Consider the following 57,245-nt stretch of genomic DNA (forward strand, 5'->3'; position numbering starts at 1 on the left):
TGCTGGCCGGTTGCGCCGGCGGTCCCCGCTTCGACACCAGTCATCCTTCCGCCAATCACGACAGTCGCATCCAGTTCGTGGTCGTGCATTACACCAATGCGTCACTGGAGCGCTCACTGCAACTGCTGACCCATGGCGACGTCAGCAGCCATTACCTCATCGGCGACGACAAGAACGCCACTATCTACAAGCTGGTCGATGAAAACCTCCGGACCTGGCACGCCGGCGAAAGCGAATGGCAAGGCCGGACCTGGTTGAACTCCAGCTCCATCGGCATCGAAATTGTCAATCAGGGCTTCAAGGAAACGCCGACCGGGCGTCTGTGGTATCCCTACAGCGAAGCCCAGGTCCAGTCCTTGATCGTTCTGCTCAAGGACATCACCAAACGTTACGCCATCAGCCCGATCAACATCATCGGCCATAGCGACATCGCGCCGCTGCGCAAGCTCGATCCAGGCCCGCTATTCCCCTGGAAACGTCTGGCGGCCGAAGGCGTGGGGATCTGGCCGAACGAGCAAGTTGTAGCGCGCCAACAAGCCCTGTTCGAGGCTCAACTGCCAAGCATCGGCTGGTTCCAGACACAATTGGCACAGTTGGGTTACACCACGCCGCAAACCGGTGAGCTGGATGTAGCGACACGTCATGTGCTTGCCGCTTTTCAGATGCATTTCCGGCCTTCACGCTTTGACGGCACCCCTGACGCGCAAAGCGCGGCGATCCTCCAGGTATTAAATCAGACAAAATAATGACGCCCGCCCGACGGTCAGGGCTATTTCTCAATCAGCAGCTATAACTCATTGGTAATCCTTCGGATATTCCATATGACTGCTGCACGAGAGACGTTGCGTAGGTGGTGCTATCGCCCTTGGTTTTTGGCGATGCTGGCTGCTGTGTTAAGCGCAACGCTGCTGATGGTCGGCAGCCTTTTCGTGGCAATGCACCAGGTCGAACAAAACGAGAGTCAGGAAATGAACGCCCAAGGCGAGCGCTTTCTCGCTCGCCTGGAACAGCTTTTCGGGCAACTGCGCGAAAGCCTCGACGATCTGGAAGCGCAGCCGCTAAGGGGCTGCGATGACGAAATGATCGCGACATTGCAGCAGGTCAGTTTCAATTACCGCTTTGTTTATGAGGCGGCTTATATGGACGCCTCACGGATCTGTTCCAACCGCCCCCGTCAGGAAGGGCTTTCGTTGACACGACAGCCGGACATCAAAGGCCCCACCTACAGCTATTGGTTGAACACCACGACCGAGCCCGATGAAAACCGGGCCGCGTTGATGCTCGGGCGCGGCAATTTCCGTGTCGCAACCTCTCGCGGGCATTTGACCGACATGGTCGACTTGTCACCGGGAAGCAGCCTGCTTCTGGTACTCGATCACGGCGCACGTGCGATTCCGATCCTCGGCGCTTCGCAAGACTGGCCACCGAACGAGCCCTGGCCGCCAAAAAGCCTTGATGCGCTGCAAGTCACGCAAACGCGCTTGATCTACCGCATGCCGACTAACAATCCGGAATATCAACTGGTGCTGATCAGCCCGCGCACCGTCATGCACATACCCGCAGTGTGGTGGTGGTTGCTGCCTGCCAGCCTGGCGTTGGGCGTGTGTGTGGGTTTTCTCGTTTTCTTGCTGGTGCGCCAGCGTCAATCACTGGACGCCGAACTCACGGGTGCGATACGACGAGGCGAGTTGCAGGTGTTGTATCAACCGATCTTCGATCTCGACAGTCGCAACTGTGTCGGGGCAGAAGCCTTGCTACGCTGGCGAAGGCCGGACGGCACGCTTACCAGCCCGGATCTGTTCATTCCGATGGCGGAGAACACCGGTCAAATCCGACAGATGACCGATTTTGTCTTACAGCGTCTGCTTGAGCAGCTCGGGCACTTGCTCAGAGCCAATCCGCAGCTGTACATCTCGGTCAACCTGGCCGCTTGCGACGTCATGGTGCCGCGCATTGGCCAGGTGATGGAGCGCCTGTTGACCTTGCACAAGGTCGCAGCAAAGCAAATTGCCTTTGAGGTCACCGAGCGGGGATTGATTGATGTGGTGGTCGCCCGGGAAAACCTGCAAGCCTTGCGCGATGTCGGGCATCAGGTGCTGATCGATGACTTCGGCACCGGCTATTGCAGCCTCGCCTATTTGCAAACCCTGCCGGTGGATTGTTTGAAAATCGACAAGGCTTTTATCGACGCGCTAGGCCATGACGCCGCGAGCAGCGGTGTCGCCCCGCACATCATTCATATGGCCCACGCCCTGCAGCTCAAGGTGATTGCAGAGGGCATCGAACTGGAGTCCCAGGCCGAGTTTCTCAGCAGCGAAGGCGTGAAGTACGGCCAGGGTTGGCTGTTTGCCCATGCGCTGAGCGCGGTGCAATTCATCGAACTGATTACCCGTGGTCGCCGGCTGGCTGGGCGACGACTGGATGACGAGGCATGAAAACGTTTTATACCGCCAGCGCCATATAGAACTGAGTGCCCTGCCCCGGTCGCGAATAAACACCCATCCGCCCGCCGTGCAACTGCACGATTTCCTTGCACAGTGCCAGGCCAAGTCCGGCGCCGCCCTTCTTGCGACCGACCTGGACAAAGGGCTCGAAGATCCGACCCTGCTGGCCATAAGCAATACCTTCGCCATTGTCCTCGACGCTGATGATCACCCGCTCCCCGTGGCGCCGGGCCTGCAAGCGTATCCGCCCTTCGGGGGCAGTATGGCGCAACGCGTTATCAATCAAGTTATCCAGCACCCTGTCCAATTGGGTTTTATCAGCCTGCAACCAGGGTAATGGCCCCTGCACTTCAATCAACAGATCGATGCCCTTCTGCGTCGCAGGATCGGCAAAACGCAACCGGGCCTGTTCCAGCAATTCCTCGATGGAGCATGGCGCCAGCGAGAGTTTCTGCAACCCGTTCTGATAGCGCGAGAAATTCAGCAAGTCGTTGATCAACTGCATCAAACGCTGCATTTCTTCATTCACGGTGTCCAGCAGGTCGGCTTCACGCGAATCCGCAGCAAAGTGCGTGCGCTCGCGGAACAGGCCGAATGCCATGTGCATACCGGTGACCGGCGTTCGCAATTCATGGGAGGCGCGCAGCACGAATTCGCTGCGTACCCGTTCGAATGCCCGTTGCTCAGTGACATCATGCAAGACCATCACGGCGCCAAGAATATGACCCTGCGTATGGCTGACCGGCGTCAGGCTGTAGGTCAGCAAACGCGACTCACCATCGACCTCGACACTCAAGTCCTCCGGTGCGCGCTCAAGGGTCCCGCCTCGCAGCACCAGTTGCAATTGTTCATCGAGCTCGGGCCGCTCAAGAGCCGCGCCCAACCCCTGACCCAGACGATCAGTGTCCCAGCCTAACTGACGCTGGGCCACCGGGTTGAGGTGCTCCAGATGGCCCTCGCGGTCGATCATCAACAAACCATCGTCAATGCTGTCGAGTACGGCCTGCAAACGCTGCTGGCCGGCCAGAAGCTCATCAATATTTGTGGCCTGATGTTGGCGCAGCGCCTCGGCCATGATGCCAAAACGCTTGGTTAACCGGTTCATCTCCATCGCTGAGGAAATCGGCAAGGTCACTTCGAAATTGCCTTGACCAATGTTGTCCGCGGCCTGCGCCAAGGCCTCGATCGGTGCGCCAAACCGCCGAGCGATGGCGTGGGCGGTGACAAAACCGATAATCAGTACCGCCAACCCGACTAACCCGATCAACCCGGCAATCAACAGCGCTCGATCTCGCGACTGGCGTTGCGTTTCGGCGATGTTATCCAACGTTCGCTGGTGCTCGATAATCAACCCGCTGCGCAGTGCGTTGAATCTCTCTGTCAGCTCTTTATTGCCACTGAGCACATGGGGCGAATCCGGAAGATCCAACGCCTGCAAGAAACTCAGGTAATCATCCTTGGCCTGTATGAACCCATACTGGTTGTCTTCACTCCTCTGTTCATGGGTGATGCCCTCATCGAGCAGCTGGAGATAATGTTGTTTGGACGCTTCAAAAGCCGCGGCATCGGGCTTTTCGTTGAGCAGCAGGATTAACTGATCACCCAACGTTTGACGCAGCTTGAGCCCCAGGTCCAGCGTGACAAAGTTATTGCGCAGCAGCGCCTCCTGGCTCCCGGCCATCTGCATCACGCTGACCAGCCCAAGCAAGATCCCGAGCAACGCGACGGTGATCAGTGCGGAAATACTCAGAAAAAGCCGGGTACGCAACTTCATCGCCAGTTTCATCGAGGCGGGCTCACAAGTTGTACTGCTTGCGTTTGCGATACAACGTCGAAGCGTCGATACCCAGGGTCTTGGCGGCCTGATCCAGGGTTTCGGCCGTGGCGAGGACTGCGCCGATGTGGGCTTTTTCCAGTTCATCCAGGCTTAGCGCCGCGCCGATACGTGGCGCGTTGTTGATCGGGGTTTCGGCCATGCCGAGGTGGCTGATCTCGACTCGCTCCTGTGGACAAATAATGCTCGCCCGCTCCACCACGTTGCGCAGCTCGCGGATATTCCCCGGCCAGCGATAACTGAGCAGCGCTTCGCGTGCTTCATCACTGAAACCCCGTGCAGGACGCGCGTACTCCTTGACGAAACGGGCCAGAAAACGGTCAGCCAGGGTCAAAATATCTTCCCGGCGCTCACGCAGCGGCGGCAGGTGCAAGGTGATGACATTAAGGCGATAGAGCAGGTCTTCACGGAAACGGCCGTCGCGCACCATGTCTTCCAGGTTTAGATTGGTGGCCGCAAGGATTCGCACATCGGCTCGGCGGGTCACCGGATCGCCAACACGCTCGTATTCTTTATCCTGGATGAAACGGAGCAACTTGGGCTGTAACGCCAACGGAAAATCGCCGATTTCATCAAGAAACAGGGTTCCGCCGTCGGCCTGATTGACACGCCCAAGGGTGCTTTCGCTGGCTCCCGTAAAGGCGCCACGACTGTGGCCGAAGAGCTCGCTTTCCGTGAGTTCGGTGCTCAGGGACGGGCAGTTGATGGTGACGCAGGATTTCTTCGCGCGCTTGCTCCAGCCGTGAATGGCCTGGGACAGCTCACCTTTACCCGTGCCGGACTCGCCGAGAATCAAAATGTTGGCATCTGTGCTGGCGACCTGGCGGGCGGTTTCGAGTACGACTTTCATCGCCGGGCTGTGGGAATCCAGACCATCCTTGGGTTTGCGTACTTCGCCTTCCAGCGCTTCCAGTCGCGCCGACAGCTGCCTCACTTCCAATTGCTTGGCGGTGGCGAGGCGCAATTGATCGGGACTGCAAGGCTTGACCAGGTAGTCGGCGGCACCTGCCTGAATCGCATCGACGGCGGTATCCACGGCGGAGTGAGCGGTGACGATCACCACCCGCATCCAGGGTGCCTGAATGCGCATCTGCGCCAGAACATCGAGTCCATTGTCTTCGCCCAGACGCAAATCGAGGAAACACAGGTCGAAAACCTGGCGCTGCAACAATGCATCAGCCTGCGCCGCGCTGCTGGCGGTAGCGACGCTGTAGCCTTCGTCTTCGAGGCAATAGCGGAAGGTACGCAGGATGGCGGATTCATCATCCACCAGCAGAATGCGGCCTTGATGCTCAGTGGCAGATTCCATCTTCCTACGCTCCTTAAAGAATAATCTTGGGTTAGTACCGGAAAAATCGGGCAAGTTGCATGGTTGATTCTGGTCGATTCCAGCCATCACAGGTAACTATCTCTTTAACTTCCGGCTAATGACCTGATTTTGTTGGCTTTTCATCGCCAAGCCAGTTTCCAGGCAATTGCCTACGTCCCTGTGTGACATCTACGCCCTTCTCTCAATTCAAAAATATTCAAAGCTCCTACGAATCTATCGTGCATTACGCACGACGTTAGAAGGAGCATCGTGCAGGATGCGTCCGAAACGATTTTCGATGACTATCTATGTATTTGATTTACAACGGTTTTTATCCATTAAAAAACTGGCATGCAGGCTGCAATGGTCTGGGTAACCAGGGCATCAATAAACGCCCTAAACCAGTTCACCCCGTGTGGGAGGAGCTTCAGGATGAGTCGCCAACGTGCCGCCCAGATGCGTATCTCGCCACTGCCTATCCAGCAAGGTTTGTTTGCTGTTCTAGCGCTACTGATCACCCTGATCGGCGGCCAGCAATTTCAACGCTGGGAGCAGAGTCAACAGCAAGACGCGGTGCGAGTGTCAATTGAGCACCCGACTCAAACCCATTTCAGCGCCGCCAGCGCCAATCTCGCTGACAGCCCTCCGATGCGAATGATGGACGTCGACCAGGCCCAGCCTGTGAATGAGATGCCTCGTCAGGAACGTTGGGTGTTCTAAAAAACTTGGCGCGTTCGCTGCGCCGGGAAAGCACCACAAGCAATACCTTTAAATAGAAGCGTAAGGAGAATCACCATGTTGAGCTGGGCAATCACATTCTTGATCATTGCCATCGTCGCTGCGGTTCTAGGCTTCGGTGGTATCGCGGGCACCGCCACGGGTATCGCCAAGATTCTCTTTATCGTATTCCTGGTGATGTTTATCGCTTCGTTCTTCTTTGGCCGTCGCGGTCGAGGCTGAATATGAGCGTGGTTAAAGACACTGGCAGCCGCCCTGCTTCCGGGCGGTAGTGCCAAGGCGATAGCGGCCCATGCAGGGCCTGTTGAGGGAACAACTGAAAGTAGATCCACACGGTACTGAATTCGTCATACGAAAGAGGCAGCATTGCTTCTTTCCAGTGCGCTACCCGAGGACGGTAGACGCATGACCAAGGGGTCGGGACGTTCTGCCTGTTTCAGGGGCGGAGTGACCTACGGGTACAGGGAGTGCCTGCGCAAGGGCCGGGTCAGGTAAAGCTGCGACGCAAGTTCGCCGACCCTTCATGGCTCGACGGACTTGCGAAGAGCTTATACGCGCAATGCGTTGATATAGAGCGGACCACTCGGTTTCGCTTCTTCACCATTTCAATCTCCCTTGATTTGCTTGAGAAATACTTTTCTCGGTGTGTGGCGCGCGACCGTACATCGAGAAAAATCGTCGACCTTTTGCCGCGTATTTTCTCCATGTTGCGTGGGATTTTCCTGAAAAATACCCCAATCCAACCTGATCAAAAAGCGCTCAACCTGCCCTGTAATGGCCGGTACACGGCACTTATGACTGCCGATTTGTCGTATTCGAACCGGTTGGGACGGGAGTTTCAGTAAAAAAAGCTCATGCCGATTCGGCATAGGGTAGGCGTTTACGGCATTAGACGTTGCCTCCTTGCATCGGAATAGTTGCGCCTTTTTTCGCCTGCCAGAGAGCCGAAATCACGCGCTCCGGGGCACCTTATACGGGGGCTGGTGCACAAGACTTTTTCGCCACAAGCGTTCCAGTTCTTGCATCTGCCTGAATCAAACGCAAGTAAGGGTAAAAATATGAAGAAGGCAAAACTTAGCCTCGCCTGGCAGATCCTCATCGGTCTGGTATTGGGGATTGCAATTGGTGCGTTGCTTAACCATTTCAGCGCCGAAAAGGCCTGGTGGGTCAGCAACGTCCTGCAACCAGCAGGCGATATCTTTATCCGTCTGATCAAGATGATCGTGATCCCGATCGTTATCTCCTCCCTGGTCGTCGGAATCGCTGGCGTCGGCGACGCGAAAAAACTCGGTCGCATCGGCTTGAAGACCATCGTTTACTTCGAGATTGTCACCACTATCGCCATCGTGGTCGGTCTGATGCTGGCTAACGTGTTCCATCCGGGCACCGGCATCGACATGAGCACCCTGGGTACGGTGGATATTTCCAAGTACCAGGCCACTGCCGCTGAAGTTCAGCATGAACACGCGTTCATCGAAACCATCCTCAACCTGATCCCGTCTAACATCTTCGCGGCCATGGCCCGCGGCGAGATGCTGCCGATCATCTTCTTCTCCGTATTGTTCGGCCTCGGACTGTCGAGCCTGCAAGCGGACCTGCGCGAGCCGTTGGTGAAGATATTCCAGGGCGTGTCGGAAAGCATGTTCAAAGTCACCCACATGATCATGAACTACGCCCCGATCGGCGTGTTCGCACTGATCGCGGTGACAGTCGCCAACTTCGGTTTTGCCTCCCTCCTCCCGCTGGCCAAACTGGTGATCCTGGTTTACGTCGCCATCGCTTTCTTCGCCTTCGTGGTCCTGGGCCTGATCGCTCGCCTGTTCGGCTTCTCGGTCATCAAGCTGATGCGCATCTTCAAGGATGAGCTGGTGCTGGCCTACTCCACCGCCAGCTCCGAGACCGTGCTGCCACGCGTCATCGAGAAGATGGAAGCCTACGGTGCGCCAAAAGCCATTTGCAGCTTCGTGGTGCCGACCGGCTACTCGTTCAACCTCGACGGTTCGACGCTGTACCAAAGCATCGCGGCCATCTTCATTGCCCAGCTCTACGGCATCGACTTGTCCATCAGCCAGCAATTGCTGCTGGTACTGACCCTGATGGTTACCTCCAAAGGCATCGCCGGCGTACCGGGTGTGTCCTTCGTGGTACTGCTGGCCACTCTGGGCAGTGTGGGTATTCCATTGGAAGGCCTGGCGTTCATCGCCGGCGTCGACCGCATCATGGACATGGCCCGTACCGCGCTGAACGTCATTGGTAACGCCCTCGCTGTTTTGGTCATCTCCCGCTGGGAAGGCATGTACGACGACGCCAAGGGCCAGCGCTACTGGAACTCCCTGCCGCACTGGCGCAGCAAGGAAAAACTGCCTGTCGGCGAGATTTCCAGCAACTAAGCAATCTGCTTCTGTAGGAGCGAGCGGTGCGGCGATCCGACTTGCCCGCGAAGAGGCCGGAACATTCAACATCTGTGTTGATTGGTACACCGCCTTCGCGGGCAAGCCTCGCTCCTACAGTACGAAGTTGGTCGCACATGATGTGATGACCCAATTTCGCAGCGGCAACAGGACCCCAAACCAAACCCCGGAGAAATCCGGGGTTTGTCGTTTCTGGCTACCCCGCTATCATTCGCCACATTCTTCGGGGGATTTGACTGATGCTTAATGGCCTATGGCTTGGCTTCTTCATCGTGGCGGCCGTATCGGCGCTGGCGCAGTGGCTGATCGGCGGCAACGCCGGGATCTTTGCGGCGATGGTGGAAAGCATCTTCGCCATGGCCAAGTTGTCGGTCGAAGTGATGGTTCTACTCTTCGGCACCCTCACCCTCTGGCTGGGCTTTCTGCGGATCGCCGAAAAGGCCGGGATCGTCGACTGGCTGGCCAAGGCGCTGGGGCCGCTGTTCCTGCGCTTGATGCCGCAAGTCCCGCCCGGTCACCCGGCTATCGGCCTGATCACGCTGAACTTCGCCGCCAACGCCCTCGGCCTGGACAACGCCGCCACACCCATCGGCCTCAAGGCCATGAAGGCGTTGCAGGAGCTCAATCCCAGCGCGACCGTGGCGAGCAACGCGCAGATCCTGTTCCTGGTACTCAACGCCTCCTCCCTGACCCTGCTGCCAGTGACGATCTTCATGTACCGCGCCCAGCAAGGCGCACCCGATCCAACCCTGGTTTTCCTGCCGATCCTGCTGGCCACCAGTTGCTCGACACTTATGGGGCTGTTGTCCGTGGCGTTCATGCAACGGCTGCGCCTGTGGGACCCGGTAGTGCTCGCCTATCTGATTCCCGGTGCCCTCGCCCTCGGTGGCTTCATGGCGCTGCTGGCGACGCTCTCGTCGGCCGCGCTGGCCAGCCTGTCATCGATCCTCGGCAACCTGACGATGTTCAGCCTGATCATGCTGTTTCTGGTGATCGGTGCGTTACGCAAAGTGAAAGTCTACGAAGCGTTTGTCGAAGGCGCCAAAGAAGGCTTCGACGTGGCAAAAAACCTGCTGCCCTATCTGGTGGCAATGCTCTGCGCAGTGGGTGTGCTGCGGGCGTCTGGCGCGCTGGATTTCGGCCTGGACGGGATTCGGCATCTGGTGGCGTGGGCCGGTTGGGACACGCGCTTCGTTGATGCCTTGCCGACGGCAATGGTCAAACCGTTTTCCGGTAGCGCTGCTAGGGCGATGTTGATTGAAACCATGAAAACGTCGGGGGTGGACAGCTTCCCGGCGCTGGTGGCGGCGACGATCCAGGGCAGTACTGAAACGACCTTCTATGTGTTGGCGGTTTACTTCGGTTCGGTAGGGATCCAGCGGGCGCGGCATGCGGTGGGGTGTGCGTTATTGGCGGAGCTTGCCGGCGTTCTTGGCGCGATCGGCGTTTGCTACTGGTTCTTCGGCTAAACGAGAACCCTTTGTAGGAGCGAGCTTGCTCGCGAAGGCGTATCAGGCGAAATCAATGTGGCTGACCCACCATCGCGAGCAAGCTCGCTCCTACAAGGGGTTATGCCGGACTCAAGGTCTCGCTGGAGGTGCGACTGCCTGCCCTTGTTCAACCGCCCAACTCACTACCTGCGCCGTCAGTTGATCACTCGCCAGACCAAACCCCGTCACCACCGATGACACCTGCATATCACTCAACGGCTGGTGCACTTCAAAACGGCGGCTGGCGAGGATTCTCTGGTCATAACCGCGCACCAGCAATGCATCCAGTCGCACAACGACACTTGCCGCCGAGCCTTGGTACTCGGTCTGAAAGGCCTGCAGACTGCCGCCCAGCTCAAAATCCGCCTGGAAATTGCTGTCGTCGGTACTCAGCAACGGCACCCGGCCATCACGCTGGAATCCGTCCAGCAGTCGATTGCGCAGCAGCACCGGCGCCGGGTCGCTCCAGCGTGAAGCTTTGTAGCTGCTGATCAGGTCGCCTTGCGGGATCACGGCGATTTTCGGGCTGTTCAACGCCTCGCTGGCCTGTGGCTTGGCCAGACGCAGCGACCAGCGCTGCGGGGTGCCATGACTGGCCGATGCGCTGCTCTGTGCCGACGGCAATCGATAAACGTCAGACGGCTCGGCCTTGGGCAGAATCGAGCAGGCGCTGGTTAGTGCGATGCTCGAGGCCAAGGCGAGATAAGTCAGCTTCATGGCGTGAACTCCTTGTTCTTGTCATTGCCCAGCAAGTAACCGCTGGGGTTGGCTTCCAGGCGCTGGGAAATGGCGCGCAACGATGTCAGGGTATCGCGCAGTTCGCGCACGGCAGGGGCCAGGCCATTGAGGCCTTGCATGCCGCTGTTGAGAGAGTCCTGATTGGTCGTGAGCAGCTTGTTGATGGTCGCGCTGCTCTGCTCCAGCGACCTCATTGCCTGCTCGGCGCTGCCGAACATCTGCTTGCCCTGATCATTGAGCAAGCCATTGGCGTTGCGCATCAGCGCCGACGTCTGTTCCAGCATGGCGCCGGCTTGCTTGCCGACCGACGCCAATTGCTGCATCGCCTGGCGAATATCGCCACGCTGATCGGCGATGGTCCCGGTGGTTTGCTCAAGGTGCTCAAGGGTTTTGCTGATGCGCCCGACGTTCTCCGTGGAAAACATCAGGTTGGCGTTTTGCATCAGCGTGCTCACGCCGGCCATCAGGTCGTTGCTGTCGTTGAGCAACCGGGCGATGGGCGAGGGCGATGCGACAATCACCGGCAGATTCCCATCCTTGCCTCTTAACTTCGGACTTTGCGGCGTACCACCGCTGAGCTGGATGATCGATGTCCCGGTGATCCCGGTCAGCGCCAGTTTGGCCTGGGTGTCTTCCTTGATCGGGGTGTCGCCGCCCAGACGAATCCGAGCCAGTACCCGACGAGGATCTTTCGGGTCCAGACGCAACGTCACCACGTCACCGACCTTGATCCCGCTGTACTGCACGGCGCTGCCCTTGGACAAACCACTGACCGCCTCGTTGAAGACGATTTCGTAATCCTTGAACTCGGTATCGACGCTGGACTTGGCCAGCCACAAGCCGAAGAGCAGGGCGCCTGCCACCACAATGACGGTGAACAGGCCAATCAATACATGATGGGCACGGGTTTCCATGTCAGACCTCGTTCAACTGTTGAGCGGCCGTCAACGCCGCGCGGCCGCGAGGGCCATGGAAGTATTGGTGAATCCACGCGTCGTTGGTTTCCGAGACTTTGTCGATGGCGTCCGCCACCAGCACTTTCTTCTGCGCCAGCACCGCCACCCGGTCGGTGATGGTGTAAAGCGTGTCGAGGTCGTGGGTGACCAGAAACACACTCAGGCCCAAGGCATCACGCAGGGTCAGGATCAGTTGATCGAAGGCTGCGGCACCAATCGGGTCAAGGCCGGCGGTGGGTTCGTCGAGAAACAGGATGTCCGGATCCAGTGCCAACGCACGCGCCAGCGCCGCGCGCTTGATCATGCCGCCAGACAGCGAAGCGGGGTACTTGTCCGCTGCCGATAACGGCAACCCGGCCAAGGCCAGCTTCACCGCTGCCAAGTGCTCGGCGTCGGCACGGCTCAGGCCGGCGTGTTCGATCAGGGGCAGGGCAACGTTCTCGGTCACGGTCATTGAAGAGAACAGGGCGCCTTTCTGGAACAGCACACCGAAGCGGCGTTCGACCATGGAGCGCTCATGCCCGGACAGCGTCGGCAGGTTTTTACCAAAGACCTTCACCAGGCCTTCGCTGGGCTGACGCAAACCGACAATGCTGCGCAACAGCACCGATTTGCCGCTGCCGGAACCACCGACCACGGCGAGGATTTCGCCTTTGTACAAATCCAGGTCGAGATTCTCGTGCACGCTCTGGTTGCCGAAGCGATTACACAGGCCACGGACTTCGATCACCGCCTCGCAGGGCGCTCGAGGTAGACGACTCACCAGCCCATCTCCATGAAAAACAACGCGGCTACGGCGTCGATCACGATCACCACGAAAATCGACTGCACCACACTCGATGTCGTGTGAGCGCCGACAGACTCGGCGCTGCCGCTGACCTTGAAGCCTTCAAGGCAGCCAATGGAGGCGATCAGGAACGCGAAGATTGGCGCTTTGACGATCCCCACCAGAAAGTGCTGAACCCCGATGTCGCTTTGTAGCAGCGACAGGAACATCGCCGGTGAGATATCCAGCGATAACGCGCACACCACGCCGCCGCCAACGATGCCCGAGAGCATCGCCAAAAAGGTCAGCATCGGCAGCGAGACCAGCAAGGCCAACACACGTGGCACCACCAACAATTCTATCGGATCCAGACCCAAGGTGCGGATGGCGTCGATTTCTTCGTTGGCCTTCATCGAGCCAATCTGCGCGGTGAACGCACTCGCGGTACGGCCAGCCATCAGGATCGCGGTCAGCAACACACCGAATTCGCGCAGGAAGGAGAACCCAACGAGGTCCACGGTAAAAATACTCGCGCCGAATTTCGCCAGTACGGTTGCGCCAAGAAAGGCCACCACGGCGCCTACCATAAAAGTCAGCAGGGCAACGATGGGCGCGGCATCGAGGCCGGTCTGTTCGATGTGCGCCACCATCGGCGTGATACGCCAGTGTTTGGGGCGAAACAGTTCACGGGCGATGGTTTCCAGGATCAGGCCGACGAAGCCGAGCAATTGAAGGGTGTCCTGCCAGACCGCATCGACAGCGCGGCCGATACGGGTCAACAGTTGAATGCCGACACTGATTTCCGGTTCCTTGACCGGTACGCAGAAGTCAGTCAACGACCGGTAGACCGTCTGCAATAAGGCGCGGTCAGCAGTGGACAGTGTGCAACCGGGATGTTCGGCGGATCGGCCCAAACGCTCGGAGCCCAGCAACTCCACCAGCAGCGATGCCCCGGCCGTGTCGAGCGCGCCGAGGCCATTGAGGTCGATGTGAGTGTTGTCGTCGTATTGGCCGTGAAGCTTTTCGCTCAGCTGCTTGAGATCGGCGTAATGGACAAGCGTCCAGTCACCCGTTACCCGCAATTGCGCGGGTGAGTGAGAGGTGTCCAGTTGGGCATTGCCGGCCGCTGTGCTGCTGGTCATAAGCTCCGTGATTGTTCCGCTGTCAGGCAGAACTACGTAATAGCACGAACCGCATTACTTTTCTTTGATCGGTGTCTTGTCGGTGATCTTGAAGCGCAGAACCCCGATCACCTGACCATCTTCGGTCAACACCCGGACCTGCCAGTCACCGGCCGGATTACCCGGGAAATTCTCTTTGTGGGACCAGGCCCGGTAGCCTTCCTTGCGCCCGCCGTGGATGTCCAGCGGGATGCGATCGACTTCCTTACCGTTGAACTGCCACACATGATAAATCCGCTCGTCCAGACCGCGCGGGGCATTGATGGCGGTATAGGCGTAAAGGCCGCCGCCACGGATCTGATCGGCACTGACCTCATCAAGGCTGTCGCCGGGGCTACGGTCCTGCATTTGCGTGCTGATCGCCACGTCGGTCATCCACAGCGTCGCCGGTGGCACCCACGAACGCAGCACCCAGCCAACGACACCGATGCCCACCGTGATGCTTAGAATCGCCAGCGCGTTGCGCACGGTACGAATCGGGAAGATCGACGCCAGGCTCGGGAACGACAGCACCACGGCCGTGCCCAAGGCGAGCTTGAAACTCTGGGAGGTGGTCAGGTGCAGAATGACGGGCAGGGCGGTCAGCAGTGCTGCGAACAGCGTCAGCGTATGCAACGCGAGGAACGCCCAGCGCCGGGGCGCCAGCCATTTGTAGTAGAGCGGGTCGGTGATGGAAATCAGCGCCGCAATCCCCAGCAGCCCGGTAAAAAGCAACTGGCCGCTGTTCCAGGTGGTGGTGATGAAAAAAAACGGCAGGACGAAGAACAGGCTTTCCTGGTGGATCATTTGCGTGGCGTAACGCAACAGCGGTTGGGGAATTTCGCGCTTGAAGGTCTTGGCGAACAGCTTGGTGAGGCTGTTTTCCAGCATCAGCCAGATCCAGCTGAGCACCATGATGACAGTGATCCAGGTCGCCAGGCCCTGTTGGCGGTCCACCAGAATGAAGCTGCCGACCCCGGAGATAAAACCTCCGAGCGCAATGACCCCGGGATAGCGCTTCATCAATTCCAGGATGCGCTGTACGAAAAGGGTCAGATTAGGCATTCGGCGGTTCGCATTAGTCGTAGGAAAAATCCCCGACAGCGTACCGTCCGCGCGACAGCGTGGCGAGGGCCGCGATCCGGTTCGGAACCCTTGTAGCAGCTGCCGAAGGCTGCGTTCGGCTGCGCAGCAGTCGTTAAACCATTCACCGCGGTATATCAGGTATATGTGACCTAACGGATTTGCGACTGCTGCGCAGCCGAACGCAGCCTTCGGCAGCTGCTACACCGTTGGCGGCGCCCTTCGGTACAAGCGCCAGCCCAGCAGCATCAAGACGATGAGCACGAATGCACCGGCAATCGTCCACATCAACTGGTCATAGCTCATCAGCGGCCGCTCGATCCGCAGATACCCCGGTTGCAGGAGCAACTCACGCACGGCCTTGTTCGCCTCGTCCAGCGTCACGCCTTGCAGTTCTTTGGCGGGATCGTTGAAACGGCCGTCCTCGTAGTCCCCGAGGGAGCTCCAGTAGTAATCGGCCAGTGCGCTGTTGCCTTGTACGGCCCACGCCTGGCGGGCGATGGCGGCCTGTTTGAGGCGATTGAACGTGTCGGCATTCAGGCCGTTTTTGAGCAACTCGGCCTTTAACTCGTCCAATACGTGTTCGGCCTCAGGCACATCGTCGCGCTCAAGGTCGGCGTTCAGGCTCATGAAGCCTACGCCGCCGAACACTTCGCGCTCCGCCCACGGGCCGTAGGACAAACCGTGAGCCAGACGCAGCTGGCGATACAGCGCCCAGTCCAGATAGTCTTTGAGCAAGTCGAACGTTTCATCGTGTTGATCTTCCTGCTCCGGTTCCGGCACCAGCCAGTGCAACTTGGCGCCGCCACCGACCAAGCCGTGAATCAGATTTCGCTCGTGAGCCGCACTGGCCTTGATCTCCGGAAGCGGCAAATGATCGGTGGGGTCGATCGCTACCAGTGCGCCATAGGCCCGTTCCAGATAGGCCGGCAGCAGCCGCTCGAGATCACCCACCACGATCAGCGTCATGTTGTTGGGTGCGTACCAGTCCTTGCGCACCTTCTCCAATTGCTCGCGGGTCAGGTGATCGACTTCCGCCCGTTCGGGGCATTTGAGGCCCAGTTCCACCGCCAGTTGATTACTCGCTGTGTGCCCCAGGTCCTGACGATCCAGCCAGCGCTGCAGGTGTGAGTAATGGCCGCCGTCTTCGCGCTCGACCACTTGCTTGGCGGCGTTGATTGCGTTGTCGTCGATTCGGGTCTGGGTCAGCAGTGCCAGCAGCAGATCGAGGACCTTGCGCTGGTTTTTCGCCGGGGCCTCAATGACGAATGTCGTATCGGCGTTGCTGGTGTACGCGTTCCACTCACCGCCCAAAGCCTGCATGCGTTCTTCCAGACCGCCTTCACCGCTGGCGTCGATACCGCTGAACAGCAAGTGTTCGAGCAGATGCGGCAGCTCCTTGTCCGCGCAATTGAAGTCATCCAGGCCAACGCCGACCACCAGACGAATCGCCACATGCCCGCGCTCGGTGCCGGGTTTGAGCAGCAATTGCAGGCCATTGGGCAAGGCATAGCCTTCGACCTGAAAGCGATCCAGGGCAAATGAGGGGAACGAACCGATCAGCAGACAAACGAACAACAGACAACGCATAACAAGTTCCCAGGCAACCAATCGGAGATCCGTGCTGTCAGTCCTGGCGCCTTCGCGAGCAAGCTTGCTCCCACATTTAAAACGCATTCCTCTGTGGGAGCGAACCTGCTCGCGAAGAGGCTTTCAGGCTGAACCACTGTAACTGACTGACCACTCAGCCAGACGTTCAAGGCGAATGTGTGATGTCAGCCAAATCGTCGGCAGCCAGTGCGCCGGTATCGGATGTTTCCAGCACCGCATAAGCACTGCTGCAGAACAGCGAATTAAGACGCTTCATGTCCGCGATCAACTCCAGGTGCAACGAACTGGTCTCGATACTTTGCACGATCTTACGTTGCAACCGGCTGACGTGAGCATGGGCCAGGCGGCGTTCCTGTGCGCGAAAGCGACGTTTTTCACGCAGCAACAGACGGGCGCTTTCCTTGTCGGAGCTGAGGAACACCGACAATCCCAGGCGCAGGTTGGAAATCAACTGACTGTGCAGCCCCGCCAACTCTTCCAGACCGACCTCGGAAAAAGATCGGCGCTGCGACGTTTTCTGCTGCTGAACCTTGCGCAGCATGCGTTCGATCAGGTCGCTGGCGAGTTTGAGATTAATCGCCAGCTCGATGATTTCCGCCCAGCGCCGGCTGTCCTGATCGCTGAGGTCTTCCCGGGGCATTTGCGCCAGGTACAGTTTGATAGCGCTGTAGAGAGCTTCGACATCGTCGGTCAGACGGCGCACTTCCTGGGTGACGGCAGTCTGTTTACCCCGCAGCACGTCGAGCATGGCTTCGAGCATGCTGTCGATCAGGTCGCCCATGCGCAGGGTCTCCCGCGCGGCGTTGGTCAGTGCCAGGCCAGGTGTGTCCAGCACCGTCAGATCAAGATGCCGGGGCTTGGCCAATCCATTGGTTTCCGGGCGCTCCGGCAGCAACCAGGCACACAGCCTGGCCATCGGCCTGACGCTGGGCAGCAGGATCAGGCAACGCGCCGTGTTGTAGAGCAGGTGGAAGCCGATGACCATTTCCTGGGGGCTGAAATCGAGGCTGTCGATCCAGTGCACCAAGGGGTCGAGTACCGGAATGATCAGCAACAGACCTATCAACTTGTACAACAGGCTGCCCAATGCAACCTGTCGACCTGCAGCGTTCTGCATGCTGGTACTCAAGAACGCAAGAATACCGCTGCCGATGTTGGCGCCGATGACCAGCCCGATGGCGACGGGCAAGCTGATCACACTGGCGCCGGCCAGGGTCGCGGTCAGCAGGACGGCGGCCAGGCTGGAGTAGGAAATCATCGCAAACAGCGCGCCGACCAGGGCGTCGAGCAGAATGTCGCCGGTCAGCGACGCGAAGATCACTTTGACCCCTTGGGCATGGGTAATCGGCGCGGCGGCTTCGACGATCAGTTGCAGCGCCAGAATGATCAGCCCCAGCCCGATGCTGACCCGGCCCATCTGCCCAAGTCGGGTTTGCTTGCGGGACAGGAAGAAAATCACCCCGAGGAAGATCAACAGCGGCGACAACCATGACAAATCGAGCGTCAGGACCCTGGCCATCAACGCTGTACCGACGTCAGCCCCCAGCATGGTCGCCAGGGCCGGGGTCAGCGCCATCAGGCCCTGTCCGACAAAAGAGGTCACGAGCATGGCCGTCGCGTTGCTGCTCTGGACCATCGCGGTCACGACGATCCCTGCAATGAACGCCAGCCAGCGCCTGGACATATTTCGGCCAATGACATGGCGCAGGTTGGAACCGTAGACCCGCAGGATGCCGGTTCGGACGATGTGCGTGCCCCAGATCAACAAGGCCACGGCAGATAGCAAATTGAGCAGGGTGAGCATACTGGCCCCCTGTGGTGGTAGCGCCCCAAAGGGGCAAGTTACGGTGCCGCGCTTTTTCTACGTGTCTTTAAGCTGTAGTTGGCTAACGGTCTGCGCGCCAGCATCGCACAGCTAAAGAAGCGATTGAAACAAAACCGTTATGAAAACAGCTTGATGCAGATGTGCAAAAGGAGCCCGAAGGCCCCCGCAATACTATGTAGGAGCGAGCTTGCTCGCGATGGTGTGTCAGCCAAATTGATGTCGACTGACACACCATCGCGAGCAAGCTCGCTCCTACAAGGGTTACTGGCCCGGAATGTCCTTGCGCAGTTTCACCGGATCTTGCTGTTTCTTCTTTTTCGCGATCGCGGTGCGCATCTTGATGTTGATCGCTTCAACCGCCAGGGAGAACGCCATGGCGAAGTAGACGTAGCCTTTTGGCACGTGCACGTCGAAGGATTCGGCAATCAATACGGTACCGACGACCAACAGGAACGAGAGCGCCAGCATCTTCAGCGACGGGTGCTTGTCGATGAACTCGCTGATGGTGCCGGAAGCCCACATCATCACCAGCACGGCAACGATGATCGCCGCGACCATGACCGGTACGTACGACACCATGCCCACGGCGGTAATGACCGAGTCCAGTGAGAACACGATGTCGATGATCGCGATCTGAATGATGGTGTAGAGGAAGTTGCCGCCCTTGCTGGTCGGCTCGTCGGCGGTTTCGTCTTCACCTTCCAGCGCGTGGTACATCTCTTGCGAGCTCTTCCAGAGCAGGAACAGGCCACCAGAGAACAGGATCAGGTCACGCCCGGAAATACCCTGCCCGAATACAACGAACAGATCGGCCGTGAGGCGCATGACCCAGGTGATCGACAGCAACAACAGAATCCGTGTGACCATGGCCAGCGCCAGGCCGAAAATCCGGGTGCGTGCCTGCATATGCTTGGGCATGCGGCTGACCAGGATCGAAATCATGATGATGTTATCGATACCCAGAACGATTTCCAGGGCGGTCAGGGTAAAGAAGGCAACCCAGATTTCAGGGTTGGTCAGCCATTCCATGTGTATTCCTTTGAGGATGTGTTAAACCACGAAGGGCCCGGGCTTCAAACAGCAAAGCCTGGACCCGCCATGGTGAGTCTTGGGCTTACAGCGTGCTGAATAGCGGAAAAATCCCCATCAGCAATGCTGCAACCAGTATGCACATACACACCAGTACGGCCCATTTCAGGGTAAAGCGTTGGTGGTCACCGAATTCGATACCGGCCAGGGCCACCAACAAATAGGTCGACGGTACCAGCGGGCTCAACAAATGGACGGGCTGACCAACGATCGAGGCACGTGCCATTTCCACCGCGGTTATACCGTAATGACTGGCGGCTTCGGCAAGCACCGGCAATACACCGTAATAAAATGCGTCGTTCGACATGAAGAACGTGAACGGCATGCTCACCAGCGCAGTAATCACGGCCAGGTAGGGGCCGAGGAAATCCGGAATGACGGCCAGCAGGCTTTTCGACATCGCGTCGACCATGCCAGTGCCCGACAGGATGCCGGTGAAGATACCCGCCGCGAAAATCAAACCGACCACCGCCAGCACGCTGCCCGCGTGGGCCGCAACGCGATCCTTCTGCTGTTGCAGGCAAGGATAATTGACGATCATCGCGATACTGAACGCCACCATGAACAGCACGGGTAGCGGCAACAGCCCCGCAATCAGGGTACACATCAGCGCCAGGGTCAGCGCGCCGTTGAACCAGATCAGTTTCGGACGGCGGGCGTCAGGGAACTGCGAAACGGTGATTTCGCTGTGGTCGATTTCATCGCCGGCCAGGTGCAATTCACCCAGACGAGCACGCTCGCGTTTACCGTAGAAGTAGGCAATCGCCAGAATCGCCACCACGCCGGCCAGCATCGCAGGAATCATAGGCACGAAGATGTCTGAGGGGTCCACATGCAGCGCACTGGCCGCACGGGCCGTCGGGCCGCCCCAGGGCGTCATGTTCATCACACCACCGGCAAGGATGATCAGACCGGCCATGATCCGTGGGCTCATGCCGATGCGGCTGTAGAGCGGCAACATGGCGGCCACACAGATCATATAAGTGGTCGCGCCGTCACCATCGAGGGAGACGACGAGCGCCAGTACGGCGGTGCCGACCGAAACTTTCAGCGGGTCACCCTTGACCAGTTTGAGGATCTTGCGCACGGCCGGGTCGAACAGGCCGGAGTCAATCATCAGGGCGAAATACAGAATGGCGAACATCAGCATCACACCGGTCGGTGCGAGCTTGGTGATGCCTTCGAGCATCATCGGTCCGATCTTCGGCGCAAAGCCACCGAACAGGGCGAAGATGATTGGAATGATGATCAGGGCGATCAGCGCGGACAGGCGCTTGGTCATGATCAGGAACATGAACGTGATGACCATGGCAAAGCCAAGGAAAGTCAGCATGGGAAAACTCCAGGCGTAGCGCAGCTAGGGAAATGGGCGAACCGGGTGGGTCAGCGCAAAACGGGGAGCACAAGGCGTACGGGGGGAGTGACAGCGAAGCGGCGGGTAGCAAAGGACATCAGGATCACCATTGTTGTTGTTAAATGGGCCGTGCGAGCCATCAAACACTCGCTAAGCCAACCGGTCTGTTGCCGGCAGTGGGGGCGATCCTAATCGCGCAAGCTTTCAGCCAGCTTTCGCCGGTGAAAGCATTGACCGCAAGTGCAACCGGTCGTCGGACGGGCTTAAAGGCCCTGATTACGGGGCAGGCGGGAAAATTGGTCGATATTCATACAGTCGGCTGCCATTGCGGACACCTTCCGGGCGGACCCGAAGAAAGCCTCTGATCAAAAAATAGACAGATCCAGCGGCCGAATCGCACCCATCCAGATCGCATGTTCGGTGTGGTCGAGCAGATCGTCGCCCGTGTCCGGGTGCAGGAATACCACCAAACCCTTGCGATTGAGCGCCAGCCACGGCAGCACTTCGCCAATCAGTTCAGGTCCGAATGCCAGTTGGCAGCTCCAGTCCGGGTGCGGGCCGACCGGACGTTCGTGAACGCGGCCCATCTTCAACGGGAACAGTTGTGCCGCCCGTTCACACAAGGCTCGTGCCTGGGAGAGGGTGCTGGCGTTAAAATAGACATGGGCGTGATACCCCTTGATCTCTTGCATCTGGAATCCCTCTAAAACCTGGTCGAACCCTCACCGTTCCCTACAGGTCACACGTCATAGACGTAGGAAAGTATGGAGCCCGCCATGAAAAATGCCGAAACCCCGGTGGTGAAAGTGGTGCTTTATGGTGCCATGAGTAGCTTGGGCAGCGCGCTAATGGCTGAAATGCTGCGGCGCCAACATGAAGTCATCGCCATTCTCGATGACCTGACAGCGCTCGCGCCGCGCCCGGGTTTGCGGGCCAAGACCGGCGATTTGTTCAATGCCCAGCGCGTAAAGCAAAGTGTCGCGGGCTGTTCGGCGGTTATTTGCCTGTTAGACGCGCCCGGGTTGCCGTTCGACAGTGAGCACGTGGAAAAAACCATCGTGCCGGGGCCGGTCGAGCAAGTGCTGGCCGTGGATGCGCTGATCGATGGCATGCAAGCGGCAGGCATTACCCGGCTGTTTCTGGTGGGCGATTTCGACGTGCTGGACGATCCGGAAATAGAGGATCAGTTGCAACGCCACGCCGCCGAGGAAATCCGTGAAGCCCTGCAAAGCAGCACCTTGCATTGGACGCTGGTAAATGCACCGCACAGCGTGCCGGGCCTGACCATTGAACATTTCAGCCGGGTCAGCAGCAGCCTGGAGCCAGGCCTGGTCGAACCGCTTCAGCGTTTGAGTCGAGTGGCGGTGGGGGTCGCCGATGAGCTGCGACTGAACCTGCACGTCGGTGAGCATGTGAATTTCGTTGCGACTTCAGAGTAGTAAAAAGTTCGCTTTCACACAGCAATCGACGGCAACGGCAAGCCATTGAGCGATTGCGCACTGCTGGCCTGCTCCGCCATCAACCAGTCCACAAACTGTTGAATCAAAGCCCCGCGCCGCTTGCGCTGGGGCAGGACCACGTAATAGCCCAGTCGGGAGATCACCGTTTCAGCAATCGGTCGACACAACAAACCCTGCGCCAGCAAGTTATCCACAAGGTGTCGCCAGCCGATTGCCACGCCTTGCCCGCCAATCGCCGCTTGAATCAACAAGGTGTAATTATCGAAGCGCAATTGCCCCGGCACGGGCGCAGAAGTAATCCCCAGCTCACGAAACACGCCACTCCAGTCGAACCAGTTACTGCTGTTCTCACCGCGCAGGTGAAGCAGCGGAAATTCCAATAACGACTGGGCCGGCAAGGGCAGGGGACGGTCCTTGAGCAACAGTGGACTGCACACCGGGAACACTTCTTCGCTGAATAGCCAATGGCTTTCGCCCTGTTTGAAACGACCGTCGCCAAACAGTACTGCCACATCGATATCGGTCCGCAGCATGTTGAGGCTGCGTTCGCTGGTGACCAGGCTGACGTCAACTTGAGGATTGGCGGCATGAAAGCGGTGCAAACGTGGCATCAGCCAATACGCGGCGAAGGCGAAATCAGTGGCGACCTGCAACACCTCGTGTTGCTGTTGCGCACTGATTGCGCTCAACCCTGCATCGATATTCTGCAAACCGAGCTGAACCTGCTCATAAAGAGTCGTCCCGGCCTCGGTCAATTCAATGCCGCGATAAATGCGGTCGAACAGTCGCGTAGCGAGCTGTTCTTCCAGCCGCTTGATCTGCTGGCTGATCGCCGGTTGCGTGGTGCCGAGCTCTCCTGCAGCAGCGGTAAAGCTGCGCTGACGAGCCGCCGATTCAAACGCGCGGAGCAAATCCAGAGATAAATCACCAAGGGCGTCATACATAAGCTGTGCTTATCCTAGTCATTGCCTGGCATGGGCTTTACCACAATGAGCATGGACCCCATGCTCGATTGCAGCACTCTCGCATAAATATTCACTATGGAATGCCGCGATCACATGAAGCGCAAGAATATTCTTTTCATCATGGCCGATCAGATGGCCGCGCCAATGTTGCCGTTCTACGGCCCTTCGCCTATTAAACTGCCGAATCTCAGCCGCCTCGCCGCCGAAGGCGTGGTGTTCGACGCCGCTTATTGCAACAGCCCACTCTGCGCACCGTCGCGTTTTACCCTGGTCAGCGGTCAGTTGCCGAGCAAGATTGGCGCCTACGATAACGCGGCCGATTTCCCCGCCGATGTACCGACCTATGCTCACTACCTGCGTCGCCTCGGTTACCGCACAGCGTTGTCGGGCAAGATGCACTTCTGCGGTCCGGACCAGTTACACGGTTACGAAGAACGCCTGACCAGTGACATTTACCCGGTCGACTACGGCTGGGCCGTGAACTGGGATGAACCGGACGTACGTCCGAGCTGGTTTCACAACATGTCGTCGGTGCTGCAAGCCGGACCGTGCGTGCGCACCAATCAGTTGGATTTCGACGAAGAAGTGGTGTTCAAGGCCCAGCAATACCTGTTCGATCACATCCGCGAGGATGGCGATCAACCCTTCTGCCTGACCGTTTCAATGACTCACCCCCACGACCCGTACACCATTCCCAAGGCTTTTTGGGACCTGTACGACGATGCCGACATCCCGCTGCCCGACACGCCGGCGCAGGCCGAACTCGATCCGCACTCTCAGCGTTTGCTCAAGGTTTACGACCTGTGGGACAAGCCGCTGCCTGTGGATAAGATTCGCGATGCGCGCCGTGCCTACTTCGGCGCTTGCAGCTATATCGATAGCAACGTCGGTAAACTCCTGCAAACGCTTGAGGAAACAGGGCTGATCGACGACACCATCATCGTGTTCTCGGGTGACCACGGCGACATGCTCGGTGAACGCGGGCTTTGGTACAAAATGCACTGGTTCGAAATGGCCGCCCGCGTTCCGCTGTTGATCAGTGCCCCGGGTCAGCTCGGGGCTGGCCGGGTCAGCGCAGCAGTGTCGACTGCCGATTTGCTGCCTACGTTCGTGGAGCTGGCCGGAGGATCGCTGGAGCCGGGTCTGCCGCTGGACGGTCGCTCACTGGTTTCGCACCTGAACGGGCAGGGCGGTCACGACGAAGTCTTCGGCGAGTACATGGCCGAAGGCACCATCAGTCCGCTGATGATGATTCGCCGCGGCGCCTACAAATTTATCTACAGCGAAGACGACCCTTGCCTTCTCTTTGACCTGCAGAACGACCCACGCGAACAGGAAGAACTCAGCAAATCGCCCCAACATCGGCAGCTGTTCGACGATTTTCTCGCTGAAGCCCGGGCTAAATGGGATATCCCGGCGATCCACCATCAAGTGCTTGCCAGCCAAAGGCGCCGGCGATTCGTCGCCGAGGCGCTGACCATTGGCAAGCTCAAGAGCTGGGATCACCAGCCGCTGGTCGACGCCAGCCAGCAGTACATGCGTAACCACATCGACCTCGACGATCTGGAGCGTAAAGCACGTTATCCACAACCCTGCCAAAACCAATAATGTTAAGGGGAAGTCCATGCAAAAGTTATCCACAGTACTTACAGTCGGGCTCCTGGCTCTGGGCAGTGCATCGGCGTATGCCGATCAGAGCTGCGAGACGGTGAAAATGGCTGACCCTGGCTGGAGCGACATCGCCGCAACCAACGCCATCACCGGGTTTCTGCTGGACGGCATGGGCTATAAGGCCAAAGTCGACACCCTCGCGGTGCCGATCACCTTTGGCGGTCTGAAGGACGGCCAGGTCGACGTGTTTTTGGGTAACTGGATGCCGGCGCAACAGGGCTTCTACGACAAGTTCGTGGCCACGGGCGATGTCACTCAACTGGCGAAGAACCTCGACGGCACCGAATTCACCCTCGCTGTTCCGGACTACGTCTGGGATGCAGGTGTGCATAACTTTTCCGACTTGAACAAATTCGCCGACAAGTTCGACCGAAAGATCTACGGCATCGGCTCCGGTGCTCCGGCGAACATTTCGCTGCAAGAGATCATCAAGAAAAACGACTTCGACATGGGTCAGTGGAAACTCGTCGAATCCAGTGAGCAGGCAATGCTGGCGGAAGTATCCCGCGCCGTGAAGAAACAGAAGTTCGTGACCTTCCTCGGCTGGACACCGCACCCCATGAACGTGCAGCTGAAAATGCACTACCTGAAGGGCGGCGAGAAGTACTTTGGCGATACCGGCAGCGTCCACACCCTGACGCGCAAGGGCTACGCCGAAGCCTGTCCAAACGTTGGCAAACTGCTCACCAACCTGAGTTTCACTCAGGAAATGGAGAACAGCATCATGGCCGAGGTGGTGAACAAGAAAGTCAGCAATGCTGATGCTGCCAAGGCGTGGATCAAGGCCAATCCGGCGGTGCTGGATAAATGGCTGGATGGCGTGAAGACTGCGGATGGCAAGGACGCGTTGCCAGCGGTTAAAGCCAAACTCTAACCAGCCCCTGTAGGAGCGAGGCTTGCCCGCGAAGAACGATAACGCGGTTTTTCTGAAGAACCGCGTTATCGTTCTTCGCGGGCAAGCCTCGCTCCTACAGAGGGAAAGATCGGCGTCTGTCCTGTTACCCTTGCGCAAACTTCCACCCGAGAGGACCCATGGCCTTCCCCAGCCGCCATTCGCTCTTCCCCTTCCTTAGCTGGCTGCCCCGGCAGACCCGCGCCAGTGTCGGGCGTGACCTGATCGTCGGCCTCAGCGGCGCGATTCTCGCGTTGCCGCAATCCATTGCCTACGCCTTGATCGCCGGCCTCCCACCGGAATATGGCTTGTACGCCGCCATCATCCCGGTGTTGATCGCCTGCCTCTGGGGTTCGTCATGGCATTTGATCTGTGGTCCTACGGCTGCGATCTCCATTGTCCTGTTTGCCAGCGTCAGCCCTCTGGCCGTCCCTGCGTCACAGGACTACATCACACTGATCTTGTTGCTGACGCTTCTCGCCGGCATTTTCCAGTGGCTGTTGGGGTTGCTGCGTTTTGGCGCCTTGGTCAATTTCGTTTCTCACTCGGTGGTGCTGGGCTTCACCCTCGGTGCGGCGGTGGTGATTGCCATCGGCCAACTGCCAAACCTGCTGGGGCTGGACTTGCCCAGCCAGGCAACGGCGCTGAACAGCTTGATGACACTGTTCAGTCATCTGGGTGAAGTGGATAAGCCTTCATGGATGCTGGGCCTGGCGACGGTCGTCGTGGGCTTCATACTGAAACTGCTGTTGCGACGTTGGCCGACGCTATTGATCACCCTGGCACTGAGCGGATTGCTGGTCTGGCTCTGGCCTTCAATGTTCGGCCACGTGAAGCTGGTCAGTGCGTTTGTCGGGCGCCTGCCACCGTTCAGCCCATTGCCGTTGGACCTGGACCTGATACTTCGTCTGCTGCCCAGCGCGGTGGCGGTCGGTATGCTCGGTCTGGTCACCAGCCTGTCGATTGCTCGCTCATTGTCGGCCCGCTCGCAGCAGTTACTCGACGCGAATCAGGAAGTCCGCGCCCAGGGTTTATCGAACATGGTCGGTGCCTTTTTTTCCGGCTCGCTATCCGCCGGTTCCTTCACTCGCTCGGGCCTGAGCTACGAAGCGGGTGCCTGCTCGCCTTTGGCCGGCGTCTTTTCAGCGTTGTGGGTGGGGCTTTTCGCCATCTTCGGCGCGAGCTTGATCGCCCACATCCCGATTCCAGCGATGGCTGGCAGCATTTTGTTGATTGCATGGGGGTTGGTGGATCATCGCGGCATTCGTGCGTTGTGGCGGGTCAGCCACTCCGAGTTCCTGGTCATGGCGCTGACCTGCGTTGCAACGTTGCTGCTGGAGTTGCAGACGGCTATTTATGCCGGCGTTCTGGCCTCGCTGTTCTTCTACCTCAAGCGCACCTCGCAACCTCGGGTACAGCATTGGCGCGAAGGGGATGAAGACATCCTGCGGGTCGGTGGATCAATTTTTTTCGGTGCCAGCCATTACCTGCAAGTGCGCCTGCAACGGATGCACGGCGCGCGCGTGGTGATCGAGGCGCAACACATCAACTTCATCGATTATTCGGGGGTGGAAATGTTGCATCAGGAAGCGCGGCGACTGCTTCAGCAGAACCGCAGCTTGACCTTGCGCGGGGCGAGGTCGCCGGTGGTGGTGGAGTTGAGGAAGCTGGAAGGGGCGGAGAAATGCCCTATCAGGTTTGAAGATTGATCCACCATCGCGGTGATCCCTTGTGGGAGCGAGCCTGCTCGCTCCCACATTGATTACAGTGCCAACTGCCGGCGCAGTTCGGCCAGCACCGGCGCAGTGTCCGGGCGCACACCGCGCCACAGGAAGAAGGCTTCTGCCGCTTGTTCAGCGAGCATCCCCAAGCCATCCATCGACACTGCCGCGCCATGTTCACTGGCCCAGCGGCAGAATGACGTCGGCTCCTTGCCGTACATCATGTCGTAACAAACCGTCTTGCCCGGTTCGATCAGGCTGCTGGCAATCGGCGGGACATCGCCTGTCAGGCTGGCCGACGTCGCGTTGATGATCAGGTCCACCGACTCTTGCAGCCAATCAAAACCACTGGCCGATACCGGCCCCAGATCGGCGAACAATTCCGCCAGCAGCTCGGCTTTTTCCACCGTGCGATTGGCGATGATGACTGAGGCCGGCTGTTCGGCCAGCAGTGGCTCAAGCGCGCCACGCACGGCACCACCGGCACCGAGCAGCAGGATGCGTTTGCCCTTGAGGCTGAAACCGGCGTTTACCGTCAGGTCCCGCACCAGCCCGGCACCGTCGGTGTTATCACCCAGCAGGCTGCCATCGGCGAGTTTGCTCAAGGTGTTCACTGCGCCGGCCCGCTGCGCCCGTTCCGTCAGGCTGTCGGCCAAGCGGAACGCGTCTTCCTTGAACGGTACCGTCACATTGGCGCCGCGACCTTCGAGGAAAAACTCCCGGGCAAAGTCGGAAAAGTCATCGAGCGGCGCCAGCGAAGTGTTGTAGTCCAGTTGCTGACCCGTCTGCTCGGCGAACAGGCGATGGATCAGCGGCGACTTGCTGTGGCCAATCGGGTTACCGAATACAACGTAACGGTCCATCAGAATTCCTCGTTCAGGCCTCGGCCAACCAATCGCGATCTTGCAGGAAGTACTCGGTCAGCCGCGCCTCTTCGCTGCCCGGCTCGGCTTTCCAGTCGTAGCCCCAGCGGACTTGCGGCGGCAGGGACATGAGGATCGACTCGGTACGCCCGCCCGACTGCAGGCCGAACAACGTGCCACGGTCATAGACCAGGTTGAATTCAACGTAACGCCCACGGCGGAATTCCTGGAACTCCCGCTGTTTGGCGGTGAACAGATCATTTTTGCGGCGCTGCACGATCGGCAAGTATGCGTCGATGTAAGCATCACCGATGGCGCGCATGAAGGCGAAGCTGGTGTCGAAATCCCACTCGTTCAAGTCATCGAAGAACAGACCGCCGATGCCACGCGGTTCGTGGCGATGCTTGATGTGGAAGTAGCTGTCGCACCAGGCTTTGTAGCGAGCGTAAACGTCCGGACCGAACGGTTCACAGGCCTGCTCCGCGACGCGGTGCCAGTGCACGCAGTCCTCGATGTTGCCGTAATACGGCGTCAGGTCAAATCCACCGCCGAACCACCAGACCGGTTCTTCACCTTCTTTTTCAGCAATGAAAAAGCGCACGTTGGCGTGGGAGGTCGGCACATGCGGGTTGTGCGGGTGAATCACCAGTGACACGCCGAGGGCTTCGAAGCCACGGCCGGCCAGTTCCGGCCGATGAGCGCTGGCGGACGGTGGGAGACCGCTGCCAAAGACGTGGGAAAAGTTAACACCGCCCTTCTCGATCACCGAGCCGTTTTCGATCACTCGCGTGCGACCGCCACCACCGGCAGGCCGGGCCCAGGCGTCTTCGACGAAGTGTGTGCCGCCGTCTTCAGCTTCCAGGGCAGCGCAAATTCGGTCTTGCAAGTCGAGCAGGTAGGCTTTTACGGCCTCGGTGCGGGTTGTCATGTCATCACCTTGAATCGGGCGAAGCTACGCGGCGCTCCATCGGAACAGGGGCCGGTGCAAATGGGCGCGTAGCATAACATCGCAGGTGACCCCGTCGCAGTTGACGAAGATCAAGCTAGGGAGTTCGATAGGGCGCTTGGCGCTACAAATCTAGAAGCTAAGACCTAAGGAGAGTTCTGATGGCAAAGCGTATCCAGTTCCGCGCCCATGGCGGCCCCGAAGTGCTCGAGTATGTCGATTACCAACCCGCCGAGCCCGGCCCGCAGCAAGTTCGCGTCACCAACAAGGCGATTGGCCTGAATTTCATCGACACCTATTACCGCAGCGGCCTCTATGCGCCGCCAGCGTTGCCGTCAGGCCTGGGCGCGGAAGGTGCGGGTGTGGTCGAAGCGGTGGGCAGCGACGTAACCCGCTTCAAGGTCGGCGATCGCGTGGCGTACGGCAGCGGCCCATTGGGCGCCTACAGTGAAGTTCACGTATTGCCAGAGGCCAATCTGGTGCGCCTGCCGGACGCGATCAGCTTCGAACAGGCCGCCGGCGTGATGCTCAAAGGCCTGACCGTGCAGTACTTGCTGCGCCAGACGTATGAACTCAAGGGTGGTGAGACCATTCTGTTTCACGCCGCTGCCGGTGGTGTCGGTTCCCTGGCCTGCCAATGGGCCAAGGCGCTGGGCGTGAAGTTGATCGGCACGGTCAGCTCAGCGCAGAAAGCCGCATTGGCCAAGGCCAACGGTGCTTGGGCGACCATCGATTACAGCCACGAAAACGTCGCACAACGCGTACTGGAATTGACTGACGGCAAAAAGGTCCCGGTGGTGTACGACGGCGTTGGCAAGGACACTTGGCTGACGTCGCTTGATAGCGTGGCGCCGCGGGGTCTGGTGGTGAGTTTTGGCAATGCGTCTGGCGCGGTGGATGGGGTGAACCTGGGGATTTTGGCGGCGAAGGGATCGCTGTACGTGACCCGGCCGACCCTGGCGACCTACGCCAACAACGCTGAAAACCTGCAGCGCATGGCGGATGAACTGTTTGAAATGATCATCAGCGGGAAGCTGAAGGTCGACATCAGCCAGAGGTATCCATTGGCTGAAGCCGCGAAAGCGCAGACCGAGTTGTCGGCGCGGCGGACCACGGGCTCGACTGTTCTGTTGCCCTGACGGACGCCATCGCGAGCAAGCTCCCACACTGGATCGTTGTCGAACACAAAATCTGTGTCCACCGACGATCCAGTGTGGGAGCGAGCTTGCTCGCGATGGGCTCACCTCGGTCTCAATCCGGGCGCACAACATGCCCGGTCGCCAGGTCGCGAATCACGCTCGGATTCTTGCGCCCACCCAATCTCCCGCCCAACACCAAATCAACCTGCCCACGGAAATACTGCTCCACACGAATCCGTGTGCGCGCCGCCGGCCGGCCCTGTGGATTAGCCGACGTTGAGATCAGTGGCCCCACCAATGCGCATAGATCCCGTATCTGTGGGTGATCGCTGACCCGCAGCGCCACGGTTTCATGCACGCCGGTAATCCACTGGGGCAACAGGTTCTGATGCGGTACCAGCCAGGTATTGGGTCCCGGCCAGGTGCTGGCCATGCGGTCCATCCAAAGTTCGGGGAAATCTTCGAAAAGAAAGTCGAACTGGCGAATGTTGTCAGCAACCAAAATCAGGCCCTTTTCCACAGACCGGCCCTTGATCAGCAGCAGACGCTCTACCGCTTCCTCGTCCCACGGGTCGCAACCCAGGCCCCAGACCGCTTCGGTTGGATAGGCAATCACCGCCCCTGCGCGAATGGCTCGTGCGGCTTGTTGCACACGCCAACTGTTGACCATGAAAAACTCTCCGGAATAAGGCTCTGCGCAGTTTACCGATGTTCCTTATAAAACCTAGCTTACCCGCGCAAACCAGCGCCCGCTTTCACAGACCGCACAGCCCTCCATTTCCAGCTCCGTCAGCGCCGCCAGCACTTTGGACAAGGCCCAGCCGCTGGTGATTGCCAGCGCTTCACTGGTGTGGGGCGCGGCATGCAACAGCAAGAGTAACGGATGTGTCACCGATGGCGCCTCCGTGGATATCGGCAACCGTTGCCAGCCACGCAACGCTTCGAGGATATGCTCGATGGTTTCCACCAGCACCGCACCGTCACGGATCAGCTGATGACAACCGCGCGCACCGGGATGATGGATCGATCCCGGGATCGCATACACCTCTCGCCCTTGCTCCGCCGCCAGCCTCGCGGTGATCAACGACCCGCTGGCGACACTGGCCTCGACCACCAACACACCGAGGGACAAACCGCTGATGATTCGATTGCGGCGGGGGAAGTTGCTGGCCGTTGGACCGGCGTCCAGCGGGAACTCAGAAACCACCGCGCTACCTGACGCAATCATGGCATCCGCCAAGCGTTTATTGCGCTGTGGATAAAACTTTTCAAGTCCCGTGCCAAGTACACCGATCGTTCGCCCGCCCACATCTAAAGCGGCTTGATGCGCGGCGGCATCGATGCCGAGGGCCAGACCGCTGGTGATGACAAAACCGGCGCCCGCCAGACTCCGGGAAAACGCGGCAGCGGTGTCCATTCCCGGCCGAGAAGCGCGACGGCTGCCGACCATTGCCAGCTGCGGCTTTTCCAGGATGCCCGGATCGCCCGCCACGAATAACAACGGCGGTGCATCACTGATCTGCGCCAGCAGCGCCGGGTAGTCAGGCTGGTCCCACATCAGTAAATGCTGGCCCGGACGCTCTAGCCAAGCCAATGCGTGGTTCGCACCCTCGCGCACTTCCTGGGCGCGTCGAGCCTGTGCGCAAGCGAAAGGTAAACCGAGAGAATGCCAGGCACTCGCCGGAGCGCCGATGGCTTTTGACGCCGAACCGAAGGCCTCCAGCAATTTCTTGAAACGCACAGGACCGAGCTCCGGCAGGCGATGCAGACGTAGACGAGCTTCCAGTTCCGCAGGGGAAACCGATACAAAAGTAGACAACGACATGGATCATCCTTGATCGTTATGAGCCCCGTTCAAACGGGAATAAGCTGTGGATAACTCTGTTGGTAACTTGTGCAGCAGTCTAAGGATTTCGCACCTTGTCCATCACAGCCAAGGAGCGCGATGCATTGAGGACCAATCCGTAACTAAGTTTGTCGTAAGTGCGGAACACCATCAGCAAACCGGCACGCTCATCGGGAATTTTCAGTGGCTGGCCAGTGATCCGGTCGCGCACGGTTTCGCCTGTTTTCATCACCACCAGGACGTTGCCTTCAGCAAGACCGTCGCGTTGCCCCTTGTTCAGCGTCACAACATCCAGCGCGCCAATCTGCGTGACCCCGCGTGGCACATCGATGATCACCCCGTTGATCTCGGTTGTTGGCGAGCTGGGCATGAACGTTGAATTGATCGAACGCTCCTCGCCGCTGAACAAGCGGTCACCGAGACGGACTTCCTGGGTCGTGCGTTGCAGGGCGAGGGTGGCGACGTCGCCTTCCGTGGCCACGATCTCTCCACCACCGATATCGTCGGCATTGATTCCCAGAAACTCCTTGCTCTGCGGATCGGTGTAGACCTTGCCCTGGCGGAAGATGCCATACACCGGCTGGTTCGGATCGAAATGGCCGCGAGCGAAAATCCGGTCACCGGTGCCGCTGAGCACGCGTTCGGCATCGCCAGCAACGATATAAGGCGCCTTGTCGAAGTCCTCGACCTTGTCCACGATACGATTGCTCAACAGAAAGCTGTTGATCGATTGCAGCGGGATGCTGGGAATGGCGTCAGCCACCGGACTGCTGCGGATGCGTGGCGAGAGCTTGATGGTCCCCCGGGAAGCGCCGCGATTGAGGGTCAGACGCGGCTGGCCGTTGACGTAGACCAGCGCCAGCGAATCACCGGGATAGATAAGGTTGGGGTTTTCGACCTGTGGATTGGACTGCCAGAGCTCGGGCCATTTCCACGGCTCACGCAGGAATTTTCCCGATATGTCCCAGAGGGTATCCCCCGCCACCACGGTGTATTGCTGTGGAAAACCTTCCTTGAGTTGCACTTGCCCGTGCGCCAAACCGGCCGAGGCCAGAAGGAGCAAGGCGAGTAGTGATTTCCTCATGCGGTGAATCCCTTTATTATGTACGTTCGCGTAAAACGCCAGAGCCTTCGTGGCTCGCTCCCGGCTTGCTTATGAAAAGAAGGGAGCTACGTTTTACAACGATAGCCTGCATCTTCTTCGGACCCGTCAGGCCATCGACCCGACTTTACCTCACACGTGCAGCAAATAAGCTTATGGCCATTTTAGACATCCTCGAATTCCCCGACTCGCGCTTGCGCACTATCGCCAAACCTGTGGCCGTAGTGGACGACGAAGTGCGTCAGTTGGTCGATGACATGTTTGAAACAATGTATGAAGCGCCAGGCATTGGTCTTGCCGCGACCCAGGTCAACGTGCACAAACGTATCGTCGTGATGGACCTCTCCGAAGACCGCAGCGAACCCAGGGTGTTCATCAACCCCGAGTTCGAAACCCTGACCGACGAGATGGAGCAATATCAGGAAGGCTGCCTCTCGGTGCCGGGCTTCTACGAAAACGTCGATCGCCCACAGAAGGTCAAAGTCAAGGCGCTGGACCGCGACGGCCAACCCTACGAGCTGATTGCCGAAGGCCTGCTCGCCGTGTGCATCCAGCATGAATGCGACCACCTCAACGGCAAATTGTTCGTTGATTACCTGTCCAATCTCAAACGCGACCGAATCAAGAAGAAACTGGAAAAGCTCCATCGCCAGAACGCTTGATGCCCTCCTTTCAAAGGCTTGCTGCGGCAAGCCTTTTTCTTTTGCGACTGCTTTGTAAATGAGAGTTTTCCATGACTGAGCCACTGCGCATCGTCTTTGCCGGCACCCCGGAATTCGCCGCTGAACACCTCAAGGCCCTGCTCGACAGCCCTTACGAGATCATCGCGGTTTACACCCAACCGGACCGTCCGGCAGGCCGTGGGCAAAAACTGATGCCGAGCCCGGTCAAGCAGTTGGCGCTGGAAAACAATATCCCGGTGTTGCAGCCGCCGACCCTGCGCAATGAAGACGCTCAGGCTGAACTGGCCGCGCTCAAACTGGACTTGCTGGTGGTGGTCGCCTACGGCTTGATCCTGCCGCAAGTGGTGCTCGATATTCCGCGCCTGGGTTGCATCAACAGCCATGCCTCGCTGCTGCCACGCTGGCGCGGTGCGGCGCCGATCCAGCGTGCCGTCGAAGCAGGCGACCGCGAAAGCGGCGTGACCGTGATGCGCATGGAACTGGGCCTCGATACCGGCCCGATGTTGCTCAAAGTCACCACGCCGATTACCGGTGAAGACACCGGTGGCAGCCTCCATGACCGTCTGGCCGAAATGGGCCCGCCTGCGGTGATTCAAGCGATTGCCGGCCTCGCGGCAGGAACTCTGGAAGGCGAAGTCCAGGACGACAGCCTCGCCACGTATGCTCATAAATTGAACAAAGACGAAGCGCGCATCGACTGGAATCGCCCGGCGGTTGAACTGGAGCGCCTGGTTCGCGCCTTCTATCCATGGCCGATCTGCCACAGCACGCTCAATGGCGAAGCCCTGAAGGTGTTGGCCGCGAGCCTCGCCGAAGGGCAGGGCGCACCGGGTGAAATCCTCAGCACCAGCAAGGACGGTTTGATCGTTGCTTGCGGCGAACAGGCCCTGTGCCTGACCCGCCTGCAATTACCCGGCGGCAAAGCGTTGAACTTCAGCGACCTGTTCAATAGCCGTCGTGAGAAATTCGCTGTCGGCACCGTCCTCGGTCAAGTGGCGGACGCTCAATGAACCCGCGTCTGGCCGCCGCCAAGGCACTCGCCGCTGTTCTAAACGGAAAAGCCTCGCTCAACAGTTCCCTGCCGACGCAAATGGACAAGGTCGAGGACCGCGATCGCGGCTTCACCCAGGACCTGGCGTTCGGCACGGCTCGTTGGCAACCGCGTCTGTCGGCACTGGCGACCAAGTTGCTACAGAAGCCGTTCAAGGCAGCGGACGCGGATGTCGAAGCGCTGCTGCTGGTTGGCCTCTATCAATTGCTCTACACCCGGGTTCCAGCCCACGCCGCCATCGGCGAAACCGTCGGTTGCGCCGACAAGCTGAAAAAGCCCTGGGCCAAGGCGTTGCTTAACGCCGTGCTGCGCCGCGCCCAGCGTGAAAGCGAAGCGCTACTGGCTGAGCTGGAACATGATCCGGTCGTGCGCACCGCGCATCCGCGCTGGCTGCAAAAATCCCTGAAGGCGTTCTGGCCTGAGCAGTGGGAAGCCATTTGCGCGGCGAACAACGCCCATCCGCCGATGATTTTGCGGGTCAACCGTCGTCATCACACCCGCGATGCGTATCTCGGATTGCTGACCGACGCCGGCATCGCCGCCACGCCGTGTGTTTACAGTCAGGACGGCATCATCCTCGACGCCGCTGCCGACGTGCGCAGCCTGCCGGGTTTCGCCGAGGGCTGGATCAGCGTGCAGGACGAAGCGGCGCAACTGGCCGCAGACCTGCTGGACCTGACGCCGGGCCAGCGGGTGCTGGACGCCTGCTGCGCCCCGGGCGGCAAGACCTGTCACATCCTGGAAGCCGAGCCGGCACTGGCCGGCGTGGTGGCGGTGGACCTCGAAGCCAAGCGTCTGGTGCGGGTGCGGGAAAACCTCGCGCGCCTGGGCCTGAGCGCCGAACTGATCGCCGCCGACGGCCGCGACACGGCGACCTGGTGGGACGGCAAGCCGTTCCAGCGCATTTTGCTGGACGCACCGTGCTCGGCCACCGGCGTGATCCGTCGTCACCCGGACATCAAGCTGACCCGCCAACCCGATGACATTGCCGCGCTGGCGGTGCTTCAAGGCGAGCTGCTGGACGCCCTGTGGATAACCCTGGAAGTGGGCGGCATTCTGCTTTACGCCACCTGTTCTACGCTGCCGACCGAAAACACGCAGGTGATCGAAGCGTTCCTCGCTCGTACGCCAGGCGCCCGTGAACTGGATCTCGCCACCCAGGCCGGCATCAAGCAGCCTCATGGTCGCCAGTTGCTGGCCAAGGAGGGCGGCCACGACGGGTTCTACTACGCCAAGCTGATCAAGATCGCGGCCACGCGCGGTTAAACGGATTCAATGGAGTGACTGGATGAAAATCATCATCCTCGGTGCAGGGCAGGTCGGCGGTTCACTGGCTGAACATTTGGCCAGCGAGGCTAACGACATCACCGTGGTCGACACCGACGGCGAACGCCTGCGCGACCTCGGTGATCGATTGGATATCCGCACCGTGCAGGGCCGCGGTTCGCTGCCGACCGTGCTGCGTCAGGCGGGCGCGGACGACGCCGACATGCTGGTGGCGGTGACCAACAGCGACGAAACCAACATGGTTGCCTGTCAGGTCGCCCACACGCTGTTTCACACCCCGACCAAAATCGCCCGGGTCCGCGAAGCCGCGTACCTCACTCGTTCCGAGCTGTTCGATAACGACGCGATACCTGTGGACGTGCTGATCAGCCCGGAACAAGTGGTCACGAACTACATCAAGCGCCTGATCCAGCATCCGGGTGCGTTGCAGGTGATCGACTTCGCCGAAGGCCAGGCGCAATTGGTCGCGGTGAAGGCGTATTACGGCGGACCGCTGGTAGGTCAGCAACTGCGGCAATTGCGCGAGCACATGCCGAATGTCGAAACCCGCGTCGCGGCGATTTTTCGTCGTGACCGGCCGATTTTGCCTCAGGGCGACACAGTCATCGAGGCGGACGACGAAGTCTTTTTCATCGCGGCCAAAGAGAATATTCGTGCGGTGATGAGCGAAATGCGCCGCCTGGATGAAACCTACAAACGCATCGTCATCGCCGGTGGCGGGCAGATCGGTGAACGTTTGGCCGAAGCCATCGAAAGCCGTTACCAGGTAAAAATCATTGAGATGAACCCAGCGCGCTGCCGCCACCTTTCAGACACCCTGGACAGCACCGTGGTGTTGCAGGGCAGCGCCTCGGACCGTGATTTGCTGCTGGAAGAGAACATCGCCGACGCGGACCTCTTCCTGGCCCTGACCAACGACGACGAAGCCAACATCATGTCCTCGCTGCTGGCCAAACGCCTGGGTGCGAAGAAGGTGATGACGATCATCAACAACCCGGCTTATGTTGATTTGATCCAGGGTGGCGATATCGACATCGCGATCAGCCCGCAACTGGCGACCATCGGCACCTTGCTGGCCCATGTACGCCGCGGCGATATCGTCAGTGTGCATTCATTGCGCCGGGGTGCGGCGGAAGCCATCGAGGCGATTGCCCATGGCGATGCGAAGTCGAGCAAAGTGATTGGCAAGGCTATCGAACATATCGGTTTGCCGCCGGGCACCACGATTGGCGCGATCATTCGTGATGAAGAGGTGATCATTGCGCATGACGACACGGTGATTGCAGCGGGGGATCATGTGATTTTGTTTCTTGTGGATAAGAAGCATATTCGGGATGTGGAGAAGCTGTTTCATGTGGGTTTGAGCTTCTTCTGATCCAGAAACTGCAGTGGCCAGACTGGCCTCTTCGCGGGCAAGCCTCGCTCCTACAGAAAAGCCGAGCCTTACGCTCACCTGTAGGAGCGAGGCTTGCCCGCGAAGGCAATTTCGAACACCACACATAAACAAAGGTGCCACCGATGATCGAATCCCTGGAAAAAATGCTCGCCAAGGGTGTGGATAACTCATTGCTGCGCTTCGGCCTGGGCAAGGGTTATCTGGATCTTGGGGAAAACGCCAAGGCGGCGGAGCATTTCCAGCGCTGCGTCGAGTTCGACCCGAAGTACTCGGCCGCCTGGAAGCTGTTGGGCAAGGCCCATCTGGCGCTGACGGACTATCCGGCCGCGCGTCAGGCGTGGGAACAGGGGCTGGAAGCCGCTCGCGCCCATGGTGACAAGCAGGCGGAGAAGGAAATGACGGTGTTTCTCAAAAAGCTCGATCGTCAGGCGCTCTGATTAGAGATAGCGCAAGCCAATCCCTTCGGCATCCACCTGCACCACTTCCATGCGAACCCGCGGCGCGCCTGTGGGTAAATCCTGCACCTGACCCACCACTACTGCGCCCTTCGGTAATGATGACAAGCCCGGATGCTTGACATAGACCCCCGTGGTCGAGAGGTTGCGGGTCTGGCCCAGGCACTCACCGAAGCTTTCATGACTGATCTTGATGCGAAACGATTTGCGCTGTTCGGACATCTTCTGCGCCCTTAATGAACGTGTTGTGGATAACTTGTAGGAGCGAGGCTTGCCCGCGAAGAGGCCATTACATTCAACATTGATGTTGAATGCCATATCGCCTTCGCGGGCAAGTCGGATCGCCGCACCGCTCGCTCCTACAGTTATCCACAGAGCGTGCCAAGTGCATCAATACCAGCGCTCTTCGCCCGGCGGACGCTTCTTGAAGCGCTTCATACTCCACATGTACTGACTCGGATACGCCCGCACGTAGCGTTCGACTACCTGGCTCATGGCGGCGCAGGAGGTTTCAGTATCGGTGCTGTACATGGCCTCTGGCGCAGCTTCGAGGATCACTTTGTAGCCCGAACCGTCCGGCAAACGCAGGGCGTGCAGAAATACCCCTACCGCTTTGCCGCCGGCCAACATGTTCGGTACAAACTTGCTGGTCAGCGCCTGAGTGGCGAAGAACGGCACAAAGATCCCGGCGGATTCGGCCGGTTCCGGATCAGCGGGAATGCCCACTGCACCACCTTTGCGCACTTCCTTGATTACACTGAGGATGCCTTCCTTGGTGGACGCGGCGACTCTGTTACCCAGTTGCACGCGTTGCTTGCGCAGTAATTCATCCACCGCCTTAAGCTTCGGCGGACGGTAAAAAATGATCGGTTTGCACTGGCTGCAATAGAAGTGGTTCAACACTTCCCAGTTGCCCAGGTGACTGGTGATCCCGACCACGCCTTTGCCGGAAGCGAGCGCGTCCTTTAATACGTCGAGGCCTTCGACTTCGCGCACCAGATCAATGGAGCGCTGAGCCGGCCAGATCCAGGCGCAAGCGCTTTCAGTCAAGGACTTGCCGATGTCTTTGAGGCTCTGGCCGACCAGCCGCTCGCGCTCGACCGGGTCCATATCCGGGAAGCACTTGGACAGATTGATCCGCACCACGTCACGGGAACGGTTAGGGGTTTTCCACATTAGCCAGCCAATGGCCGAGCCCACGGCCTGCACTGCCCGCCACGGAAGCAGGGCAAACAGCCGAAGAGCGCCTACCAGCAAGGCGCCTTTAAACTTATCCACAGGTCACTCCTGATTTTGTGCGGTGCGCGAGGCGGCCATTCTAACCGCCGTTGGCCAACGTCGCGTAGCGATCGCAATCCTGAGTGTGATCCATAACCATGCCGCAGGCCTGCATCAGCGCGTAGCAAATGGTCGGACCGACGAACGTGAAACCGGCCTTTTTCAGGCCTTTGCTCATCTCCACGGCGACGGGCGTGACCGCCGGAACTTCGGTGCGATCCTTGAAATGATTGATCACAGGCTTGCCACCGACGAACGACCAGAGAAACTCCACCGGGTCCTCCAGCGCCAGCCAGGCCTGGGCATTGCGCCGGGCCGCGTTGAGTTTGAGGCGGTTGCGAATGATGCCCGGATCGAGCATCAATTCATCGATTTCGGCGTCGCTCATCTGCGCCACGCGTTGTACGTCGAAGCCGAACAGCGCCTCGCGATAACGCTCGCGTTTTCGCAGCACAGTGATCCAGGAAAGACCGGCCTGGAACCCTTCGAGCAAAAGCAACTCGAACAATCCCTGCGCATCGCGTAGCGGCGTGCCCCACTCCTGATCGTGATAAGCCATGTACAGCGGATCTTCGGAACACCAAAAGCAGCGTGGCATAAGGCTCCAGGGGGCGTGCGCAGCAATGAATCGGGTATACTCCCGCTCTTTAAATCGCAGCCCAAGAAACAGGTGAATTTCGTGAGCCAGCCTACGCCAGCCGTGCGTACCTTCCAAGACTTGATCCTCGCGCTCCAGCAATACTGGGCCGAGCAAGGTTGCGTGGTACTTCAGCCCTACGATATGGAAGTAGGCGCCGGGACTTTCCACACGGCCACGTTTCTGCGCGCCATTGGCCCTGAAACCTGGAACGCCGCTTATGTGCAGCCCAGTCGTCGCCCGACTGACGGCCGCTACGGCGAAAACCCGAACCGTCTGCAGCACTACTATCAATTTCAGGTTGTCCTGAAGCCGAACCCGGACAACTTCCAGGAACTGTACCTGGGCTCCCTCAAGCACGTCGGCCTGGACCCGTTGGTCCACGATATTCGCTTCGTGGAAGACAACTGGGAATCGCCGACACTGGGCGCCTGGGGTCTGGGCTGGGAAGTCTGGCTCAACGGCATGGAAGTGACGCAGTTCACTTACTTCCAGCAAGCGGGCGGCATCGAGTGCTACCCGGTGACGGGTGAGATCACCTACGGTCTTGAGCGTCTGGCCATGTACCTGCAAGGCGTGGACTCGGTCTACGACCTGGTCTGGGCTGACGGTCCGTTCGGCAAAGTCACCTACGGCGACGTGTTCCACCAGAATGAAGTAGAGCAGTCGACCTACAACTTCGAACACGCCAACGTCGAGAAGCTGTTCGAACTGTTCGACTTCTACGAAAGCGAAGCCAAGCGCCTGATCGAACTCGACCAGCCGCTGCCGTTGCCGAGCTACGAAATGGTGTTGAAGGCCTCCCACACCTTCAACCTGCTGGATGCACGCCGGGCGATCTCGGTCACCGCGCGTCAGCAATACATTCTACGAGTACGCACCCTGGCGCGTTCCGTTGCGCAAGCCTACCTGCTGGCTCGCGCCAAGCTGGGCTTCCCGATGGCGACCCCGGACCTGCGTGATGAAGTGTTGGCTAAGCTGGAGGCTGCACAATGAGTGCTCTGGATTTTCTGGTTGAACTGGGCACTGAAGAACTGCCACCCAAAGCCCTGAACACCTTGGCCGAGGCGTTCCTGGCCGGTATCGACAAAGGCCTGCAAGCCGCTGGCCTGAACTACGAGACCAAAACCGTCTACGCCGCGCCGCGTCGCCTGGCTGTACTGATCACCGCGCTGTCGACTCAGCAGCCGGATCGCAGCATCAACCTCGATGGCCCGCCACGTCAGGCCGCGTTCGATGCCGAAGGCAACCCGACGCAAGCGGCACTGGGCTTCGCCAAGAAGTGCGGCGTCGACCTGAGTGAAATCGACCAGAGCGGCGCGAAACTGCGCTACAGCCAACGCATTGCCGGCAAGCCGACCGCGAGCCTGTTGCCGACCATCGTCGAAGATTCGCTGAACGACCTGCCTATCCCCAAGCGCATGCGCTGGGGTGCCCGCAAGGAAGAATTCGTTCGCCCGACCCAGTGGCTGGTGATGCTGCTCGGCGACCAGGTAATCGACTGCACGATCCTTGCCCAGAAGGCGGGTCGCGACTCCCGTGGTCACCGCTTCCATCACCCTGAAAGCGTGCGCATCACCTCGCCGGCCAACTACCTGGCCGACCTGCGTGCCGCTTACGTACTGGCCGACTCCAACGAGCGTCGCGAGTTGATCAGCAAGCGCACCGAAGAGCTGGCAACGATGCAGGAAGGTACGGCGATCGTTCCTCCGGCCTTGCTTGACGAAGTGACCGCCCTGGTTGAATGGCCGGTGCCGTTGGTGTGCTCGTTCGAGGAGCGTTTCCTCGACGTGCCGCAAGAAGCCCTGATCACCACCATGCAGGACAACCAGAAGTATTTCTGCCTGCTGGATGCCGAGGGCAAGTTGCTGCCACGTTTCATTACCGTGGCCAACATCGAAAGCAAAGACCCGCAGCAAATCATCGCCGGTAACGAGAAAGTGGTTCGCCCACGCCTGACCGACGCCGAGTTCTTCTTCAAGCAAGACAAGAAGCAGAAACTCGAAGACTTCAACCTGCGTCTGCAAAACGTGGTGTTCCAGGAAAAACTCGGCAGCGTCTACGACAAGGCCGAGCGCGTTTCCAAACTGGCCGCGTTCATCGCTCAACGTATTGGTGGCAACGCCGCCTGGGCTTCCCGTGCCGGCCTGCTGTCCAAGTGCGACCTGGCGACCGAGATGGTCGGTGAGTTCCCGGAGATGCAAGGTGTCGCCGGTTACTACTACGCCCTCAACGACGGCGAGCCGGAAGATGTGGCCCTGGCGCTGAACGAGCAGTACATGCCTCGCGGTGCCGGTGCTGAACTGCCGACTACCCTGACCGGCGCGGCCGTGGCCATCGCCGACAAACTCGACACGCTGGTCGGCATCTTCGGCATCGGCATGCTGCCGACCGGTAGCAAAGACCCTTATGCCCTGCGCCGTGCTGCGCTGGGTGTGTTGCGGATCCTGATCGACAAGAAACTCGACCTCGACCTGAACGACGCCGTGGCATTTGCCGTGAATGCGTTTGGTGCCAAGGTCAAGGCTGCCGGTCTGAACGACTCGGTGCTGGAGTTCATCTTCGACCGTCTGCGTGCCCGTTACGAAGACGAAGGTGTCGACGTCGGGACTTACCTGTCGGTCCGCGCCCTGAAACCGGGTTCGGCACTGGACTTCGACCAGCGCGTACAAGCGGTAGAGGCGTTCCGCAAATTGCCGGAAGCCGCTGCACTGGCCGCCGTGAACAAGCGCGTTTCAAACTTGCTGAGCAAGGTCGAAGGTACTGTTCCTGCGGTCGTTGAAGCCAAGTACTTCGATAACGCCAACGAGTTTTCCCTGTACTCGGCGATCCAGCAAGCGGACCAGGCTGTGCAGCCAATGGCCGCAGCGCGTCAGTACAGCGAATCTCTGGCGCGCCTGGCGGCCTTGCGCGAGCCGGTGGATGCATTCTTCGAAGCAGTGATGGTCAACGCCGAAGATGCCAAGGTTCGCGCCAACCGTTATGCGTTGCTGGCGCGTCTGCGTGGGCTGTTCCTCGGCGTCGCCGACATCTCGCTGCTGGGCTGAGGGGCTGCTGTTGAAACTGCTGATTCTCGATCGGGACGGGGTGATCAATTACGACTCCGACGCTTATATCAAGTCGGTGGATGAGTGGATTCCGCTCCCGGGCTCGATCGCAGCCATCGCGCAGTTGAGCAAGGCCGGCTGGACGGTGGCGGTCGCTACCAACCAGTCGGGCATCGCTCGTGGCTATTACGACATCGCCACCCTGGACGCCATGCATGAGCGCTTGCGCTCATTGGTGGCGGAGCAGGGCGGTGAGGTCGGGCTGATCGTCTATTGCCCGCACGGGCCAGACGAAGGCTGCGATTGCCGCAAGCCGAAACCCGGGATGTTGAAAACCATCGCCGCGCATTACAACGTATCGCTGACTAATTTATGGTTCGTCGGCGACAGTCTCGGTGACCTGGAAGCGGCCAAAGCCGTCGATTCTCAGCCAGTTTTGGTAAAGACCGGGAAAGGCGAAAAGACTCTGGGCAAGACCCTACCGGCAGGCACCTTGATTTTTGACGATCTGGCGGCGATTGCCGCAGAACTTATCCACAATTAGAGTGCTTCTGAAGATTCCTGACAAAGGATTGATCGGGGGTGCGCTTGAATAGGCGGGCAGTGCCCGCAACGGTAAACGTCGCCATGTCGATACTGCAGGCCATTAGAACTTTCCTCTTTTACCTGTTGCTGGGCACCAGCTCTTTGCTTTGGTGCAGCCTGAGCTTTTTTATCGCTCCCTTTTTGCCCTTCAAGGCGCGTTATCGCTTCATCAATGTGTATTGGTGCCGATGCGCCTTGTGGCTCAGCAAGGTCTTTCTAGGCATCAGTTATGAAGTCAAAGGCGCCGAGAACGTGCCCGATCAGCCCTGCGTGATTCAATCGAATCACCAGAGCACCTGGGAAACGTTCTTTCTCTCGGCCTACTTCCAACCATTGAGCCAGGTACTGAAGCGCTCGTTGCTGTTTGTACCGTTCTTTGGCTGGGCCATGGCCATGTTGCGACCGATCGCCATCGACCGTGACAATCCGAAAGCAGCGCTCAAGCATGTGGCGAAGAAAGGTGATGAGCTGCTCAAGGATGGCGTCTGGGTGCTGATCTTCCCTGAAGGAACGCGAGTTCCCTACGGCACCGTCGGAAAATTCTCTCGCGGAGGCACCGCTTTAGCGGTCAACGCCGAGCTTCCGGTGCTGCCGATTGCGCACAATGCCGGCAAGTTCTGGCCGAAAACCGGTTGGGCAAAAAAGCAAGGCGTGATCACCGTGATCATCGGTGAACCCATGTACCCAGAAGGCAGTGGGCCTCGAGCCATTGCCGCATTGAACGACCGGGTTCAAGCCTGGAACGAGAACATGCAGCGGGAAATGGGTTCGCTTCCACCGGCGTCACAAGCCCCGGCCGCCAATGATCAAGTGGCTGTCTGAGATTCTGTGGATAACCTGTGTACCGTTTCATTGAAAAGCGTTGCATTTTGTTTTTAAGTTAATGATTTATATACATATTTCATAAAACAAAAAAACAGCGAAAAAGGTGCATAAGTTTTTTTCGGGCGCAAAAAAACCGGCTGATATAGCCGATTTTTTTATGTGTTTCCGGGACTCCGTGAAGAACCATAAAAAAGGCCAACGCATGAGCGTTGGCCTTTTCGTTTGGGCGGCCCCATCGCTGTCGGGCGTGGGGCCAAGCCATTTATTGCGCGAGGATGGCCCCCAGCTCAGTGGGCTGCGGCTCAACCACTGAGGTATCGATGCCCATGAAGCGGCGCACGCGTTCGGCAGAATCGGCAGTGCGAATCGTCCTTGGCGCGGCATCGAGTTGAATATTGCCGTTCTCCATGAAAATCACCCGGTCGGAAATCGACATGGCAAAGTCCATTTCGTGGGTCACGATCAGCATGGTCATGCCTTCCTTGGCCAGGTCGCGGATGACGTTCAGCACGTCGTTAACCAGTTCCGGGTCGAGGGCAGAGGTCGGCTCGTCGAAGAGCATGATCTGCGGCTCCATCGCTAGGGCTCGAGCGATCGCCACGCGCTGTTGCTGCCCGCCAGAGAGCTGGTGTGGGTACTTGTGGGCATGGGCCAGCAGACCGACCTTGTCCAGCAGCGCATAAGCACGATGTTCGCTCAGCTCACCCGGAAGGCCGTGGTAGCGCGGCGCCAGCGTGACGTTGTCGAGAATGGTGCGGTGCGGGAACAGGTTGAAGTTCTGGAACACCATGCCAATGTGCCGCACGCCTTTGCGCAGACGGGCGCTGTTGGGTTTGTCCGAAGCCTCGATGAATTTTTCACCGAACAACTGAATGTCACCTGTATCAATGCTTTCCAGGCCGTTGACCGTGCGGATCAGCGAAGTTTTGCCGGAACCGGATGGGCCAATGATAGAGACCACCTGGCCAAATTCGACATTCAGGTCAATACCCATCAGCACTTTATGCGTGCCATAGCTCTTCTGGATATTCTTCAGTTGCAGGATTGGCATCGGGTTGTTGCCCGCTGCTTTGGGTGCATTGTCGGGCAAGGCTTCGGCGCAAGCCTTGAGCTTGGCCATTGCGGCCGCGTCGAGTGTTTGCGGCTTGCGGAAATTCAGGTCCAGGTAGCGCTCCAGGCGCTGCAGGAAATAACCGAACACAGTGACGATCAACACGTAGTACACCGCCACCGCAGCCAGGGTTTCCATGACCAGAAAGTTGGTGGCATAGAGGCGTTGGCCGACCGTGAGAATTTCGGTCAGGGAGATGACCGAGACCAGCGACGTCAGCTTGACCACAGTGATGTATTCATTGATCAACGTAGGCAGCGAGATACGGAATGCCTGGGGAATCACAATCAAGCGCTGCATGCCGAACTGGCCGACACCCAGCGCGCGCCCGGCTTCCTTCTGGCCCTTGGCCACGGAGATCAGGCCGCCACGGTGGATTTCGGCCATGTAAGCCGCTTCCGTGACCACCAGGGCCAGCAAGCCGGAGTAGAAGGGGTTGGACAGAATCTGCCCGCTACCGGGAAACAATTGCGGCAAGTTGTAGACGAAGACCACCAGCACCAGCAACGGGATGCTGCGGAAGAACCAGATGTAGACCGCGGCGGGAATGCGCAGTAAGGGTGACTGGGACAGCTTGGCCGAGGCCAGGCCAAAGCCCAGCAGCATGCCGAGGAACCAGGCCAGGGCACTGAGCTCGACCACTGTAACGCAGGCCTTCCAGAAGTCCGGCAGGGAGAATAAGGATAAAAAATACGACCAATCGAATTGCATAGGGCACCTCAATCTGCCGCCCCCGGTGAGGGGGAGGCAGATGAACAAACTACAAGGACACGTTTTTAGTTAGCTGTCGGTTCTTCCAAGGCATATTTCTTGAGAATAGCGGCATACTCACCACTCTTTTTGGTTTCCTCGAAGGCCTTCTGCACGGCCTGGAAGGTTTCATCGTTGCCTTTTTTGACGAAGATGCCCAAGGTTTGCTGATAGATCGGGCGTTCGGTGGTGATCACTACCCGGCCGTTGGTCTTTTCCGCGATCATTTTTGCCGCGCCAGCGATTTCAACCTGGGCCTGGATGTTTTTGGACAACAGGGCTTGGGTCACTTCGGGCGCAGAGGGGTACTCGCTGACGGTGATAGCGCCTTTATTGTTCGGCACGCAGTAGTCATCGGAGAGCTTCTTGAATTCTTTGACCCAGGTGGTGCCCTGTTCCAGGCCCAGTTTCAAGCCGCACAGGTCTTCAGGCTTCTTCGCATTGATCTCGCTGCCCTTAGGCACCATGACAGCAGCACCGGTATTGGCATAGGCGATGGTCTGGGCCTGGGTCTGGCGCTCCGGTGTGATGTACATGCCGGAAATAATCGCGTCGTACTTACCGGAGTTCAGGCCCAGGATCAGGCTGGGGAATTTGGTGTCGACAAACTCCACCTTCGCGTTCATGTGCTTGGCCAGGATCGTTGCCAGCTCGGGGTCCGAACCCACCACGTTTTTGTCTTTGTCATAGGACTCGAACGGAGGGTAGGTGATTTCCATACCGACCTTAAACGTGTCTGCGGCCATGCTCACCGAAGCACCGAGCATACCGGCGGCCAATACGGTCATGCACAAAAGTGTGTTCTTATTTTTCATTATTTACTGACTCCGGCGTAGGTAAGTGTGTAGCTGAAAACGTCAATCAAGACGGTTGTGCCTGATTTTTCAAATGCCCGAAACTGGCGGGTTTGCGTGCCTTCTCTGGCAGTAAAACTTCTCCATTGGCCACCCGCTGGCGCAGATACTGATAGGTCTGCAGCGCTTGGCCATACATGTGTTCGCCTATGGCGATTTCTTCGTAGTCCTTGCCTGCCTGGGCGAACGCGGGCAGCGGCTTGATCTGGGTGTGGTAGTCGCAGGCATAAAACAGTGGGAAGGAATAACGCTCCTCACTCACGCTCCGTACCCGGTGTGTAGTGGCAACGAATGTACCTGCCGTCATCACTTCAAGCATGTCGCCGATGTTGACCACAAAGGCATCGGCAATCGGTGGTGCATCAATCCAATGGCCAAGATTGTTCATCACCTCAAGGCCTGGTTTGTCGGCCAGGAGGATGGTGAAGCACTCGTAATCGGTATGGGCGCCAATGCCCGGTGCGTCATGGGCGGCACCGTCGAAAGGGTAATGGATCAGGCGCAGCTTGGACGGCGGACGAGTGACCATGCTGTCGAAATAGTTTTCTTCCAGGCCCAGGGCCAGGGCGAAGCCGCCAAACAAGCGCTGGCCCAAGGCGAAGATCGCTTCATAGTAGGCCTGTACCGACGCCTTGAAGCCCGGCAGCTGCGGCCAATCGTTGGGCCCCAGTAATGGGGTTCTGGCCAGCACCAGCGGGTCATCGGCCGGGAATTCGAAGCCGACGTCGAAGGCTTCCTTGTGATCCGGCTTACCCTTGGAATAGACCTCTTCGCCTTCTGGTACAAAGCCCTTGTGGGTTTGCGAGGTGCCGATGTAGTGCTGCATCTTGATGTCGAAGGACTGGTCGAAAAAGTCCTTGGCAGCCTTGCGCAGGTTGGTGATCAGTTGCGGGTCGATACCGTGATCGATGATATAGAGGAACCCGACTTCGCTGGCGGCACGCCCCAATTGTTCGGCCACGGCCAGGCGGTGTTCCAGTTCAAAGCTGAACAGACCGGCGATGTTGACCACCGGGATGTTCTTGAAGTTGGCTGTTTGTGTGTCCGTGCTGGCGCTGTTGTTTTTATTGTCAGGCATGACGCATCGGCTCCCTAAGGGTTACTTGAGTGGCTGAAACAATTGAAGTGTTCACGCTCGGTCTTGCCCATCCACACGTTCAATGACCACAGGTCGGCAACCGGTACATTGGTAAAAGGCAAATGATGCAGGTAGCCATCGGCGCCGAACTCCGGGGTCAGGGTGCTGACCTGATAACCGCGGGCCTGCTGCGAGCGCCAGATGCTTTCCCAGTGCTGCTGGTGGAAGGCCAGTTCTTTGGCATATTCGGGAGCCGCCGGGTGCGGAACCTGTGGGCCCTGGTCGTAACCAACCCGCGCCTGGATATGGTGAACCCGTTCGATGAAGGCGCTCAGGTCATCGGCCGGGTCATTCAACAGGCGCTCGCAGGTCACGACCCAATGGCTGATGTCACTGGTGAACAACAGGTCAGGCAGTTGCCGGATCAACTCCAGGGTCACCCAGGGGTTGAACAGCGAACGCGAACGGTGAGTTTCGAAACTGCAGATCTGGCCGTGCTTGCGCGCCAGTTCCAGTGCCTGACCGAAAAACTCCACTTGTTGTGGCAAGGACCAGCGATCATTGCCCGCCAGTACGTTAACGAAGCGTGGGCCGAGTTCGGCGGCCCAGGCGAGTTTCTGGTCGAGATCATCGAGGTGAACGGCAGGTGTCGCCGACTGGTCCGGCAGCACATCGTAGGCGGTGAAGACCGTGCTGATATAGCCCAGGCCATTGGCCTTGAGAAAAGCGGCAAACTCAGCCCGTTCACAGGCGTCCAGTGGCAAGCGTGCTTCCATGCCGTCAAAACCCACCTGCAGCAGCTCCTCGAGCGCCTGGGCTTTGCTGGCGGCGTAGCCCCACAGCGTGCGGAAAATTTCCAGTTTCATCGATGATCCTCAAAAATCTCTGGATACCAAGCCGGTCGCAATCAAATGGTCGGCAACGGCAGAGGATTTTTAGCTGGATCTCTGCGTAATCGGGCCCCACTAAGCGATGCCGTGGCGGGTTCGCTGTGGAGCTGATGTTAGGCATAGGCTGCAGCGCAAAAGAATCTGAAAGATCAAATGAATACTTCAGACTTTCATCAACAAATAGCTAGCTATTAATTACCCATAAAAAAAGGCCAGCGCGCAACGCTGGCCTTATATCTGCCCCCCCACAGGAGTGGGCGGGTTTTATTTATTGGTATAAATACTGTGAACCGGCTCCTGATGTAGGATCACAAAATAGATGATTCGGGAAGCCCAGCAAACTCTGGTAGAAAATCATCTTTTCTGTGAGTCCGCCGGTTGGGATTCACAAAATAAATGAGAAAAGCCTACTCGCCTCACAAAATAGATGCGTCCGAATAGAAACGTTCTCACTTCAGCCGCTCAACCGTCCATCCAGGGTGTGAGTGTATATAAAGGAAGGAAACGTAAAGCTGAGGGGTAGATCGCGCAGGCCGGCGATGCCGTAAAGGTGAGTGCCTATGCCGCTAAGCTTTAGAGCTTGGTCCCGCCAAAACCTCTGGTGGCGGGATAGGGTCGGTGAGACCTAAGAGGTCCGGCCAATTTTTCAGACTTGGGCTTTAACAAAGCCAAAACCTGTGAACCCTTCTTCTATATATAGGTGCCAACGGCCTCAGGCGACACCAACGATCAGTTCACACCTCAGAAATAAGTTGTTCTGCTTGACTCGTCAACCTCCACCCTATCTCTGAGACGCGACACTAATGCCTGCTGGCAAATATCAGCTTTGTAAATGACATCGCACACGCTGCTGCTCATCTCCCAGCAAAGCCTGGGGCTTTTCGCAGCCAACGGTGCACAGGCTGCAACGTTCGCGGAAGAAGCAGCCACTCGGTAGCAGACGGTTACCTGGCAATTCGGTAGGAGCCGCAACTTGTTCGGAATGCAGTGGCACACCTAGTCGCGGCACTGCTTCGAGCAACAGCCGGGTATAAGGATGGCGTGGCTGATCGAGAACTTGGGCTGCGCTGCCAAGTTCAACAATTTGCCCCAAGTACATCACAGCTACCCGGTTTGCCATATGACGTACTACTGATACGTTGTGGGAAATCAGGATATAAGTCAGATTGCGAGCTCTTTGTAACTCAGCAAGAAGGTTAAGGATCTGTGCCTGAACCGAGATGTCCAGCGCCGATGTTGGTTCGTCCAGGACAATAATATCTGGGTCTGATGAAAGGGCTCGGGCGATGGCAATCCGCTGACGCTGACCACCGGAAAACTGGTGGGGAAAACGGTCTAGGTATTCTGGGCGGATGCCGACTTGGGCCGCGACCCTGGCCGCCACATCGCGCATCTGCGCACGGGGAGCATGGCCTCGGGCGTATAACGGCTCGGTGATGATTTTCCAGATAGGCAGGCGTGGATCAAGCGAAGACTGTGGATCTTGGAAAACAATTTGAACGTTGCTGCTGCCTTCGCCGCCGCTGCGACTGGCCCAGTTCAGTTCACCGCTGCTGGGCGGTACTAAGCCCATCAATAGCTGCGCCAATGTGCTTTTACCACAGCCTGACTCGCCCACAATACCCAGGGTTTCGCCCGCCCGCACTTGAAGGTCAATGCCGTTCAGGGCATGGGCATATCCCCTTGGTCGACCAAGCCAGTCATTACTGACGGGAAAACGGACGCGAACATCATTAAGTTGAAGAATCGTGGGTGCCATTTTGGTGACGGTATGAATGACGGCACTGTTCATCACGAAAGCTCCTTAACCGGTAACCAGCACGCGCTTTTACGCTGGTCATTACCGTTGATGGTATTGAGGTTCGGGCGTTTGGCACAAACCGGCATGGCGTATGGGCAACGCTCCTGAAAAGTGCAGCCCACCGGCAAAGAGGCTAGGTTCGGCACTTGACCGGGGATAGTCAGCAGCGGCTGGCCCGGCTCTACCATTTCTGGAAGGCCACTGAGTAACCCTTGCGTATAGGGATGCTGCGGATTCCCCATAACTTCGACGGTGCAGCCCTCCTCAACCACAGCACCTGTATACATTACGTACACCCGGTCGCAGAACTGCGAAACCAATGCCATGTCATGAGTGATGAGTAGAATGGCCGTGCCCCGCTGCCTAGCTTTTTCTCGTAGCAGCAACAGCACTTGGCGTTGCACGGTAACGTCGAGGGCGGTGGTCGGCTCGTCAGCGATCAGCAGTTGCGGTTCACAGGAGAACGCCAGCGCGATCATCACCCGTTGACGCATGCCACCAGACAGTTCGAAAGGATAGCTCTCCAATACTTGTTCCGGGCTGGCGATGTGCATGTCGCGCAACAGTGCAATCGCCTTGAGACGGGCTTCGGCGGCGCTGATCTTCTGGTGATGGATGATCACGTCGAGCATTTGCCGACCGATGCGCCGGGTCGGATTAAGGGCTGTCATCGGCTCCTGGAAAATCATCGCAGCATCGCGTCCACGAATCATTAGTAGGTCCTTTTCAGGAGCTGCCAGCATGTCGCGACCGAGCATACTCAGGCTGCCGGCAGTGATGCGATAGCTGCGCTCGGGCAACAGTCGCATACTGAGCATAGCAGTGACCGACTTGCCCGACCCGGACTCGCCTACCACGCCGACGATTTCGCCGGGATTGACGTGCAACGACACACCGTTCAGGGCTTTGACGTTGTTTTTGTAAGCCGGGAATTCCAGGCTCAGGTTGTCGATGGCCAGTACTGGACTCGAAGTATGCATTGTCATTTCCCCTGTTGCCGTGGATCGAGCAGATCGCGCACGCCATCACCCAGCAGGTTGAAGCCGGTGGCCGTGATCAGAATCGCCAGACCTGGAAAGGTCGAGTACCACCAGTTATCCAGGATGTAGTTGCGCCCAGTGGCGACCATTGCACCCCATTCGGCCGTAGGCTGTTGCGCTCCCAGCCCGATAAAGCCCAGGGCTGAAGCCATGAGAATTGCACTGCCGATGTCAAGGCTCAGTTGCACCAGCAACGGCGGCATGGCATTGCGTGCCACGTGCCAGTGCACCATATGCCAGCGGCCCGCGCCGAACGTCTGGGCGGCTTTTACGTAACCCATCTGCCGGATGCTCAAAGCTTGCCCACGGGCCAGCCGCACATACGACGGAATCCGCACGAGGGTGATCGCCAGCATCGCGTTGAACAGGCTTGCGCCCAAAGCAGCCGCCAGCGCCATAATCAGCACCAGTGACGGTACCGACAGCATGATGTCCATCAGGCGCATGATCAGCGCGTCGAAACGCCCGCCGATCACCCCGGAAAAACAACCCAACAAGCCGCCGATAAAGCACGAAGCAAAGGCCACGAACAGACCGACCCCCACCGACTGTTGGCTGCCGAACAAGACGCGGCTGAACAAGTCTCGGCCGACCTCATCGGTACCGAACCAGTGCTCGGCGGACGGCGGCGCCAGGCGTTCAGCGAGGTTCAGTGCATTGGGATCGTGGCTGGCGAGCCAGGGGGCGAAGATCATGCACAGCAAGACGATAAAGGTGATCGCCAAGCCCGCCATGGTCAGCGGGCTGCGGCGGATCTGGTAGGCCAGGTAGGCCAGTTTTTCGCTCCAGCGCGGGCGACGCACTGCCGTCAGGGCTACGGACATTTCAATTCACCTCGCCGATGCGTGGGTCGATCACGCGATACAAAAGATCGATGGCCATGTTCAGCAGTACGTAGATGAACGACACCAGGATTGCGAAGCCCATCACCGCCGGGAAATCCAGGGCCTGGATCGACTTGACGACATAGGCGCCCATGCCGGGCCAGGCAAACACGGTTTCGGTCAGTACCGCGCCATACAGCAGATCGCCGAGGGTCAGCCCGAGAACGGTCACCGAGGGGATCAGGGCATTGGGGAGTGCGTGGCGCAGGATCACCGTCCAGCGGGACAGACCATAGGCGCGCGCGGTACGGATGTAGTCCTCGCCCAATTGGTCGAGCATGGCTGAACGAATCTGCCGTGCGACGACGCCCAAGGTCACGAACCCCAAGGTCGTCGCAGGTAGAATCAAGTGCTCCACGGTATCGAGAAACAAGCTGCCGTCACCGGCGAGCAGCGAGTCGATCAGATAAAAACCGGTGATGGTCGGTGGAGGTACCAGTCCTTCGGACAACCGTCCACCTCCGGGCAGCCAGCCCAGGTGGCCGTAGAACAGAACAATTGCGCCAAGGCCGAGCCAAAAGGCAGGGGTGGAGATCCCGGTGACCGCAAGGGTCCGAGCAATCTGGTCAATGGCCCGGTTATGGTAGACCGCTGACAGCACGCCCAGCGGCACTCCGACCAGGATCGCCAGCACCAGCGCTACCAGCGCCAGTTCTAGAGTGGCCGGAAAGAACGCCTGCAAGTCTTCCAGCACGGGACGGCTGGTGCGGATCGAGGTTCCCAGATCTCCGTGCAGCAGATCCATCAGGTAACGACCGTACTGTTGATACAACGGCAGGTCCAATCCCAACTGGTGACGGATGCCGGCCACCAAGGCATCGCTGGCCCGGTCGCCGGCGATCAGTCGGGCAGGATCACCCGGGATCAAGTGCGAAATTGCAAATGTAATCAGCGAAACACCGAACACGACCAACACCAGGCCGAGCAGGCGCTTGCGCAACAAAGTCAGGAAGGCCATTTGGCACCTCGGTAACACGAGTGACGAGAGTCAGAAGTCGCGCTAGCCGCGAACGGCTAGCGCGAGGGAGCAGGTTTACTTGCTCATGTTGCCCAGGTTGAACACCCCTTCGAGCATGGGGTTGAACGCGTAGCCCTTGACCGAATCACGCATCGGCAGGGTGTAGTTCTTCTGAAAGAGGTAGGCGTAAACGCTGTCCTTGAGCACCATTTTCTGCGCGGTCTGGTAAAGCTCAACGCGCTTGGCGGTGTCGCTGTTAGCAGCCGCTTCGTGGATCAACTTGTCGACTTCCGGGCTGCTGTAGAACGAGCGGTTGCCTTGCAGGCCCTGCATTTTGGAGTCGAACCAGAAGTTCATGAACATGTACGGGTCCGCAAAGTCCGGGCTCCAGGCACCGACGGCGATGTCGTAGTCCGCCTGGCCTACGCGCTCACGCAAGGTGGCGTTGGCGAGTTTTTCCATCTTGAGATTGATACCCAGTGGAGCCAATGCTGCTTGCAGGGTCAGGCCGATCGGTTCCCAGTTAGGATCCTTGTCCGAGTACATGTAGCTGAGGTTGGTGATTTTTTGCGGTGCTTTGGCGAGGCTGTCCTTGGCGGCTGCCATGTCCTGCTTCATCGGCGGCAGCGAGCTGTCGTAAGCCCACATGCCGTCGGGGATCGGCCCGTTCATCAGCTTGGCCTTGTCCTTGAGAATGCCTTTGACGATGCCGTTGTAGTCCACCGCTTCGGTAATCGCACGACGAGCATCGACGCTGGTCAGCGGGCCCTTTTTGTTGTTGAGGTAGAGGTAGGTTACCCGCAGCGACGGGAATTCCTTGACCACTACACCGGACTTGCTCGCGAGCGCTCCAAGCTGGTCTTCGGGCATATCTTCAATGATGTCCAGGTCACCGTGTTCCAGTTGTAGGCGACGCACGGACGGCTCACCGATGATCTTGATCAACACGGTTTTCAGCGCAGGTTTCGGGCCGGCGAAATAGGTGTTTGGCTCCATGGTCAACGACTGGCCTTTTTGCCAGTTGCTCAAGCGGAAAGGGCCGGAGCCGGCGGTGTGGCTCGACAACCAGGCGTTCACGTCGGAGCTCTTGTTGACCACATCCGGGTTGACGATCGAGGCACCGTTGTGGGCCAGGGTATACAGGAACGGGGCGAAAGGCGTCTTGAGAGTGAAACGGATGGTCTGTGGGTCGATGACCGCTACCACCATGTCCTCGGGGAAGGCACCGGACGGCCCTTGTTTGAGGGTCATCAAGCGATCAAAGGAATACTTCACTGCGGCAGCATCAACCTGGGCGCCGTCGTCGAATTTGTTGCCAGCTTTGATTTTGAATTCCCAGACCAGATTGTCCGGGGAAACGGTCCAACTCTCGGCCAGGTCGCCCTGAACTTCGGTGCTGCTTTTGTCGCCATCGACCTTGTAGCCGACCAGTCGTTGATAGGACGGGTAGGTGATGGTCCAGTCGTTGTTATCAAAGGTCACGGCCGGGTCGAGGGTTTGCGGATCAGCGGGTTTGCCGATGACCAGCGTGTCTTTTGGTACAGCCGCAGTCGCGGCCTGCCAGGCGCCGAGGCTCAATGCACTGCACAGGACGGTCAGCAGCAGTTTGCCGGCGCCTGGAAAGGTTTTACGGGTCACGGTGTTCATTGGGTTCATGCCGGTTTCCTTGATCATTCGATATATGGAAGTACGTCAGGTTTTTTATAAAAGCTATAACCGGGCAGTTGCAGGTGAAGCGTAAATCACGGTGCTTTATTGTTGTTATCAGCCGCACTGAACGTGGGCTGCGCTGTGTTGCTTTTGTAAACTCCCTGGTTTCGTGGGTGGGTCGATGCGATTCGATTGGCTTCGTTGGGGCCTTGCTTACTCGTCATCCAGCAATGGGTAATCGTCGGCATTCGGTAGTTCGTAATGCCACCATTCGGTGGAAATTGCGTGGAAACCAGCACCGAGCATGATCCCCAGCAACAGCAGACGATTGCGTTGCACGTTGACTGGCAGGTCCGGGTAGAACTGATGGGATTTCTCTACCATGGCGTCAAATCCGGTGCCCATATCCAGCGGCTCGCCATCGGCACCCACCAGGGTCACATCCAGCGCCACACCACGGCTATGGTGGGAGCCCAGGTGCGGGTCGCGCACGTAGTCGCTGTCTGGCAGCGCTTCCCACAACAGAAACTGGGCGTAGGGTGGGCGGTAGGCGTCATAAATGCGCAGGGTAAACCCGGCCTGGCGCGCAATCTGGCTAGCCTTGATCAAACAGTCGGCAGCCTGACGATGCAACAGGCAACGAGTGTTCGGGTAAATCACTTTTCCAGCCAGGTTATCGGCACCGGCGTAGATCAGGTCGATTTGCACCTGATAGCGCTGGGCATCGATTTCTACAAGAGGGCTGTTGTTCACGCAATGACTCCAATTGGAATTCGTTGGGGCGATGGGATCAGCCTTCGAACTGACCGAAGGTTTTTTGCAATTGACGGTTCTTGGCCAGGCGTTCATCGAGACGGTCGCCGTATTTCTCCGCGACGGCCGAAACAATGAGGTTTAACAGGCAGGCCAGCGGTGCAAGGGAGTCCCAGAACTGACCGACATCGGTTTTTAGCTGTAAAAGATCCAGTGGGTAGTCCCGTGCCCAGGGGCATTGCAGGTCGGTGATCAGGGCCAGTGGCAGGTCGTTGTCTGCCGCCGCTTCGCAGAAGGTCTGGGTCACGCTGGAATAAGCACGGAAATCCGAAATGATGGCGTACGGATTGGCGAAGCCGGAGTTCAGGGTTTCTGCGTAGATGCCTGACAGGCCATCGACGTAGTAGACCTTGGGGCGAATGTATTCAAGGTGGTTCTGAAAGGCTGTGAGAATCCCGCGAGTAGACTGAATGCCGAGAATAAATACTGCATCAGCTTCATGGATGCGCTGCACGATGTTGGCAAAGGTATCGCTGCGCGCTTGTCCATAGACGTGCTGAATGGCCTCGATCTCGCGATTCATGGAGCGGTCGAGAGCGTCTTCTTGGTTGGTTTCTGCACGAAAGGCTGCAATGCGGTCGGTGATCAGCCACGACGTCGGCGCTTCACTTCGAAGACTCTGTTTAACGTCATCAATGTTCTGGTAACCCAGGGATCGCAAAAAGCGCCCCACAGAAATTCCGGTGGTGGAGGCCTGCTGCGCGATGCTGTCGGCCGACTCGAATGGCAGCTGTTCTGGGTTACCCAACAGATAGCTGG

52 protein-coding genes (2 of these 52 running past the window's edge) are annotated in these 57,245 nt (G+C 58.6%); 20 read left to right on the forward strand and 32 right to left on the reverse strand.

Annotated elements, in window-relative coordinates; all coding sequences use genetic code 11:
- Window positions 1-746: the 3' portion of an N-acetylmuramoyl-L-alanine amidase gene (locus ACM6IR_RS22720; protein ID WP_414909773.1), read on the forward strand. 34 nt of this gene lie to the left of the window's left edge; only the last 746 of its 780 coding nucleotides appear in the window; its start codon lies beyond the left edge, outside the window; its stop codon occupies window positions 744-746.
- A 75-nt stretch (window positions 747-821) separates the two neighbouring features.
- Window positions 822-2,435 (forward strand): EAL domain-containing protein, encoded by a 1,614-nt coding sequence (locus ACM6IR_RS22725; RefSeq protein ID WP_414909774.1) that lies wholly within the window; start codon window positions 822-824, stop codon window positions 2,433-2,435.
- 7 nt (window positions 2,436-2,442) lie between these two features.
- Here ACM6IR_RS22725 and ACM6IR_RS22730 read toward each other — a convergent pair whose 3' ends face one another.
- Complete coding sequence (locus tag ACM6IR_RS22730; RefSeq protein ID WP_414909775.1) at window positions 2,443-4,230, reverse strand: ATP-binding protein; 1,788 nt, start codon at window positions 4,228-4,230, stop codon at window positions 2,443-2,445.
- A gap of 10 nt (window positions 4,231-4,240) precedes the next feature.
- Window positions 4,241-5,587: a sigma-54-dependent response regulator transcription factor AlgB gene (algB, locus tag ACM6IR_RS22735; protein ID WP_414909776.1), complete on the reverse strand. Its 1,347-nt coding sequence runs from the start codon at window positions 5,585-5,587 to the stop codon at window positions 4,241-4,243.
- Between the two features lie 432 nt (window positions 5,588-6,019).
- Between algB and ACM6IR_RS22740 the strand changes: the two genes are divergently transcribed.
- The 4 genes from ACM6IR_RS22740 to ACM6IR_RS22755 all read left to right on the forward strand — a co-directional run bounded on the left by ACM6IR_RS22740 (window position 6,020) and on the right by ACM6IR_RS22755 (window position 10,205).
- On the forward strand, window positions 6,020-6,307 hold the full coding sequence (locus tag ACM6IR_RS22740) for a hypothetical protein (protein ID WP_414909777.1): 288 nt from the start codon (window positions 6,020-6,022) through the stop codon (window positions 6,305-6,307).
- 75 nt (window positions 6,308-6,382) lie between these two features.
- On the forward strand, window positions 6,383-6,547 hold the full coding sequence (locus ACM6IR_RS22745) for a DUF1328 domain-containing protein (protein WP_414909778.1): 165 nt from the start codon (window positions 6,383-6,385) through the stop codon (window positions 6,545-6,547).
- An 836-nt stretch (window positions 6,548-7,383) separates the two neighbouring features.
- Window positions 7,384-8,715 (forward strand): glutamate/aspartate:proton symporter GltP, encoded by a 1,332-nt coding sequence (gltP, locus tag ACM6IR_RS22750; RefSeq protein WP_414909779.1) that lies wholly within the window; start codon window positions 7,384-7,386, stop codon window positions 8,713-8,715.
- Between the two features lie 260 nt (window positions 8,716-8,975).
- A complete protein-coding gene (locus ACM6IR_RS22755; protein WP_414909780.1) occupies window positions 8,976-10,205 on the forward strand; it encodes a nucleoside recognition domain-containing protein in 1,230 nt (409 codons plus the stop codon).
- 111 nt (window positions 10,206-10,316) lie between these two features.
- Here ACM6IR_RS22755 and ACM6IR_RS22760 read toward each other — a convergent pair whose 3' ends face one another.
- The 10 genes from ACM6IR_RS22760 to ACM6IR_RS22805 all read right to left on the reverse strand — a co-directional run bounded on the left by ACM6IR_RS22760 (window position 10,317) and on the right by ACM6IR_RS22805 (window position 21,500).
- Complete coding sequence (locus ACM6IR_RS22760; protein ID WP_414909781.1) at window positions 10,317-10,943, reverse strand: ABC-type transport auxiliary lipoprotein family protein; 627 nt, start codon at window positions 10,941-10,943, stop codon at window positions 10,317-10,319.
- Complete coding sequence (locus ACM6IR_RS22765; protein WP_414909782.1) at window positions 10,940-11,878, reverse strand: MlaD family protein; 939 nt, start codon at window positions 11,876-11,878, stop codon at window positions 10,940-10,942. The genes ACM6IR_RS22760 and ACM6IR_RS22765 overlap by 4 nt, the downstream gene beginning before the upstream one ends.
- A gap of 1 nt (window position 11,879) precedes the next feature.
- The gene (locus ACM6IR_RS22770) at window positions 11,880-12,683 is read right to left on the reverse strand and encodes an ABC transporter ATP-binding protein (RefSeq protein ID WP_414909783.1); all 804 of its coding nucleotides are present in this window, start codon (window positions 12,681-12,683) and stop codon (window positions 11,880-11,882) included.
- Entirely contained in the window at window positions 12,680-13,828 is a 1,149-nt protein-coding gene (locus ACM6IR_RS22775) for an MlaE family lipid ABC transporter permease subunit (RefSeq protein WP_414909784.1), read from the reverse strand. Before ACM6IR_RS22775 ends, ACM6IR_RS22770 begins: the two co-directional genes overlap by 4 nt.
- Window positions 13,829-13,882: 54 nt before the next feature.
- Entirely contained in the window at window positions 13,883-14,911 is a 1,029-nt protein-coding gene (locus ACM6IR_RS22780) for a DUF5924 family protein (RefSeq protein WP_414909785.1), read from the reverse strand.
- 219 nt (window positions 14,912-15,130) lie between these two features.
- Window positions 15,131-16,519, reverse strand: coding sequence for a M16 family metallopeptidase (locus ACM6IR_RS22785; RefSeq protein ID WP_414909786.1), 1,389 nt, complete (start codon window positions 16,517-16,519; stop codon window positions 15,131-15,133).
- Window positions 16,520-16,685: 166 nt separating this feature from the next.
- On the reverse strand, window positions 16,686-18,344 hold the full coding sequence (locus ACM6IR_RS22790) for a Na/Pi cotransporter family protein (protein WP_414909787.1): 1,659 nt from the start codon (window positions 18,342-18,344) through the stop codon (window positions 16,686-16,688).
- Between the two features lie 282 nt (window positions 18,345-18,626).
- On the reverse strand, window positions 18,627-19,394 hold the full coding sequence (locus ACM6IR_RS22795) for a TerC family protein (protein WP_414909788.1): 768 nt from the start codon (window positions 19,392-19,394) through the stop codon (window positions 18,627-18,629).
- A gap of 85 nt (window positions 19,395-19,479) precedes the next feature.
- Entirely contained in the window at window positions 19,480-20,787 is a 1,308-nt protein-coding gene (locus ACM6IR_RS22800; RefSeq protein ID WP_414909789.1) for a CitMHS family transporter, read from the reverse strand.
- 386 nt (window positions 20,788-21,173) lie between these two features.
- On the reverse strand, window positions 21,174-21,500 hold the full coding sequence (locus ACM6IR_RS22805) for a DOPA 4,5-dioxygenase family protein (protein WP_414909790.1): 327 nt from the start codon (window positions 21,498-21,500) through the stop codon (window positions 21,174-21,176).
- 84 nt (window positions 21,501-21,584) lie between these two features.
- Between ACM6IR_RS22805 and ACM6IR_RS22810 the strand changes: the two genes are divergently transcribed.
- A complete protein-coding gene (locus ACM6IR_RS22810; protein WP_414909791.1) occupies window positions 21,585-22,247 on the forward strand; it encodes an NAD(P)-dependent oxidoreductase in 663 nt (220 codons plus the stop codon).
- A gap of 14 nt (window positions 22,248-22,261) precedes the next feature.
- Here ACM6IR_RS22810 and ACM6IR_RS22815 read toward each other — a convergent pair whose 3' ends face one another.
- Entirely contained in the window at window positions 22,262-23,212 is a 951-nt protein-coding gene (locus ACM6IR_RS22815) for a choline sulfate utilization transcriptional regulator (RefSeq protein ID WP_414909792.1), read from the reverse strand.
- 114 nt (window positions 23,213-23,326) lie between these two features.
- Between ACM6IR_RS22815 and betC the strand changes: the two genes are divergently transcribed.
- From betC to ACM6IR_RS22830, 3 genes are all read left to right on the forward strand, one after another.
- Window positions 23,327-24,841: a choline-sulfatase gene (gene betC / locus ACM6IR_RS22820; protein ID WP_414909793.1), complete on the forward strand. Its 1,515-nt coding sequence runs from the start codon at window positions 23,327-23,329 to the stop codon at window positions 24,839-24,841.
- Window positions 24,842-24,857: 16 nt separating this feature from the next.
- Entirely contained in the window at window positions 24,858-25,778 is a 921-nt protein-coding gene (gene choX / locus ACM6IR_RS22825; RefSeq protein WP_414909794.1) for a choline ABC transporter substrate-binding protein, read from the forward strand.
- A gap of 158 nt (window positions 25,779-25,936) precedes the next feature.
- The gene (locus ACM6IR_RS22830) at window positions 25,937-27,505 is read left to right on the forward strand and encodes a SulP family inorganic anion transporter (RefSeq protein WP_414909795.1); all 1,569 of its coding nucleotides are present in this window, start codon (window positions 25,937-25,939) and stop codon (window positions 27,503-27,505) included.
- Window positions 27,506-27,558: 53 nt separating this feature from the next.
- On the opposite strand, the gene aroE is transcribed toward ACM6IR_RS22830, so the two are convergent.
- A complete protein-coding gene (gene aroE / locus ACM6IR_RS22835; protein ID WP_414909796.1) occupies window positions 27,559-28,380 on the reverse strand; it encodes a shikimate dehydrogenase in 822 nt (273 codons plus the stop codon).
- 13 nt (window positions 28,381-28,393) lie between these two features.
- Entirely contained in the window at window positions 28,394-29,308 is a 915-nt protein-coding gene (gene hemF, locus ACM6IR_RS22840) for an oxygen-dependent coproporphyrinogen oxidase (RefSeq protein WP_414909797.1), read from the reverse strand.
- A gap of 179 nt (window positions 29,309-29,487) precedes the next feature.
- Between hemF and ACM6IR_RS22845 the strand changes: the two genes are divergently transcribed.
- Complete coding sequence (locus ACM6IR_RS22845) at window positions 29,488-30,465, forward strand: NADPH:quinone reductase (RefSeq protein ID WP_414909798.1); 978 nt, start codon at window positions 29,488-29,490, stop codon at window positions 30,463-30,465.
- Between the two features lie 112 nt (window positions 30,466-30,577).
- On the opposite strand, the gene ACM6IR_RS22850 is transcribed toward ACM6IR_RS22845, so the two are convergent.
- The 3 genes from ACM6IR_RS22850 to ACM6IR_RS22860 form a co-directional block, all read right to left on the reverse strand.
- Window positions 30,578-31,135: an L-threonylcarbamoyladenylate synthase gene (locus tag ACM6IR_RS22850; RefSeq protein WP_414909799.1), complete on the reverse strand. Its 558-nt coding sequence runs from the start codon at window positions 31,133-31,135 to the stop codon at window positions 30,578-30,580.
- 54 nt (window positions 31,136-31,189) lie between these two features.
- On the reverse strand, window positions 31,190-32,290 hold the full coding sequence (gene dprA, locus ACM6IR_RS22855; protein WP_414909800.1) for a DNA-processing protein DprA: 1,101 nt from the start codon (window positions 32,288-32,290) through the stop codon (window positions 31,190-31,192).
- Window positions 32,291-32,369: 79 nt separating this feature from the next.
- Entirely contained in the window at window positions 32,370-33,395 is a 1,026-nt protein-coding gene (locus tag ACM6IR_RS22860; RefSeq protein WP_414909801.1) for a LysM peptidoglycan-binding domain-containing protein, read from the reverse strand.
- Between the two features lie 173 nt (window positions 33,396-33,568).
- Here ACM6IR_RS22860 and def point away from each other — a divergent pair, with 173 nt between their 5' ends.
- The 5 genes from def (at window position 33,569) to ACM6IR_RS22885 (ending at window position 38,267) form a co-directional block, all read left to right on the forward strand.
- On the forward strand, window positions 33,569-34,075 hold the full coding sequence (def, locus tag ACM6IR_RS22865) for a peptide deformylase (RefSeq protein WP_008155676.1): 507 nt from the start codon (window positions 33,569-33,571) through the stop codon (window positions 34,073-34,075).
- Window positions 34,076-34,146: 71 nt separating this feature from the next.
- A complete protein-coding gene (fmt, locus tag ACM6IR_RS22870; protein ID WP_414909802.1) occupies window positions 34,147-35,106 on the forward strand; it encodes a methionyl-tRNA formyltransferase in 960 nt (319 codons plus the stop codon).
- A complete protein-coding gene (gene rsmB / locus ACM6IR_RS22875) occupies window positions 35,103-36,413 on the forward strand; it encodes a 16S rRNA (cytosine(967)-C(5))-methyltransferase RsmB (protein ID WP_414909803.1) in 1,311 nt (436 codons plus the stop codon). The genes fmt and rsmB overlap by 4 nt, the downstream gene beginning before the upstream one ends.
- A 22-nt stretch (window positions 36,414-36,435) precedes the next feature.
- Window positions 36,436-37,809: a Trk system potassium transporter TrkA gene (gene trkA, locus ACM6IR_RS22880; RefSeq protein ID WP_414909804.1), complete on the forward strand. Its 1,374-nt coding sequence runs from the start codon at window positions 36,436-36,438 to the stop codon at window positions 37,807-37,809.
- 143 nt (window positions 37,810-37,952) lie between these two features.
- Window positions 37,953-38,267, forward strand: a complete 315-nt coding sequence (locus tag ACM6IR_RS22885) for a tetratricopeptide repeat protein (RefSeq protein ID WP_414909805.1) — start codon at window positions 37,953-37,955, stop codon at window positions 38,265-38,267.
- Here the strand turns inward: ACM6IR_RS22885 and ACM6IR_RS22890 are convergent, their stop codons facing one another.
- The 3 genes from ACM6IR_RS22890 to ACM6IR_RS22900 all read right to left on the reverse strand — a co-directional run bounded on the left by ACM6IR_RS22890 (window position 38,268) and on the right by ACM6IR_RS22900 (window position 40,161).
- Entirely contained in the window at window positions 38,268-38,507 is a 240-nt protein-coding gene (locus tag ACM6IR_RS22890) for a PilZ domain-containing protein (protein ID WP_414909806.1), read from the reverse strand.
- 168 nt (window positions 38,508-38,675) lie between these two features.
- Window positions 38,676-39,563 (reverse strand): lysophospholipid acyltransferase, encoded by an 888-nt coding sequence (locus tag ACM6IR_RS22895; RefSeq protein WP_414909807.1) that lies wholly within the window; start codon window positions 39,561-39,563, stop codon window positions 38,676-38,678.
- 40 nt (window positions 39,564-39,603) lie between these two features.
- On the reverse strand, window positions 39,604-40,161 hold the full coding sequence (locus ACM6IR_RS22900) for a DNA-3-methyladenine glycosylase I (RefSeq protein ID WP_414909808.1): 558 nt from the start codon (window positions 40,159-40,161) through the stop codon (window positions 39,604-39,606).
- Between the two features lie 81 nt (window positions 40,162-40,242).
- Here ACM6IR_RS22900 and glyQ point away from each other — a divergent pair, with 81 nt between their 5' ends.
- From glyQ to ACM6IR_RS22920, 4 genes are all read left to right on the forward strand, one after another.
- Complete coding sequence (gene glyQ, locus ACM6IR_RS22905) at window positions 40,243-41,196, forward strand: glycine--tRNA ligase subunit alpha (protein WP_003213601.1); 954 nt, start codon at window positions 40,243-40,245, stop codon at window positions 41,194-41,196.
- A complete protein-coding gene (gene glyS, locus ACM6IR_RS22910) occupies window positions 41,193-43,247 on the forward strand; it encodes a glycine--tRNA ligase subunit beta (protein ID WP_414909809.1) in 2,055 nt (684 codons plus the stop codon). The genes glyQ and glyS overlap by 4 nt, the downstream gene beginning before the upstream one ends.
- 4 nt (window positions 43,248-43,251) lie before the next feature.
- A complete protein-coding gene (gmhB, locus tag ACM6IR_RS22915; protein ID WP_414909977.1) occupies window positions 43,252-43,791 on the forward strand; it encodes a D-glycero-beta-D-manno-heptose 1,7-bisphosphate 7-phosphatase in 540 nt (179 codons plus the stop codon).
- Between the two features lie 83 nt (window positions 43,792-43,874).
- Complete coding sequence (locus ACM6IR_RS22920; RefSeq protein WP_414909810.1) at window positions 43,875-44,654, forward strand: lysophospholipid acyltransferase family protein; 780 nt, start codon at window positions 43,875-43,877, stop codon at window positions 44,652-44,654.
- Between the two features lie 265 nt (window positions 44,655-44,919).
- On the opposite strand, the gene ACM6IR_RS22925 is transcribed toward ACM6IR_RS22920, so the two are convergent.
- From ACM6IR_RS22925 to ACM6IR_RS22975, 11 genes are all read right to left on the reverse strand, one after another.
- Window positions 44,920-46,479, reverse strand: a complete 1,560-nt coding sequence (locus ACM6IR_RS22925) for an amino acid ABC transporter permease/ATP-binding protein (protein ID WP_414909811.1) — start codon at window positions 46,477-46,479, stop codon at window positions 44,920-44,922.
- A 65-nt stretch (window positions 46,480-46,544) separates the two neighbouring features.
- Window positions 46,545-47,333 carry an ABC transporter substrate-binding protein gene (locus ACM6IR_RS22930; RefSeq protein WP_414909812.1) on the reverse strand — a complete coding sequence of 263 codons (789 nt, stop codon included), beginning with the start codon at window positions 47,331-47,333 and terminating at the stop codon, window positions 46,545-46,547.
- A 46-nt stretch (window positions 47,334-47,379) separates the two neighbouring features.
- Window positions 47,380-48,450: an isopenicillin N synthase family dioxygenase gene (locus ACM6IR_RS22935; RefSeq protein WP_414909813.1), complete on the reverse strand. Its 1,071-nt coding sequence runs from the start codon at window positions 48,448-48,450 to the stop codon at window positions 47,380-47,382.
- Between the two features lie 14 nt (window positions 48,451-48,464).
- Window positions 48,465-49,316: a sugar phosphate isomerase/epimerase family protein gene (locus ACM6IR_RS22940; RefSeq protein ID WP_414909814.1), complete on the reverse strand. Its 852-nt coding sequence runs from the start codon at window positions 49,314-49,316 to the stop codon at window positions 48,465-48,467.
- Window positions 49,317-50,160: 844 nt separating this feature from the next.
- Window positions 50,161-51,132, reverse strand: a complete 972-nt coding sequence (locus ACM6IR_RS22945) for an oligopeptide/dipeptide ABC transporter ATP-binding protein (RefSeq protein ID WP_414909815.1) — start codon at window positions 51,130-51,132, stop codon at window positions 50,161-50,163.
- Window positions 51,132-52,121, reverse strand: a complete 990-nt coding sequence (locus ACM6IR_RS22950) for an ABC transporter ATP-binding protein (RefSeq protein WP_414909816.1) — start codon at window positions 52,119-52,121, stop codon at window positions 51,132-51,134. Before ACM6IR_RS22950 ends, ACM6IR_RS22945 begins: the two co-directional genes overlap by 1 nt.
- Before the next feature lie 2 nt (window positions 52,122-52,123).
- A complete protein-coding gene (ddpC, locus tag ACM6IR_RS22955) occupies window positions 52,124-53,005 on the reverse strand; it encodes a D,D-dipeptide ABC transporter permease (RefSeq protein ID WP_414909817.1) in 882 nt (293 codons plus the stop codon).
- A gap of 1 nt (window position 53,006) precedes the next feature.
- Complete coding sequence (locus ACM6IR_RS22960) at window positions 53,007-54,023, reverse strand: ABC transporter permease (RefSeq protein ID WP_414909818.1); 1,017 nt, start codon at window positions 54,021-54,023, stop codon at window positions 53,007-53,009.
- A gap of 75 nt (window positions 54,024-54,098) precedes the next feature.
- Window positions 54,099-55,679, reverse strand: coding sequence for an ABC transporter substrate-binding protein (locus tag ACM6IR_RS22965; protein ID WP_414909819.1), 1,581 nt, complete (start codon window positions 55,677-55,679; stop codon window positions 54,099-54,101).
- Between the two features lie 207 nt (window positions 55,680-55,886).
- On the reverse strand, window positions 55,887-56,426 hold the full coding sequence (gene ddpX / locus ACM6IR_RS22970; protein ID WP_414909820.1) for a D-alanyl-D-alanine dipeptidase: 540 nt from the start codon (window positions 56,424-56,426) through the stop codon (window positions 55,887-55,889).
- A 37-nt stretch (window positions 56,427-56,463) separates the two neighbouring features.
- On the reverse strand, window positions 56,464-57,245 hold the 3' portion of the coding sequence (locus ACM6IR_RS22975; RefSeq protein WP_414909821.1) for a MurR/RpiR family transcriptional regulator. 79 nt of this gene lie beyond the right edge of the window; 782 of the gene's 861 nt are visible here — the last part of the coding sequence; the start codon falls outside the window, past its right edge; the stop codon is at window positions 56,464-56,466.

This window comes from Pseudomonas sp. IT-P253 (assembly GCF_949768125.1).
Classification (GTDB): domain Bacteria; phylum Pseudomonadota; class Gammaproteobacteria; order Pseudomonadales; family Pseudomonadaceae; genus Aquipseudomonas.

Bases quoted from the DNA above. Each gene is read 5' to 3' on its own strand.
- betC (WP_414909793.1), top strand. From the start codon at position 23,327: ATGAAGCGCAAGAATATTCTTTTCATCATGGCCGATCAGATGGCCGCG.
- ACM6IR_RS22845 (WP_414909798.1), top strand. From the start codon at position 29,488: ATGGCAAAGCGTATCCAGTTCCGCGCCCATGGCGGCCCCGAAGTGCTC.
- ACM6IR_RS22960 (WP_414909818.1), bottom strand. From the start codon at position 54,023: ATGGCCTTCCTGACTTTGTTGCGCAAGCGCCTGCTCGGCCTGGTGTTG.
- def (WP_008155676.1), top strand. From the start codon at position 33,569: ATGGCCATTTTAGACATCCTCGAATTCCCCGACTCGCGCTTGCGCACT.
- hemF (WP_414909797.1), bottom strand. From the start codon at position 29,308: ATGACAACCCGCACCGAGGCCGTAAAAGCCTACCTGCTCGACTTGCAA.
- ACM6IR_RS22755 (WP_414909780.1), top strand. From the start codon at position 8,976: ATGCTTAATGGCCTATGGCTTGGCTTCTTCATCGTGGCGGCCGTATCG.
- dprA (WP_414909800.1), bottom strand. From the start codon at position 32,290: ATGTCGTTGTCTACTTTTGTATCGGTTTCCCCTGCGGAACTGGAAGCT.
- fmt (WP_414909802.1), top strand. From the start codon at position 34,147: ATGACTGAGCCACTGCGCATCGTCTTTGCCGGCACCCCGGAATTCGCC.
- glyS (WP_414909809.1), top strand. From the start codon at position 41,193: ATGAGTGCTCTGGATTTTCTGGTTGAACTGGGCACTGAAGAACTGCCA.
- ACM6IR_RS22760 (WP_414909781.1), bottom strand. From the start codon at position 10,943: ATGAAGCTGACTTATCTCGCCTTGGCCTCGAGCATCGCACTAACCAGC.
- trkA (WP_414909804.1), top strand. From the start codon at position 36,436: ATGAAAATCATCATCCTCGGTGCAGGGCAGGTCGGCGGTTCACTGGCT.
- ACM6IR_RS22890 (WP_414909806.1), bottom strand. From the start codon at position 38,507: ATGTCCGAACAGCGCAAATCGTTTCGCATCAAGATCAGTCATGAAAGC.
- rsmB (WP_414909803.1), top strand. From the start codon at position 35,103: ATGAACCCGCGTCTGGCCGCCGCCAAGGCACTCGCCGCTGTTCTAAAC.
- ACM6IR_RS22940 (WP_414909814.1), bottom strand. From the start codon at position 49,316: ATGAAACTGGAAATTTTCCGCACGCTGTGGGGCTACGCCGCCAGCAAA.
- ACM6IR_RS22965 (WP_414909819.1), bottom strand. From the start codon at position 55,679: ATGAACCCAATGAACACCGTGACCCGTAAAACCTTTCCAGGCGCCGGC.
- ACM6IR_RS22765 (WP_414909782.1), bottom strand. From the start codon at position 11,878: ATGGAAACCCGTGCCCATCATGTATTGATTGGCCTGTTCACCGTCATT.
- aroE (WP_414909796.1), bottom strand. From the start codon at position 28,380: ATGGACCGTTACGTTGTATTCGGTAACCCGATTGGCCACAGCAAGTCG.
- ACM6IR_RS22795 (WP_414909788.1), bottom strand. From the start codon at position 19,394: ATGGAATGGCTGACCAACCCTGAAATCTGGGTTGCCTTCTTTACCCTG.
- ACM6IR_RS22860 (WP_414909801.1), bottom strand. From the start codon at position 33,395: ATGAGGAAATCACTACTCGCCTTGCTCCTTCTGGCCTCGGCCGGTTTG.
- ACM6IR_RS22740 (WP_414909777.1), top strand. From the start codon at position 6,020: ATGAGTCGCCAACGTGCCGCCCAGATGCGTATCTCGCCACTGCCTATC.
- ACM6IR_RS22810 (WP_414909791.1), top strand. From the start codon at position 21,585: ATGAAAAATGCCGAAACCCCGGTGGTGAAAGTGGTGCTTTATGGTGCC.
- ACM6IR_RS22885 (WP_414909805.1), top strand. From the start codon at position 37,953: ATGATCGAATCCCTGGAAAAAATGCTCGCCAAGGGTGTGGATAACTCA.
- choX (WP_414909794.1), top strand. From the start codon at position 24,858: ATGCAAAAGTTATCCACAGTACTTACAGTCGGGCTCCTGGCTCTGGGC.
- ACM6IR_RS22920 (WP_414909810.1), top strand. From the start codon at position 43,875: ATGTCGATACTGCAGGCCATTAGAACTTTCCTCTTTTACCTGTTGCTG.
- ACM6IR_RS22780 (WP_414909785.1), bottom strand. From the start codon at position 14,911: ATGCCTAATCTGACCCTTTTCGTACAGCGCATCCTGGAATTGATGAAG.
- ACM6IR_RS22805 (WP_414909790.1), bottom strand. From the start codon at position 21,500: ATGCAAGAGATCAAGGGGTATCACGCCCATGTCTATTTTAACGCCAGC.
- ACM6IR_RS22935 (WP_414909813.1), bottom strand. From the start codon at position 48,450: ATGCCTGACAATAAAAACAACAGCGCCAGCACGGACACACAAACAGCC.
- ACM6IR_RS22925 (WP_414909811.1), bottom strand. From the start codon at position 46,479: ATGCAATTCGATTGGTCGTATTTTTTATCCTTATTCTCCCTGCCGGAC.
- ACM6IR_RS22850 (WP_414909799.1), bottom strand. From the start codon at position 31,135: ATGGTCAACAGTTGGCGTGTGCAACAAGCCGCACGAGCCATTCGCGCA.
- ACM6IR_RS22775 (WP_414909784.1), bottom strand. From the start codon at position 13,828: ATGACCAGCAGCACAGCGGCCGGCAATGCCCAACTGGACACCTCTCAC.
- ACM6IR_RS22900 (WP_414909808.1), bottom strand. From the start codon at position 40,161: ATGCCACGCTGCTTTTGGTGTTCCGAAGATCCGCTGTACATGGCTTAT.
- ddpC (WP_414909817.1), bottom strand. From the start codon at position 53,005: ATGTCCGTAGCCCTGACGGCAGTGCGTCGCCCGCGCTGGAGCGAAAAA.
- ACM6IR_RS22930 (WP_414909812.1), bottom strand. From the start codon at position 47,333: ATGAAAAATAAGAACACACTTTTGTGCATGACCGTATTGGCCGCCGGT.
- ACM6IR_RS22800 (WP_414909789.1), bottom strand. From the start codon at position 20,787: ATGCTGACTTTCCTTGGCTTTGCCATGGTCATCACGTTCATGTTCCTG.
- ACM6IR_RS22830 (WP_414909795.1), top strand. From the start codon at position 25,937: ATGGCCTTCCCCAGCCGCCATTCGCTCTTCCCCTTCCTTAGCTGGCTG.
- algB (WP_414909776.1), bottom strand. From the start codon at position 5,587: ATGGAATCTGCCACTGAGCATCAAGGCCGCATTCTGCTGGTGGATGAT.
- ACM6IR_RS22815 (WP_414909792.1), bottom strand. From the start codon at position 23,212: ATGTATGACGCCCTTGGTGATTTATCTCTGGATTTGCTCCGCGCGTTT.
- gltP (WP_414909779.1), top strand. From the start codon at position 7,384: ATGAAGAAGGCAAAACTTAGCCTCGCCTGGCAGATCCTCATCGGTCTG.
- ACM6IR_RS22945 (WP_414909815.1), bottom strand. From the start codon at position 51,132: ATGAACAGTGCCGTCATTCATACCGTCACCAAAATGGCACCCACGATT.
- ACM6IR_RS22950 (WP_414909816.1), bottom strand. From the start codon at position 52,121: ATGCATACTTCGAGTCCAGTACTGGCCATCGACAACCTGAGCCTGGAA.
- ACM6IR_RS22790 (WP_414909787.1), bottom strand. From the start codon at position 18,344: ATGCTCACCCTGCTCAATTTGCTATCTGCCGTGGCCTTGTTGATCTGG.
- ACM6IR_RS22730 (WP_414909775.1), bottom strand. From the start codon at position 4,230: ATGAAACTGGCGATGAAGTTGCGTACCCGGCTTTTTCTGAGTATTTCC.
- ACM6IR_RS22745 (WP_414909778.1), top strand. From the start codon at position 6,383: ATGTTGAGCTGGGCAATCACATTCTTGATCATTGCCATCGTCGCTGCG.
- ACM6IR_RS22725 (WP_414909774.1), top strand. From the start codon at position 822: ATGACTGCTGCACGAGAGACGTTGCGTAGGTGGTGCTATCGCCCTTGG.
- ACM6IR_RS22785 (WP_414909786.1), bottom strand. From the start codon at position 16,519: ATGCGTTGTCTGTTGTTCGTTTGTCTGCTGATCGGTTCGTTCCCCTCA.